At 69.2% G+C, this 57,671-nt stretch carries 53 protein-coding genes (1 of these 53 running past the window's edge); 7 read left to right on the plus strand and 46 right to left on the minus strand.

Features of this window, described 5'->3' with window-relative positions:
• From ACIBKY_RS03665 to ACIBKY_RS03705, 9 genes are all read right to left on the minus strand, one after another.
• A protein-coding gene (locus tag ACIBKY_RS03665) for a CPBP family intramembrane glutamic endopeptidase (protein ID WP_397094118.1) crosses the window boundary here: on the minus strand, positions 1-281 show its 5' portion. Its footprint begins 739 nt before the window's first position; only the first 281 of its 1,020 coding nucleotides appear in the window; its start codon is at positions 279-281; its stop codon lies beyond the left edge, outside the window.
• A 303-nt stretch (positions 282-584) separates the two neighbouring features.
• Positions 585-1,694: a hypothetical protein gene (locus tag ACIBKY_RS03670; RefSeq protein ID WP_397094119.1), complete on the minus strand. Its 1,110-nt coding sequence runs from the start codon at positions 1,692-1,694 to the stop codon at positions 585-587.
• Position 1,695: 1 nt separating this feature from the next.
• Positions 1,696-2,724, minus strand: coding sequence for a thiopeptide-type bacteriocin biosynthesis protein (locus ACIBKY_RS03675; RefSeq protein WP_397094120.1), 1,029 nt, complete (start codon positions 2,722-2,724; stop codon positions 1,696-1,698).
• A gap of 23 nt (positions 2,725-2,747) precedes the next feature.
• Complete coding sequence (locus ACIBKY_RS03680) at positions 2,748-3,998, minus strand: lanthionine synthetase C family protein (RefSeq protein ID WP_397094122.1); 1,251 nt, start codon at positions 3,996-3,998, stop codon at positions 2,748-2,750.
• Positions 3,995-6,955 (minus strand): lantibiotic dehydratase, encoded by a 2,961-nt coding sequence (locus ACIBKY_RS03685; protein ID WP_397094123.1) that lies wholly within the window; start codon positions 6,953-6,955, stop codon positions 3,995-3,997. The genes ACIBKY_RS03680 and ACIBKY_RS03685 overlap by 4 nt, the downstream gene beginning before the upstream one ends.
• Before the next feature lie 109 nt (positions 6,956-7,064).
• Positions 7,065-7,235, minus strand: coding sequence for an FxLD family lanthipeptide (locus ACIBKY_RS03690; RefSeq protein ID WP_397094125.1), 171 nt, complete (start codon positions 7,233-7,235; stop codon positions 7,065-7,067).
• An 82-nt stretch (positions 7,236-7,317) separates the two neighbouring features.
• Positions 7,318-8,538 carry a methyltransferase, FxLD system gene (gene fxlM, locus ACIBKY_RS03695; protein ID WP_397094126.1) on the minus strand — a complete coding sequence of 407 codons (1,221 nt, stop codon included), beginning with the start codon at positions 8,536-8,538 and terminating at the stop codon, positions 7,318-7,320.
• 444 nt (positions 8,539-8,982) lie between these two features.
• Positions 8,983-9,411 (minus strand): hypothetical protein, encoded by a 429-nt coding sequence (locus ACIBKY_RS03700; protein WP_397094127.1) that lies wholly within the window; start codon positions 9,409-9,411, stop codon positions 8,983-8,985.
• Between the two features lie 73 nt (positions 9,412-9,484).
• Positions 9,485-10,405, minus strand: coding sequence for an SAM-dependent methyltransferase (locus ACIBKY_RS03705; protein WP_397094128.1), 921 nt, complete (start codon positions 10,403-10,405; stop codon positions 9,485-9,487).
• A gap of 335 nt (positions 10,406-10,740) precedes the next feature.
• On the opposite strand from ACIBKY_RS03705, the gene ACIBKY_RS03710 reads away from it, so the two are divergent.
• The gene (locus ACIBKY_RS03710; protein ID WP_397094129.1) at positions 10,741-12,120 is read left to right on the plus strand and encodes a helix-turn-helix transcriptional regulator; all 1,380 of its coding nucleotides are present in this window, start codon (positions 10,741-10,743) and stop codon (positions 12,118-12,120) included.
• A gap of 12 nt (positions 12,121-12,132) precedes the next feature.
• Positions 12,133-12,750: a 2'-5' RNA ligase family protein gene (locus ACIBKY_RS03715; protein WP_397094130.1), complete on the plus strand. Its 618-nt coding sequence runs from the start codon at positions 12,133-12,135 to the stop codon at positions 12,748-12,750.
• Between the two features lie 107 nt (positions 12,751-12,857).
• Here ACIBKY_RS03715 and ACIBKY_RS03720 read toward each other — a convergent pair whose 3' ends face one another.
• Complete coding sequence (locus ACIBKY_RS03720) at positions 12,858-13,004, minus strand: hypothetical protein (RefSeq protein WP_397094131.1); 147 nt, start codon at positions 13,002-13,004, stop codon at positions 12,858-12,860.
• 162 nt (positions 13,005-13,166) lie between these two features.
• Between ACIBKY_RS03720 and ACIBKY_RS03725 the strand changes: the two genes are divergently transcribed.
• The gene (locus ACIBKY_RS03725) at positions 13,167-13,988 is read left to right on the plus strand and encodes a helix-turn-helix domain-containing protein (RefSeq protein ID WP_397094133.1); all 822 of its coding nucleotides are present in this window, start codon (positions 13,167-13,169) and stop codon (positions 13,986-13,988) included.
• On the opposite strand, the gene ACIBKY_RS03730 is transcribed toward ACIBKY_RS03725, so the two are convergent.
• The gene (locus ACIBKY_RS03730) at positions 13,945-14,682 is read right to left on the minus strand and encodes an HAD family hydrolase (RefSeq protein WP_397094135.1); all 738 of its coding nucleotides are present in this window, start codon (positions 14,680-14,682) and stop codon (positions 13,945-13,947) included. The two genes, ACIBKY_RS03725 and ACIBKY_RS03730, sit on opposite strands and share 44 nt — an antisense overlap.
• Positions 14,683-15,149: 467 nt before the next feature.
• Here ACIBKY_RS03730 and ACIBKY_RS03735 point away from each other — a divergent pair, with 467 nt between their 5' ends.
• Complete coding sequence (locus tag ACIBKY_RS03735) at positions 15,150-15,425, plus strand: hypothetical protein (protein ID WP_397094137.1); 276 nt, start codon at positions 15,150-15,152, stop codon at positions 15,423-15,425.
• A 4-nt stretch (positions 15,426-15,429) separates the two neighbouring features.
• On the opposite strand, the gene ACIBKY_RS03740 is transcribed toward ACIBKY_RS03735, so the two are convergent.
• From ACIBKY_RS03740 to ACIBKY_RS03750, 3 genes are all read right to left on the minus strand, one after another.
• Entirely contained in the window at positions 15,430-15,765 is a 336-nt protein-coding gene (locus tag ACIBKY_RS03740) for a hypothetical protein (RefSeq protein ID WP_397094138.1), read from the minus strand.
• The gene (locus ACIBKY_RS03745) at positions 15,756-16,376 is read right to left on the minus strand and encodes a hypothetical protein (RefSeq protein ID WP_397094140.1); all 621 of its coding nucleotides are present in this window, start codon (positions 16,374-16,376) and stop codon (positions 15,756-15,758) included. The genes ACIBKY_RS03740 and ACIBKY_RS03745 overlap by 10 nt, the downstream gene beginning before the upstream one ends.
• A gap of 121 nt (positions 16,377-16,497) precedes the next feature.
• Entirely contained in the window at positions 16,498-16,719 is a 222-nt protein-coding gene (locus ACIBKY_RS03750; protein ID WP_397094141.1) for a hypothetical protein, read from the minus strand.
• A 475-nt stretch (positions 16,720-17,194) separates the two neighbouring features.
• Between ACIBKY_RS03750 and ACIBKY_RS03755 the strand changes: the two genes are divergently transcribed.
• Entirely contained in the window at positions 17,195-18,664 is a 1,470-nt protein-coding gene (locus ACIBKY_RS03755; protein ID WP_397094142.1) for a 3'-5' exonuclease, read from the plus strand.
• Between the two features lie 179 nt (positions 18,665-18,843).
• Entirely contained in the window at positions 18,844-21,129 is a 2,286-nt protein-coding gene (locus ACIBKY_RS03760) for a DNA translocase FtsK (protein ID WP_397094143.1), read from the plus strand.
• A gap of 540 nt (positions 21,130-21,669) precedes the next feature.
• Here ACIBKY_RS03760 and ACIBKY_RS03765 read toward each other — a convergent pair.
• The 31 genes from ACIBKY_RS03765 to ACIBKY_RS03915 form a co-directional block, all read right to left on the minus strand.
• A complete protein-coding gene (locus tag ACIBKY_RS03765; RefSeq protein WP_397094144.1) occupies positions 21,670-22,125 on the minus strand; it encodes a hypothetical protein in 456 nt (151 codons plus the stop codon).
• Between the two features lie 50 nt (positions 22,126-22,175).
• Complete coding sequence (locus ACIBKY_RS03770) at positions 22,176-22,658, minus strand: helix-turn-helix domain-containing protein (RefSeq protein ID WP_397094146.1); 483 nt, start codon at positions 22,656-22,658, stop codon at positions 22,176-22,178.
• 207 nt (positions 22,659-22,865) lie between these two features.
• Positions 22,866-24,197: a phage major capsid protein gene (locus tag ACIBKY_RS03775; RefSeq protein WP_397094147.1), complete on the minus strand. Its 1,332-nt coding sequence runs from the start codon at positions 24,195-24,197 to the stop codon at positions 22,866-22,868.
• Between the two features lie 165 nt (positions 24,198-24,362).
• Positions 24,363-24,710: a hypothetical protein gene (locus ACIBKY_RS03780; RefSeq protein WP_397094148.1), complete on the minus strand. Its 348-nt coding sequence runs from the start codon at positions 24,708-24,710 to the stop codon at positions 24,363-24,365.
• The gene (locus ACIBKY_RS03785; protein ID WP_397094150.1) at positions 24,707-26,689 is read right to left on the minus strand and encodes a 2'-5' RNA ligase family protein; all 1,983 of its coding nucleotides are present in this window, start codon (positions 26,687-26,689) and stop codon (positions 24,707-24,709) included. Before ACIBKY_RS03785 ends, ACIBKY_RS03780 begins: the two co-directional genes overlap by 4 nt.
• Positions 26,690-26,753: 64 nt before the next feature.
• Positions 26,754-27,890: a hypothetical protein gene (locus ACIBKY_RS03790; RefSeq protein ID WP_397094152.1), complete on the minus strand. Its 1,137-nt coding sequence runs from the start codon at positions 27,888-27,890 to the stop codon at positions 26,754-26,756.
• Between the two features lie 171 nt (positions 27,891-28,061).
• Positions 28,062-28,241 (minus strand): hypothetical protein, encoded by a 180-nt coding sequence (locus ACIBKY_RS03795; RefSeq protein WP_397094153.1) that lies wholly within the window; start codon positions 28,239-28,241, stop codon positions 28,062-28,064.
• A gap of 113 nt (positions 28,242-28,354) precedes the next feature.
• Positions 28,355-30,037, minus strand: a complete 1,683-nt coding sequence (locus tag ACIBKY_RS03800) for a hypothetical protein (RefSeq protein ID WP_397094154.1) — start codon at positions 30,035-30,037, stop codon at positions 28,355-28,357.
• A gap of 28 nt (positions 30,038-30,065) precedes the next feature.
• Positions 30,066-30,527, minus strand: coding sequence for an IPT/TIG domain-containing protein (locus ACIBKY_RS03805; RefSeq protein ID WP_397095439.1), 462 nt, complete (start codon positions 30,525-30,527; stop codon positions 30,066-30,068).
• A 211-nt stretch (positions 30,528-30,738) separates the two neighbouring features.
• Positions 30,739-30,993 (minus strand): hypothetical protein, encoded by a 255-nt coding sequence (locus ACIBKY_RS03810; protein ID WP_397094156.1) that lies wholly within the window; start codon positions 30,991-30,993, stop codon positions 30,739-30,741.
• A 3-nt stretch (positions 30,994-30,996) separates the two neighbouring features.
• Positions 30,997-31,209 carry a hypothetical protein gene (locus ACIBKY_RS03815; RefSeq protein WP_397094157.1) on the minus strand — a complete coding sequence of 71 codons (213 nt, stop codon included), beginning with the start codon at positions 31,207-31,209 and terminating at the stop codon, positions 30,997-30,999.
• A complete protein-coding gene (locus ACIBKY_RS03820) occupies positions 31,206-41,747 on the minus strand; it encodes a hypothetical protein (RefSeq protein ID WP_397094158.1) in 10,542 nt (3,513 codons plus the stop codon). The genes ACIBKY_RS03815 and ACIBKY_RS03820 overlap by 4 nt, the downstream gene beginning before the upstream one ends.
• A gap of 90 nt (positions 41,748-41,837) precedes the next feature.
• Positions 41,838-42,809: a hypothetical protein gene (locus tag ACIBKY_RS03825; protein ID WP_397094160.1), complete on the minus strand. Its 972-nt coding sequence runs from the start codon at positions 42,807-42,809 to the stop codon at positions 41,838-41,840.
• A 221-nt stretch (positions 42,810-43,030) separates the two neighbouring features.
• Positions 43,031-43,345, minus strand: a complete 315-nt coding sequence (locus tag ACIBKY_RS03830; RefSeq protein WP_397094161.1) for a hypothetical protein — start codon at positions 43,343-43,345, stop codon at positions 43,031-43,033.
• A 58-nt stretch (positions 43,346-43,403) separates the two neighbouring features.
• Complete coding sequence (locus ACIBKY_RS03835; RefSeq protein ID WP_397094162.1) at positions 43,404-44,573, minus strand: hypothetical protein; 1,170 nt, start codon at positions 44,571-44,573, stop codon at positions 43,404-43,406.
• Positions 44,570-44,878, minus strand: coding sequence for a hypothetical protein (locus tag ACIBKY_RS03840; protein WP_397094164.1), 309 nt, complete (start codon positions 44,876-44,878; stop codon positions 44,570-44,572). Before ACIBKY_RS03840 ends, ACIBKY_RS03835 begins: the two co-directional genes overlap by 4 nt.
• 182 nt (positions 44,879-45,060) lie before the next feature.
• On the minus strand, positions 45,061-45,453 hold the full coding sequence (locus ACIBKY_RS03845) for a hypothetical protein (RefSeq protein WP_397094165.1): 393 nt from the start codon (positions 45,451-45,453) through the stop codon (positions 45,061-45,063).
• Positions 45,454-45,566: 113 nt separating this feature from the next.
• Complete coding sequence (locus tag ACIBKY_RS03850; RefSeq protein WP_397094167.1) at positions 45,567-46,139, minus strand: hypothetical protein; 573 nt, start codon at positions 46,137-46,139, stop codon at positions 45,567-45,569.
• Positions 46,136-46,423, minus strand: a complete 288-nt coding sequence (locus tag ACIBKY_RS03855; protein WP_397094169.1) for a hypothetical protein — start codon at positions 46,421-46,423, stop codon at positions 46,136-46,138. Before ACIBKY_RS03855 ends, ACIBKY_RS03850 begins: the two co-directional genes overlap by 4 nt.
• An 80-nt stretch (positions 46,424-46,503) precedes the next feature.
• The gene (locus tag ACIBKY_RS03860) at positions 46,504-48,507 is read right to left on the minus strand and encodes a phage portal protein (protein WP_397094171.1); all 2,004 of its coding nucleotides are present in this window, start codon (positions 48,505-48,507) and stop codon (positions 46,504-46,506) included.
• 5 nt (positions 48,508-48,512) lie between these two features.
• Entirely contained in the window at positions 48,513-48,698 is a 186-nt protein-coding gene (locus ACIBKY_RS03865; RefSeq protein ID WP_397094172.1) for a hypothetical protein, read from the minus strand.
• Positions 48,699-48,790: 92 nt separating this feature from the next.
• Positions 48,791-49,162: a hypothetical protein gene (locus ACIBKY_RS03870; protein ID WP_397094173.1), complete on the minus strand. Its 372-nt coding sequence runs from the start codon at positions 49,160-49,162 to the stop codon at positions 48,791-48,793.
• A gap of 288 nt (positions 49,163-49,450) precedes the next feature.
• Positions 49,451-51,205, minus strand: coding sequence for a hypothetical protein (locus tag ACIBKY_RS03875; RefSeq protein ID WP_397094175.1), 1,755 nt, complete (start codon positions 51,203-51,205; stop codon positions 49,451-49,453).
• A complete protein-coding gene (locus ACIBKY_RS03880) occupies positions 51,202-51,336 on the minus strand; it encodes a hypothetical protein (RefSeq protein WP_397094176.1) in 135 nt (44 codons plus the stop codon). The genes ACIBKY_RS03875 and ACIBKY_RS03880 overlap by 4 nt, the downstream gene beginning before the upstream one ends.
• A gap of 63 nt (positions 51,337-51,399) precedes the next feature.
• Positions 51,400-52,704, minus strand: a complete 1,305-nt coding sequence (locus ACIBKY_RS03885) for a hypothetical protein (protein WP_397094177.1) — start codon at positions 52,702-52,704, stop codon at positions 51,400-51,402.
• Positions 52,705-52,854: 150 nt separating this feature from the next.
• The gene (locus ACIBKY_RS03890) at positions 52,855-53,238 is read right to left on the minus strand and encodes a hypothetical protein (protein ID WP_397094179.1); all 384 of its coding nucleotides are present in this window, start codon (positions 53,236-53,238) and stop codon (positions 52,855-52,857) included.
• 98 nt (positions 53,239-53,336) lie between these two features.
• Positions 53,337-53,474, minus strand: coding sequence for a hypothetical protein (locus ACIBKY_RS03895; RefSeq protein ID WP_397094181.1), 138 nt, complete (start codon positions 53,472-53,474; stop codon positions 53,337-53,339).
• A 124-nt stretch (positions 53,475-53,598) separates the two neighbouring features.
• Positions 53,599-54,915, minus strand: a complete 1,317-nt coding sequence (locus tag ACIBKY_RS03900; RefSeq protein WP_397094183.1) for a DNA cytosine methyltransferase — start codon at positions 54,913-54,915, stop codon at positions 53,599-53,601.
• Positions 54,909-55,343 carry a hypothetical protein gene (locus tag ACIBKY_RS03905; RefSeq protein WP_397094185.1) on the minus strand — a complete coding sequence of 145 codons (435 nt, stop codon included), beginning with the start codon at positions 55,341-55,343 and terminating at the stop codon, positions 54,909-54,911. The genes ACIBKY_RS03900 and ACIBKY_RS03905 overlap by 7 nt, the downstream gene beginning before the upstream one ends.
• Entirely contained in the window at positions 55,340-55,747 is a 408-nt protein-coding gene (locus tag ACIBKY_RS03910; protein WP_397094187.1) for a hypothetical protein, read from the minus strand. The genes ACIBKY_RS03905 and ACIBKY_RS03910 overlap by 4 nt, the downstream gene beginning before the upstream one ends.
• Positions 55,740-56,048, minus strand: coding sequence for a hypothetical protein (locus ACIBKY_RS03915; protein WP_397094189.1), 309 nt, complete (start codon positions 56,046-56,048; stop codon positions 55,740-55,742). The genes ACIBKY_RS03910 and ACIBKY_RS03915 overlap by 8 nt, the downstream gene beginning before the upstream one ends.
• A 293-nt stretch (positions 56,049-56,341) precedes the next feature.
• Between ACIBKY_RS03915 and ACIBKY_RS03920 the strand changes: the two genes are divergently transcribed.
• Entirely contained in the window at positions 56,342-56,938 is a 597-nt protein-coding gene (locus tag ACIBKY_RS03920) for a hypothetical protein (RefSeq protein ID WP_397094190.1), read from the plus strand.
• Between the two features lie 39 nt (positions 56,939-56,977).
• On the opposite strand, the gene ACIBKY_RS03925 is transcribed toward ACIBKY_RS03920, so the two are convergent.
• Positions 56,978-57,220 carry a helix-turn-helix domain-containing protein gene (locus tag ACIBKY_RS03925; protein ID WP_397094192.1) on the minus strand — a complete coding sequence of 81 codons (243 nt, stop codon included), beginning with the start codon at positions 57,218-57,220 and terminating at the stop codon, positions 56,978-56,980.
• Positions 57,221-57,671: the final 451 nt, after the last annotated feature.

Raw genomic sequence — 57,671 nt, forward strand, 5'->3', positions numbered from 1 at the left:
GTGGTGATGATCGCGCTGGCCGCCACGATGCCGGCCTTGACCATGATCGGCTTTCCGGGGAGGCACCAGCCCGCGACGAAGATCCCTAGGATCATGACCTGGGCCAGGTAGTAGGCCGTCAGCACCGCGCTGATGGCGGGGACATCGAGTCCGAGCGCATCCCACCAGGTGATCAGTGGGCCGGGATAGGCGAGCGCCGCGAGGATCACCACGGCCGCGGTCAGCGGCGCCGGTGATGAAGCCGATCGGCTGACTGCTCTGTCTGGGTCGATCTGTCTCATTGCACACTCCTTCGTGTGGGTGGCGGAATCTTGGCCAGGGTGGTTTCGGCGCCGCCGTCATGCCCTGTGGCGTCGGCAAGGTCGGCCGTGCGCACCCTGTCTGGGCCGAGGAAGGCTCGTGGCGGCGCTGGGCTCGGGCATCTCGTTGTCCAGAACGAGGGCCATCAGCTCTGAGGCGCAGCGTCGTGTACATAGACGACATGGCGCGGACAGCTCTCCCGTGGCTGCCCAGCTGCTGGCCGCGACGTCCCTCCAGCTCACCCCTGCCTGACGTCTTCGAAAGTTGATGTCGAAGTGCCGCCGCTAGTCAGCGTCCTTGACGGAAAGCAGGTGCTGCTCGGCTGTCGAGGCGGCTGCCAGGAGAGTGCTCGTGTGGTGGGGCGTGATGAAGCCGGAGTCGAGGCCGGATGCGCGGAGGAGCGTCAGTATGCTGCGCCGTTCCGCGGGCGTCAGCATCGCTGAAAGCACGGAATGCGCGAGGAGTTCGCGGCAGACGTAGGCGTCGCACAACGCGATGAGCGTGATCGATGATCGCAGGCCGTCCATGGGGAGAGTGGTGTAGCCGTGGGCGAGGTCGAAGGCGGTGATGGCGGCGCGGGCGCGGAAGAGCGCCGTGGCGGGTTCGTAGTGGTCGCATAGCTGGAGGGTGTGGTCGAGCAGCTTGCACACGTCCTGGTCTGTGGGTGCGCCGATGGTGTGCCGGCAGTAGAGACGCAGGAGGGAGGCCACCGGCTGCTCCCACGGGTGGGTAAGCAGGCTGTCGTCGATCAAGGATTCGGCTTCGTGGTGGGCGCCGCGTTCGATGGCGGCGATGATCGTGACTTGGCGGCCGTCCAGGAGGTGGAGGCCGATACCGCGACCGATGCGTGCGGCGTGGTCGGCTGCTTCCTGCCAGCGTCCGGCCATGGCCAGGGCACGCGAGCCATCGGCCAGCAGCGCCGTCCACAGGAACTGGCCCACCCCTCGGCTGTCGGGTGCCGCGGTGAGCGTGCTGGGGTGGATACGGCGTTCGCCGATGGTGGCCTCGCGCTGGCGTTTGGCGGCGTTGAAGAGTTCGTCGAGAAGCTGGTATGCGGCGTCGCCTTCGCCTTGGCGGATGAGTTGCCGGGCGAGGTTCAGGAGGGGTTGAAGGGCAAGTTCCGCGGCCCATGCGGGCAGGGGTGCCTGCTGGGCCAGTGCGTCGTGGTGGAGCCAGCACAGGGAGCGGGCCAGGGCGGGCAGAGCGCAGTCGGAGGCGATGAGCGCGGCCATGTTGCACACCGCGCTGGCGCGCGCGATGCGTTCGCGGCCTGCCATTGCTGCTAGTTCTGCGGCGGATTGGGTGAGGGCGGCGATGCGGGCGTCGAGGGGCTGGCAGGTCGGGCGTGGCCGGGCGACCAGCGGGAAGCGTCGCGCGATCGTGGGCAGGTCCATGTCACCTGCCCTCAACGGGTACGGCGGGAAGGGCCGAGTGGTCAGCGGGATGGGCCGGGATCGGCGCGTCGTCGTTCATGGCGGCCGCGTGAGCGAGGTGGGCCACGATCGCTTGGTGGGCGCTGGAGACGCCCGCGCGGTTGAAGGCGAACAGTGCGTGGCGGGCGAGGACAGCGCGCAGACCGCGCTCCAGCGCGCCGGTGCGTGCGAGGGCGGACAGGTCGCGGCCGGCGATCGCGAAGGCGGCCACCCGGGCGTGCCAGGCGGTGCCGAACCGTTGGGCGGCGGCGTCGGCGTTCATCAGGTGGGCGATCTCGGCCAGGGCCGTCTTGACTTGCTCGCGTGGCGGGAGCTGCGGCGGGTTGCGGTGGGCTGCCACGCGTGCCCACACCTCGCCCTGTTCGTGCGCGTCCAGGCCTGCGGCGCGCAGGAGCGTGCTGATCAGCAGGACCGACGCTTCGCGCGTGCCCGCTACGGGCAGCGGGGAGGCCAGGTCGGGGCCGGAGAGGAGAGCGCGGGAGTCGGCGCAGAACAGCGCGTGGGCTGTGCGCATCGCTGCGGGGCCGCCGAAGGCGTACGTCTCGGGTTCGTAGATGCCAGGCGCCCAGCTGTGCAGGTGCCCGTGGGCGGCCAGCCCGTCCAGGATGATGGCGAGCCGTCGTCGCGCGAGCAGATTGCTGGGGCGTACGCGAAGGCGCAGGCCGCCATCTTTGCGGAGGAAGTGGTAGCCGCCGATCTCCGCGTCCGCTTCGGCCCGACCGAGCTCGGCGCCGAGGCGGGCGAGCATCATCGGGTCCAAGCCGTGGCAAGGGGAGTGCGTGGGGGCGGTGAGGGTGACCTGGTGCCAGACGGGCCACTCCGACAGCCGGAGCAGGGCCGCCTCACCGGCGGTGCGATACAGCGCGACGGCGCGGGCCAGCTCGTCCTCGGCGAGGCCGAAGCGGGCCGCGACCGCGGCGGGCGGATTGCTCGCGAGGACCGCTTCGACGGCTTGCCCGGCGGCGGTGGACGGCACAGGTAGGGCGCTCATCAAAGATCCTTCAGGAGGGGGTGTCAGCAGATCAGGAGGAGGGCGGCGTCCCAGCCTGAGATGGGCGCTGCCCCGGTGCCGAGCGTGTGCAGGGCGAGCGCGATGCCGGCGGTGCCGTCCAGCAGTTCCGGGTTGGATTCTGGCGGCGGGAGGCGGGCGATCAGGCGGCCGGTCAGGGCGGGCAGTTCGGTGGCGATCTGGTCGTCGAGGGCGTCACTGGACATGCGCCAGGCGGCTTGCAGGAGCCCGGCCACGCCGTGGCATAGGCCCGGGTCGGGTAGCCGGGTGTCGAGGCCGGGGTCGCGCAGCGCGGCGAGGATCGCCTGTTCGGCGCAGTGGTGGCGGTCGGGTTCGTTGAGGGCGAGGGCGGCGAGCTGCTGTGCGCGAGCCGTTCCGGCGACGCCGTAGCACCACGACGGGCGGGGGCGGTGCGTGGGTGCCGGCTGGTGCTGGGTGAGGTCGCGGGCGGTGACGTAGCCCGGCCACCACGGGCCGGACTCGTCGTCGCGCAGCAGGGCGTCGGACCAGGCGCAGATGCGGCTGATCGCCTCGGCCAGCCCGGCGACCGGCAGGCCGTGCAGGGCGGCCAGGGACAGCAAGGCCAGCGTGGAGCCGATGCCGTGGGAAAGGCCCACGTTGCCGTGCCCGCCGGGAAACGCCCCAAGGTCGCGCGAGCCGTTGGGGGCGACGGATGTCCACCACGGCGGCAGCCCATGCCGGGCGGGCAGCGGCTGGGTGAGCCGGACGAGGTAGGAGAGCACGTCGTGGGTGATTGGGTGGTCGGGGTGGCGGCGCAGGTGGTAGAGGCCGAGCCCGCACAGGCCGCGGATCAAGTCGAACTCCTTCAGTTCGGGGAGTTCGCCGCGGTCGATGCGGGCGTGCGCTGCGTCGAGGCGGGCTCGGGTGAGAGCGTCCACTGCTTCGTCCAGGGCGGCGAGTGTGCGCCGGGCTCGGCCGGGCCTGGGGAGGGTGGCGGCGTGGGTGACGAAGGCGAGCGCGGGAGCGCCGGTGTAGAGGTTGGCGTTCGCCGCGGCGGTGACCGGGTCGGCGAACGCCGCTTCCAGCCAGGCGTGCGCGCGTGCTTCGTCGCCGTGCCCGGCATGGGCGCGTTCGATGTGCAGGAGAGCGATGCCGCAGGCTCCACCGGCTAGGGACTGCGGCCAGGCGCGGCCGTCCTCCGGCGGGAGGCTGGCGTGGACCTTGCCGGGGTCGGCGAGCGCGTCCGCGAGCTTGTCGGAGGCGGACAGCGCGTCGGGCAGGGGGCGGGTCGTCATGTGCCGCTCCGGGTGCGCGCCGACCAGGACAGGGCGGCGGCACGGGCCAGGTGCAGGCAGAGCGCCTCGCGGTCGGGGTCGAGGCCGGCAGAGCGGGCGTGGTGCAGGTGCAGCAGGTCGGGCAGCAGCGCGGCCGGGTCGGGCAGGGCGTGCCGGTAGTCGGCCAACCGGTCGCGGCGCCGGGCCCACGCCGCGGCGAGGTCGCCGCCGTATGGGAGAGCGGTGCGGGCGGCTGGATCATGCGGGTGGGCCAGGGCGACGGCCTGCTCATAGAGCGCTCGGCCGGGCGCGGCAGAGCTGGGACAGGTGTTCACGATCAGCCATCGCATGGCCGCGCCGGGCTCGCCGAGCAGGCCGATGGCCAGATCGAGCATGCTCGCGGCGGTGACCGCTCGCAGGTCGGGCCCGCCGCGGGCGTTCGCTGCCTGGAGCTGGGCCAGGGCGGAGGCCGAGTCCGTGGCGAACACGTCCTCGGCCGCGTCGAGCGCGGCGGGGCCGCCGAAGCGGGCGACCTCCGGGAAGTAGGTGTCCCACACCGTGCGGGTGAGGAGCCCCGCCGTACGCAGGCTGCGCTGCCACTCGGCCAGGCGGGCGGCAACCGCGGCGAAGGCGCCGGCTGGGACGGTGACGCGTAGCCGCAGGTGATGGCCGTGGGAAGGATCGTGGTAGCGCAGGAACCACGACCGCGCTCGCAGGCCGGACTCGTCCAGGTCGGCGAGCAGGCGCGGCAGGTGGCGGGCCAGGATGGCGCTCTGCTGATCGGGATGGCCGTACAGAAGGAGGGAGAAGCGCTCCCGGCCGCCGGGCAGGTGCCCGTGCTCACGCACGCGAACAGGGGACGCGATCGGGGTGGCCAGCCACGGCGGGGCGGGTGTGGGCGGGATGGTCGCGGCCAACGGGATGACGACTTCGGCCGTGTGCCCGCCCGCCCACCCGTTGGCGTCCGGCGCCGGGCAGGCGGTCAGCAGGGCGGTGGTGGTGCGCTGGAGATGCGCGCGCAGCAGCGCCCGGTGGGCGGGCACCGCCAGGTCGAGCCGCAACACGCGGTCGCCTTCGGCCACAGCGAGCCGCGCCGGGGCACCGACCAGTTCGCGCCAGCGGGCCAGCGCGTCCTGCCACTGCGGCCAGGGCGCGTCCGGGCCGGGCAGATCGCCTGCGTCGAGCCGCCAGCGGGCCGGCGCCAGGATGGTCTTGCCGTAGCGCACCGCGGGCAGGAACGGCAGCCCGGCCGCCGCGCCCCAGTCGAAACCGGCGCACGGACTGGCCAGGGCGGCGCCGATCTCGGCCAGGAATCGCGCCAGCGGGTGCGTGTGCCGGTGCAGGTCCACGGCGTTGAACAACATCGGCGCCAGCACCCGGCGCCGCGACAGCGACACCAGGTAGAGGCGGTGAGCATCCGCGGTGACAGCCAGGTCCTCCAACGCGATCACCTCGTCACCGTCCTGGTGGAACTCGCCCACCGGCAGCAGATGGGCCAGGACGCGGGGCACGCGGGCGACGTTCTGGGTGCGGGTGTGCAGCGGCGGGGCGGAGATCTGCACCGGCAGCGCGCCCGCCACCGCGGCGGGCAGGCCGGTGTAGACGCCGCGCAGGCGCTCGCGATCCTCGGCGCCCAGGAGCGGCAGGAACCGGCCGACGCTGGTACCGGCCGCGCGGGAGACGCCCAGCACGGTGAGCTGAAAGTCGCCGTCGCTCAGCGCCTGCTCGCTGGATGCGGCGAGGTGCACGGTCAGTTCGGTGCTCGGCTGGATGGTGGGTGCGCCCTCCGCCGGTTGCGGGGCCAGGGAGTTGAGGGTGGCGTCGTCGAGCACGATCTCGCGCTGCCTGTACAGCGCCGCCTGCTGGGCGAGCGCGAGCAGCCGCCGGTCGCGATCGGTGAGCACGACGGTGGGGGCGGCGCTCGCCGAGTCGAGGTAGTCGGCCGGGTAGCCGAGCCCGGTGCCGGCATCGACGGCGTCGGCGACCGGTACCAGGGCGCGCGGACCGTACCGGTCCAGGAACGCGGAATGCCAGTGCGTCCAGCCGGGGCTCAGGTGTAGGCGGCGGGCCAGCCGCACGAGCGCCGTCGCCGCGGCGGCGGCTTCGTCGGCCACCGCGTGCGGCAGGCACACGTCGGCGTCGAGGTGCAGGTCGGTCGCGGTCTCGGGCAGCGCGGCCGCCGGGGACGTGCCCTGCGCGGGGGCGGCGCGCAGGTGGGCCAGCAGGTGGCCGAGCGGGTCGGATTCGGCCATCGGCGGGCGCAAGCTGGTGAGCAGAAACCGTTGCCGGACCATGGCGGCCACCAGCTTCCCGGCGGCCTCGGCGGTGCCGCCGGGGGCTTCGGTCGCCAGCCGGTCGGCCAGTTCCCCCCACTGGATCGGCCGGCGCGCCCACTCCAGCGCGGCCCGAATCGGCGGCGTCAGCCGTACGGTGGCGGTCACCGGCGCACCGTCCGGTGTGTGACCGGGCGTGTACGCCAGGATCGCGCGGTCGTCGTGTTCGCGGATGAGGTTGTTGGCCCGTACCAGCAGATGCCGGCGCAGGCGGGGGTCGGTCTCCAGCTCGGTGATGACCTCGGCCATCCAGCCCGCTCCGGCCCGCGGGTAGGGCTGATGCTCGGCACCGAAGCGCACCTTCGCCGCGTCACCGAGCCCGGCGGCGGTGATGCCCGCCCACCGGCCGAACGGCGTCGCCCGGCCGGTGGCGCGCAACCGGTAGCGCAGCACTGACAGCACGGCTCGCCGCTGCGCAGTCTCGGGAAGATCGGCTCCGGCGCACATGGCGCGCGCCCGCTCGGCCAGGACCGGGCTGGCATGCTCCAGGGCGGCGGCGAAACCGGGCGTGGCGAGGGTCTGCTCCAGCCACGGCCGCCAGGTCACCGCCCCAGCTAGCTCGATCAGATCCGGCCACGACGGCGCGAACGCGGCGTCGGGCAGCGCCGTCGCACGGACCACGACGGCGTCGAGAGGTCGATACACCGGCTCTCCCAGTAGGGAAGGGGGCGCCCGGCCCAGGCTGGCGGGCCAGGCCGGGCGCCCCGGGGACGGTTGGGTTGGAGGGGTCAGGGACGCACCATCGGCGCCCTGGCTATTTGCAGGTGTTGGGGCAGGCCGATGCGCACGTCTGGCCGCACCCGTCGTCGGTCATCCGGATGAGCCGGTCCGCCTCCGGGCCGGCTTCGACGATGGCGACGTCGAACTCCCAGTCCGCGATACCGGTGTCGGTGTCCGGGGCGGATAGAGCGAGTTGGGTAGACACAGGAAACCTCCTGTCCACAAAGGGGGCGATGGTGGGTGTGCCGCGGCCGTGTGCCGCGACGCTGAAGGGGAAGCAGCCGAGTTCAGTCCCACGAGGTCGCGAGCGCTCCGTGCTTCTTGATCACCACTCCCTGGCCGGGCGCCAGGACCCCGGCGCCGCCCGGCAGGTAGGTGATGGTGGCCGCGCCCCGGCGCCGGTGATGGTCCGCCCAGCGGCGCAGCAGCTCCGCGTACTGCTCGGCGGCCTCCTGCGCCGCCGGGCCGTGCGCGATGACGCCGGATTCGTAGCCGCTGGCGGTGGCCGGGTTGTCCCGCTTGATGCGGTAGGCGAGGCTGCCCGCGTGGATCAGCGCGGCCACCCCGCGCCCGGCCGCCGGGTTGAATCGGCCGCTGTCGATGTGCTCCTGGCCGACGTGCAGCATCGCCGGATGCCGCAGCCGCGTCATCAGATACAGCTCCAGCTCGTCCGGCAGGTCGTAGGCGGCGCCGGTCCACACCTCGATCGGCGGCGTCCGCAGCGCCTCGCGCAGCACGCCGACGTCGAAACGCTGGGAGTCGTCGTCGATGCGCAGCCCCACCCCGTCCTCCAGCCGGACCAGCCGCTCGGCGAAGGCGCCCTGGCCCTGCATGGGGACAAACCCGGCCAGCCGGTAACTGTCGCTGAGCAGCGCCTCATCCACTCGGTCGAACGCGATCGAGCGGGTCAGCCCGCGCAGCCGCAGCGGGACGACGAGCCGGCCGTCCTTGGCGAGCTGGTCGATCCACGCCGGCGGGATGTCCCACGCGCCGACCGTCACGATGATCCGGTCGTAGGGGGCGGCATCGGGCACGCCGTGCTCGGCGTCGGCCGTCACCACCTCGACACGGGCGTATCCGGATGCGTCTAGGCAGGCGCGGGCCCGCTCGGTGATCTCGGGATCGATATCCACCGAGACCACCTTCCCGGCCGGGCCGACGAGCTCGGCGAGCAGGGCGGCGTTGTAGCCGCCGGAGCCGATCTCCAGCACCCGCATGCCGGGCTCGACGGCTGCCTGTTCCAGCATCACCGCCTGGATGTGCGCGGCCGACAGCGAGCTGATCGCGGCGCCGTGCTCGTCCCGTTTCGTCACCAGCGCCCTGTCCGCGGCGTAGGCGGCCTCCAGCGTCTCGCCGAGCGCGAACTCATGCCGAGGCACCGCGGACAGGGCGGCCGCCACCCGATCAGTGGCGATCGCGCCGTGGTGGCGCAGCTCGGTGACCATCGCTTCGCGCAGCCCTACGGCGTCCGCGCGGGTGGTGTCTGGTGTTGCCGGGCGTTCGGTCACGCCCACCTCCTGGTCAGCTCGTGTGGGATAGGGACGGTCACGCCCACGGCGGGCGTGGGACTTCTGATGGAAAGGATGCGGCGAAGGCTGCGAGCAGGGCGGCAGGCTCAACCGGATGACCTGAACTCACGTCGGGGCCAGGCAATGCGCCGCAACTCCTGGTCGTCTGGCACCTGGTCCGCACGCGGAGGTAGGCAGTACCCCTACAGGCCTCCTCGACGCAGCAGATTTTGCCGGACATCGTGGCGTAGAAGATCTCGAAGTCGCGGGCCGAGACCTCAAGACCCTCCTGGCGAAGGTCGCTGACGAGCTGCCGGCTGGCCTCACCCAGTCCTTTGAGCGCGGACATGCGGGCGTCCTCGCCCGGTGCGACCTCGAAATCGACGCGGACCACGCGGTCGTAGGCAGGCGATGATGCCGCCCCCGCCTCAGACTGGGGGCCTGTCACGACGAACCCGCCGTCCGCTGCTGAGGCATGAGGCGGCCACGATCACGACCTACCGCGCCCGCGGTATCCCGCAGACCGCCACCGCCTGCATCGTCGCTTCGGCAGGCGGGACGGAGGCGCCGATCATCGTGATCGTGGCCGCCGGCTCTGGGCAGCGCACGCGGACCGGGGCGGCCGGCGCCGGGAACCGGCTCATCACAGAAGTGCGCCGTGCTCGGCCAGGGGTCTGCGGTGAGCCCCCACTCGATCAGGACCTCTGCCGCACGCAACGTGTCGAGGTCACCGGCCATCAACGGCTCCACGAGGTGAGGCCCCTGGTAGAAGGCGATGTGTTTCCTGCGCCACACCAGCTTCATCTCGAACCAGAGGCCCGGCGTGGGGTGAACGGGTGCGAGCGCGGGGTGCGCCATGGTCAACGTCTCCAACCAAACGATCATCAGCAGGGGGCTCCGTCGCCGGTCATCGGCACCGGGGAGCAGGCGGCGTGCGATGCGGGGATCATGCGGATCGGCCGAACTCCGCAACCGCGGCCAGGAAGTGCGCTTCCCCCACGTCGCCAGCGATCGGGGTGTCGGGCCGCCAGGTGGACGCCTCGACCAGCCCCGGCTCCCAAACGGTGAGCCCGTCCATGAAACTGCCGATCGCTGCCTCGCTGCGCAGGTAGAGCGGTGCGATCCGTGCGTAGGCGTGCACCGCCTTCGCACGGTCTCTGAACGACAGCCCATCAGCGGACGCGTGCGTGAAGATCAACAGGCCCGACCGGAACGCCTCCAGGTAGGCGTCCACGATGCTGTACGGGTCATCGTGGTCGGGCCAGAAGTGCACCAGTGCAGCCATGATCACACCGGTCGGCCGCGCGAGGTCCAGATGCTTGCCGGCCTCCTCCAGCACCTTGCGGACGTCACGGACATCGGCTTGGACAGTCCACGCGCTCCCGGGCCGATCCAGCAGGGCCCGGCCGTGGCAGGCCACCACCGGGTCGTTGTCCACATAGGCGACGCGCGCATCCGGCCGGTACCGGCGCGCGATGCTGTAGACCGTCTGCCTGTCCTGGCGGGGGAATCCACAGCCGAGGTCGAGGAACTGTGTGATCCTGGCGTCGGCGGCGGCCACCGCCACCGCGCGCAGGACAAAGTCGGCGTTGGCGCGCGCTGCCTCTCCGAGCTTCGGCACCAGGCCGACGACCTCCTGGTAGGCCTCGCGCGCATCGGACAGGGCCTGCTTGCCGCCGCCCGACGCTACGTCGTAGAAGCCGGCGATGGGCGCTTTGTACGTCTCCGGCCCGACGAGAGCCTCATCGGCAAGCGGTTCCGCTTCTGCGGTGCTCCCGTGATCAAGCGGCGGGTCCGCGTCCATCACCTGGTCGGCGACGGGCGCGGGCTGCGGGCTCCTGCCCTGAGACGTGGATTGATCAGCCATGAGCTGACGACTCCTCATGGAAGCGGGGTGACGGCGTGCGCCAACGATCTCAATCAGCGGCAACATCGTCACGGACAGTAATGGCCAAGTTTTCTGGACACCCTTGACTGGGCGTGAGCTGCGCAAACAGCGGGACGACGGGCAGGATTTGGACGCCGCCCCAGGGCGCGGGTCCGGCGACGCCCGGAGGTCGCAGTTACCGTGGGCATTGATGCCGGCAGGTGCGGGAGCAGCACATGGACAAACCCTCCAAACCGGGCTCACGGGCCCAACGCGAGGCACTGCGTCAGGAAATGCTGGCGCTGGAATGCAGCCGCGCCGACATCGCCACAGAGATGCGAGCCCGATGGGCGATGCGCCCGCGCGAAGCATGGCGCCACGCCCACGGCTGGACCCTTGAACAGGTCGCCGACCGCATCACCACGCGGGCCACGGCCCGGCCGGGCGACGCACTCGCCGCCGACGCATCGCTCGTGGCCAAATGGGAGAAATGGCCGCGCAGCGGAGGCCGACGCCCCACCATGCGCGTCCTCGACGTCCTGGCCGACATCTTCGGCTGCACTCCGGCGGATCTGCTCGACTGGGAGGACCGCCAGGCGCTGCCCGCCGCCGACGTACGGCGGCTCACCAGCCCGGCTTCCTCCGCCCCGCCGAGCGTGGCCGACTCGACGTCGCCGGCGGAGCCTGACATCGCACCCTCCACCGTGGTGCTCGTCCATCAGGTCGCCGAGGAGTCGGCTACCTGGGCCGCCTGGGCGGAGACCTCCAACGTCGGCGACATCGCACTCGAACAACTCCTGGCCGACATCCGCGCGCTGTCGCGCGACTACCTGACCGGCGACCCGCTGACAGTCTTTGTGAGCGTGCGAAGCCTGCGCGATCGGGTCTTCAAGCTGACAGAAGGCCGCCAGTACCCGCGCCAGAGCGCCGACCTGTACGCCGCCGCCGGCTACCTGTGCACCCTGCTGGCCTGGATCAGCTCCGACCTGGGCCAACTGCGCGACGCCGAGACCCAAGGCCGCGCCGCATGGCTGTGCGCCGAACTGGCCGGCCACGACGACCTGCGCGCCTGGGTGCTGTCCACCCGCAGCAAGATCGCCTTCTGGAGCGGCAACAAGCGCGACGCGATCGGCTACGCCCGCCGCGGCGCCGAATACGGCGCCCAAGGCAGCGTGCCCATCCTGCTGGCGTTGCAAGAAGCCGACGCATGGTCCACGCTCGGCGCCACCCGGGAAGCCCGGGATGCGCTCAACCGCGCCGCCGAAGCCCGCAACCGCATGACGGGCATCGACGACATCGGCGGCCTGTTCACCTGCCTCGACTTCCGCCGCTCCAACTACAACGCCGCCGTCCTGCCACGCATCGGCGACTCCGCCGCCGCGCTGCGCGAATCCGAGACCGCCCTCGCCGACCCCCACCCGCAGCCCTACGGCACCCTCGCCCAGGTCCGCATCTCGCAGGGCTTCGCGCACCTGGACCTCGACCAGCCGGACGGCGCCGTCGAAGCGCTGCGTCCCGTCCTGGCGCTGCCGCCCGAACGCCGTCTCGACACCGTCACCCGCCGCCTGCGCGAACTGGCCCTCATCCTGGCCCGCTCCCCGCTGGGCGGCAGCAGTCCCGGCCGAAGCCTCCAGACAGAGATCGAGGCATGGCACCTCAACGCCCTGCCCCGTACGTTGGCTCTTGCCCCCGGCAACGACGCCGATCCGGTCTGACGAAAGGTGAGTATGAGCCAACAGCGGATGGCAGATCACTGGTGGTGGCGGCCCGGATGGAGCGTCGGACGCCGCTTCTACACCTGGCACCTGACCTTTCAGCATGCCGGCGACGTCCATCAGCTCGCCGAAACGTACCGACGAGCACTGGCCGGCCTGCCGGGGCTGGACCTGATCCCCGACCGCTGGCTGCACCTGACCATGCAGGGAATTGGCTTCACCGACGAGATCCCCGAAGACGAGGTGCGCGCCATCGTCCACGCCGCCCGTGAACGCCTCGCTGAGGTTCCGGCGTTCGACCTCACCCTCGACCGGCCCGGCATCACCTCGGAGGCCATCCGCTGGGAGGCCCAGCCCCAGGAACCGGCAGCCGCCGTGCGCGCCGCGATCCGCCGAGCCATCGCCGACGTGTGGCCGACCGTCCCCGAACCCGAGGACGGGTTCGCCGCCCACGTGTCGATCGCCTACAGCAACGCCGAGGGCCCTGCCCAGCCGATCGCCGACGCCCTGGCCAGGGTCGAAGCTGCTCCCGTGACCACACGCGTCGAGACCGCAGAGTTGATCGTCCTGGGCCGTGACAACCGGATGTACGAGTGGGAGCCGTTCGGCTCCGTCTCTCTCAAGTCCTGATGCGGCCCTACGGACCACGACAGGACACGAAAGGCACGCAGGTCCCGAAACCTCCCGACATCGGGGCGGCCAAGAAGGCAAAGGCCCCACCCCACCACGCCGCCCCATCAGCTCGCCGCTTCCAGGCGCACACGCTCCCGCAACTCGGTGAGAGAGGTCGCCTCCACGCTTCGATCACCCTGCTGGGCCCGCCACACTTCGCCCGAGACCGAGACCTCCCAATCCGGGAACTCGACCAGACCGTGATCATCCATTGGAGCTTCCTCTGCGCTGTAGGACTGGCGCGGGCGAGGCGCCGCGCCACTCAAGTTCAGATGAAACTCCGGTGCTGTGGACGTAACCACCTTGTTCGCGGGGCGTTCGGAGAACTAGCGTGGGATCACCAACGTCCCCGAACGCCCCCCGGGATACTGCCTATGGCCAATGAACGCTTGCGTGCCACGCTACGGGCCAGTTCCTTCACGGAGGAATCGCTCGCGTTGCATCTCGGCTTGGACCCCAAGAGTGTCCAACGGTGGATCACGAGGGGTGTCGTTCCGCGCCGATCGACGGCGCACCAGGCGGCCCAGGCCCTCGGCACGCCTCTTGCGTACCTGTGGCCGGACCTGGCGGTGGATCCTGCCACCGCGGCCGAAACGGAGATCGTGCGGCTCTACCCGCACCGCTCCGCGACCCCACGTGAGCTCTGGCTGGACCTGCTCACCCAGGCGACAGGCCGCATCTGGCTGTTCGCCAACGCCAGTCTGTTCCTGCCCGAGGACAACCCAGAGTCCGTCGCTATGTTGATGAACAAGGCCGCCGCTGGCGCTTCTGTGCGGATCATGATGGGTGATCCCGATACACCCGAGATGGCGTTGCGCGGCGTAGAAGAGCAGCTCTACGACGCCATCCCTGGCCGGATCCGGATGGCATTGGCCTACTACAGCCCTCTGGTCGATATCCCCGGCATCGAGTTCCGGCTGCACCGCACATCGTTGTACAACTCGATCTTCCGGTATGACGACGAGATGCTGATCAACCAGCACATCTACGGCGCGTACGGCTACATCGCGCCTATCCTGCACCTGCGGCGGGTCGAGGGTGGAGACTTCTTCGACACCTACATTCGCAGCTTCGAACGGGTGTGGGAGACCGCCTACCCCATCCAGGAATCCAACTTCCATCGGCAGAGGCAGGCACTGCTCGCGGACAGTTCTACAGCCGCTCTGCAGCAGTCGCCCGCGCTTGAACAGCGGTGACCGCGCGTACCAGAGCGTCCGCGTCAGTCAGATCGTGGAGCGCTGTCTCGGCTCCTTCTGCCAGCAGTTCCTCCACGGTGTTGGGCCCGGTCGCGACCCCAATGGCAACGGCGCCGCCGTTGAGAGCCGCCTGGATATCGCGGACCGTGTCACCGATCAGGATCGTCGTGGAGGAAAGCAGTTCAACCTGATACTTGGCGCGGGCTCGCTTCCGTGCGACTTCCACGAGGTTGGCGCGCACGATGTCGTCTGAGCCGTACCCGCCAATCTCGAAGTCGAGTCCGTGATGCAGGTCGAAGGCCTCAACCTTGACGAACGCATTCGGCTGGATGTTGCCGGTCAGTACGGACTGGATCACGCCCGGGACGCGGCCCAGAGAGGTGATCGCCTCGCTCGCGCCTGGCAGAGCGTGGCCTCTCTCGCGCAAGCGCTGACGGCGCGAGGTAAGTGAAGCCTCCAACGCCTCGGGCAGCCTCGCCAGATGAGATGGAGCCGCCTCGATCCCATGCCGGGAGAGGAGGTTCGTCATGATCTCCAGATCCGTTCGGCCATCCGTTTCCGCGCGGTGCTCGGCTGGATACCCGGCGAGAATCTCAAACGCCCCGGCATAAGTCTCCTTGCTCACCCCAGCGTTCTCGATAAGGGTGTGATCGACATCCCACAACACCAGGACAGCAGGAACGGCCGCATCCACGGGGCATCTCCGATCAGTCAGAGGAGCTCACATCGTAGCCAGCACGACCATCTGTGCGCCCTCTATCGGATCGGTCCGCGGCCTGCGTCTCATCGTTGGGATCAAAGGCCCCTACCCTGCTGCGGCGGACGTCCGGTGGAGACGCAACCGGGCTGGAAGACCCACCATTGGGGCTCATGGCACGGACAAAGGCACGCATCGCACCAGATCTGACGAGGCGCCTCGCCGCTGGAGCGATCCGGGACAAGGTCGAGCGGATTACCGAAGCAGTGGCGGACGAGGCCAAGAACCGGGCTCCCGACGCGAAACGGTGGGTGGCAACCAACGGAGCTGAAGCTCGGCCGTCACACCGGCACGCTGATGGTCAGACGATCCCTGCGAACGTCCCCTACCAGCTTCCGAAGACGGAGTACACCCGCGGAGCGGGCGATGATCGCCGCCGATCGGGCGCGGTTGGAGGCAGGTGGGTGACGCTTACGGCCGTGGATCTGGCCGACCGTCCTCGCGATCCCAGCCTGCCTCTCCACCAGAGGATCAACTGCGAGTGCCAGAGCGTCATCATGCCCGGCGTGATCGCGGCCGCGACCCGCGCCCTGCCCACTCACGTCCGCGGGTCCAAGGTGAAGGCTGTCGTGGAGGTCGTCTTCCCCCGCATCGCCGAAGCAGAATTCGGCGCCAACGACACCCCCGGCTTGCACTTCCTCAGCTTGGCGGGGTCGCTCGTCATGGCCCGCCGCCGGTAGCCGGTCACGTCGGGCGGAGCGAGGCTTCCACACGGAGCCAGTCCACGGACGGTGCGACCGCGTGGGAACGCCGCCCGGCTGTGATCACCAGCCATTCCCTGCCCGTGGACGGCTCGACCACGAGGTCACGGGCGCGCAGCGGCCACTCCGCCGGATCCACGCCGAGCACCCACACGCCCGGACCGTCGCGCTCGCCATCCTCGGACGGCTCCACCACGATCCGTCCCAGCCGCGCCTTATCGGCCGGTGCCCAGCCGGACGCCGAGCGGATGCCGTGCGCGTCCGTGGTCATGGTCGCGCGCCGTACCGAGAACTGGGTCGTCGCGAGCATCACGGCCATGGCCACCGCCAGGTGATCTCCAGCGGGTGCGGGGCGATCCCGGGCTGCTGGTTGACGCCGCGGCGCCGCCATCGCGTCAGACTGTCCAGGCTGGGTGGCGCTCCAGCAGCGCCCGAGCCGGCCGCGCCGCCGCTCACGTCCTCCCAGGTGACGCCCTGGCCCTCGACATTGGCCTGTTTGATCAGGCGTGCGTCCGGGGCGTCGGACTGCACGACGCGCCGCACCATCGGGTGCGCGGCCGCACACGCGGAAATGTATCGCCCGAGCGCCTTGCCGTACACCGGATTCTCCGCCGGGTTGAGGCCTGCCCGGTAGGTGATCGTGTAGAGGCCGGTGAGCTCGCCGTTCACGCCCGTCTCCGCTGCGGTGGAAAGCACCTCGATCACCGGGTCGTGAGCGAGCTGCCAGCCGCCGCGGCCGTTACCGTGGGCGCCGCGTTGGACCAGGGTGACCGGCAGAGGCGGCCGTCCGAGGTAGGCGGCGACATCGCCGAAGGCGTCCCCGATCGCCTCAGCGACCGTCTCGCGCTGCTCCTCGGTCAAGGGGAGCTTCAGCCCTGCGCGCACGGCGACCGTCTCCGGAGAGACGGCCAGCAGTTCGTCAGCGCTCACCTTCGGCTCCTCACGGTAGAAACGGCTCGGCGGCGTCCTGGAGGAGTGTGGGCACCGGGTCCCCCACCGTCTGGACGCCCACACCCCACCAGTACGCCGCCGAGTCCCCCCGATCACGCGATCAGGAGGATGACAGTTCACGGCGGATACGGTCCGCCTCCGATCGCGGCACCTTCGCGCCCACTGGGTAGAGCAGGCGGTTGGTCGGCGTGGAAGCGCCGGCGTAGTGGTGCCGTTCGAGAACCCGCCGCTTCACGACCATGTGGGTGTAGCGGGGGCCCGGATCGTCAAACAGCTCGTCCGCGTCCGTCACCCGATCACCGTTGCTCCAGCGCAGGTCCAACGTGCCCTCCTGGCCCACAGCAGGGGGCGGTGGAGGAGGGGTCATCGGATCCTGCTTGACCTCCGGTTCGGCCTTCCGCTGTGCGGGCGGCGCCAGTGGGGCCGCGTCGGTGGTCGGTTCGTCGTCCGCCGTGTCCGCCTCACTGGGCACATCCGGCTCATCGGGAGGGGTGAGCGGTGCCGGGTCGGCGGGCTCGGGCGCCGGAACCTTGGGGGTCTCATCGGCCGGGGGATCGGCTACTGGCTGCTTTCGGGTTCGGGGTGGCATTCCCGCCTCCAGAGTCAACGCGTTGTCTCCAGACCGGCGGCCTGGATCAGGGGCGGACAGTAGGTCGCGGCGGCTCCTACCGTCCGCGCCCGCTCCATCGATGCAAATGGCGCCTATAGACGTCGTTAAAGATAATTGCTAATGTCTGGATGTGACACTGCGATGCGAGCGGCGCGGAACGGTGTCCGCCATCGGAAGGAACACCCACGTGCAGCACCTGACCGACGAGCAGCACGCCATCGTCGAAGCTGGCGGCCACGGCAAGGACCTCGTCGTCGAAGCGGGCGCAGGCTGCGGTAAGAGCAGCACCGCCCGTGCCCTCGCCAAGGCCCTCACGGGCAAGCGCATCCTCTACACCGCGTTCAACAAGTCGGTGATCGAGGATGCCAAGGGCACGATGCCCGGCAACGTCACCTGCGCCACTGTCCACTCCGCGGCCTACCGTGCCGTTCCTCAGACCCACCGCACCCGCCTCAGCGGCCCTCGTCAGCCCGGGTGGCGCATCGCTCAAATTCTCGGTATCACCCAGCCGCTCATCGTCGGCGACCGCAAGTTCTCGCCCGCACAGATCGGCACGATCGCCAAGGAGGCGATCATCCGCTATTGCAAGAGCGACACCCTCGGGGTGCAGGACGAGCACATCCCCGTCCCGCACGGCCTGCACGACGGCCTGCTCCCGCTCTACCGCAGAAGAATGCGCGACTACATCGACGCCTACCGCGCCGATATCCGCTCACCCCATGGCAACATCACCTGGACCGGCGACGTGTATCTCAAGACGTTCCAGCTCGCCCGCCTGCGCATGGCCAACCCAAGCCTCGGTTACGACGTAGTCATCCTCGACGAAGCCCAGGACGTATCCCCAGTCATGCGGTCCGTCTATGTGGACCTCCAGCAGGCGTCGGGCGTTCAGATCATTGCCCTCGGAGACTCGGCCCAGCAGATCAACGAGTGGAACGGCGCGATCAACGCCCTCGGTCAGATCGACGCCGACGTGCGCCTCACGCTCTCCCAGTCGTGGCGGTTCGGCCAGGCCATCGCAGACCTGGCCAACCTCTGGCTCGCCATGGTCGGCACCCCCCTCCGGTTGCGCGGCAACCCCGGCATCACCTCCACCCTCGGCCCGGTCAAGGCGGCGGACGCCGACGCCGTGCTCACCCGGACCAACGCCGAAGCGATGGTCCACGTGATGAACATCCACAAGGCCGGGCAAGTCCCGATGTTGCTCAAGGGCTTCAAGCCCATCAGGGACATGGCCAGGGCCGCACAAGCGCTTCAGCAGGGACGTCCCGTCGAACTCGCCGAACTGATCGGCTTCCAATCCTGGAGCCAGGTGCAGTCGTACGCCGAAGAGGAAGCGGACGGCGGCGACCTCGCCACGTTCGTCAAGCTGATCAACGAGCACGGCGCGGATGAACTCCTGGCAGTGGCCGACAAGTATCAGGACGTCACCAACCCTGACGTGACGATCTCCACCATTCACTGCGCCAAGGGCGGCGAGTGGGACACCGTCCAGGTCGGCTCGGACGCTCGCGTTCCCGAAGAGGACAAGCAGTTCGAGGCCGAGGAGAAGCGCCTCAACTACGTGGCCGTCACTCGCGCTAAGCGCCATCTAGACCCCGGCCCGCTCGGCGCTGTCGTCCATACGCCCGCACGGCATCTGCGCTCCGCCGCCTAGCCCCACGTGTCCGTCCGCGCCCCGATCTGAGGGCGCGGGCCCACCTGCACCCCACGGAGGACCTCGTGGTCACCAAGAAACGTTCCCGGACTGGCGCCCGCTCCCGAACCACCGCCAGGGCCAAACGAGCCGCACACACACGCCGCCCCTCGGCGTCCAAGGACCCAATCGGATGGGCCTTGAACAAGCTGCTCGTCACCGTGCCCACCAAAGCATGGAAGCTCATCGCGAAGGCCTTCGGCGCGGCCGCGCGCGGAGCTAAGGGGCTGGATGAAGCACAGCAACGTGACGGGGCCGCCTTGGCTATCCTCGCCGTCTCGATCGTCCTGGCCGCCATAGTCTGGCGACTTGCGGACGGACGCATCGCCGCCGTCACGGACGTCGTCATCCGCTCTGTGATCGGAGTAGGCGCCTGGCCGCTACCGGTCCTCGGCGGAGTTGTCGCCTGGCGGCTGCTCCGCTCCAAGACCTCACCCGGCCGGACCGTCACCGGCTGGTGCCTTATCGCGGCTTCGCTGCTCTCCACCTTCCACATCGTTCAGGGCAGGCCCGCCCCGATCGGAGATGGTGGAAGCTGGGACGCTGTCGCGGCCGCTGGCGGCGTTGTCGGCTGGCTGCTGTCTGCGCTGCCGGCCCTGGTGCTGCCCGTTCCCGTGGCCGTCGTGATCCTGCTGATCTTGGCCGCGTTCGGGCTGCTGCTCATCACCGGCGTCCCGCTCCACACCGTCCCACGGCTCGTCAGGGACGGCCTCCGCCGCGTTCGCGTACGCGAACGCGCTCACGCGCGCTGCCCTATCCCCGCCGCCGAGGACAACGAGCAATCCACCCCCGCCCGCCCAGCCGGGGCAAGGACAGCGACCAGCACGGTCATGCCACCTTTCCGTGCCGACGTCGAGCCAACCGCTACTGCGCCGAATCTCGCCGCTGTACCAGCGCCCGACGACAGCACCCTCGAAGTCGCTCCTGTTCACGAGCTGGTTCCCGTCTCCATTCGCGAGCCAAGCTCCTACGTACTGCCGCGCCTCGACACACTTCAGGCCGGACCCTCGCCCAGACCGCAGACCAAGGCCAACGCGGTCGTCGTCAACGCGCTGACCAGCGTCCTGACCCAATTCTCGATCGACGCGCAGGTGATCGGCTTCACCCGCGGGCCGACCGTCACCCGATATGAGATCGAGCTCGGCCCGGCAGTGAAGGTTGAGAAGGTCACCGCGCTCACCAAGAACATCGCCTACGCGGTCAAATCCGAGGACGTACGGATCCTGTCCCCGATCCCCGGCAAGAGCGCGATCGGCGTCGAGATTCCCAACGCGGACAAGGACCTCGTCGCGCTCGGCGACGTGCTGCGGGCACAGGTGGCGCAGGCCGACCACCACCCGATGATCGTCGGGCTCGGCAAGGACGTCGAGGGGCGCACGATCGTCGCCAACCTCGCCAAGATGCCGCACCTGCTCATCGCGGGCGCCACCGGCGCCGGCAAGTCCATCTGCGTGAACGGGCTGATCACCAGCATCCTCATGCGCGCCACCCCGGACGAGGTCCGCATGGTGCTCGTGGACCCCAAGCGGGTGGAACTCAGCGTCTACGAGGGCATCCCCCACCTGATCACCCCGATCATCACCAACCCGAAGAAGGCCGCGGAGGCCCTCGACTGGGTCGTGGGCGAGATGGACCGCCGCTACGACGACCTGGCGGCCAGCGGTTTCCGGCACGTGGACGAGTTCAACAAGGCCGTGCGGGCGGGCCAGCTCAAGCCGCCGCCGGGCAGCGAGCGCGTCTACCAGCCCTACCCGTACCTGCTGGTGATCGTGGACGAGCTGGCCGACCTGATGATGGTCGCTCCGCGCGACGTCGAGGACTCCATCGTCCGCATCACCCAGCTCGCCCGCGCGGCCGGCATCCACCTGGTGATCGCCACCCAGCGGCCCTCCGTGGACGTCGTGACCGGCCTGATCAAGGCCAACGTGCCCTCCAGGCTCGCCTTCGCCGTCTCCAGCCTCACCGACTCGCGGGTCATCCTCGACCAGCCCGGCGCCGACAAGCTCGTCGGCCAGGGCGACGCGCTGTTCCTGCCGATGGGCGCGAGCAAGCCCATCCGCATCCAGAACGCGTTCGTCTCCGAGAAGGAGATCGCGGCGATCGTCGAGCACTGCAAGGGGCAGATGCAGGCTGAATATCGCGAAGACATCGTCGCGCCGGTCCGCCAGCATCGGAACGATGACATCGGCGATGACCTTGATCTGCTCATCCAGGCAGCCGATCTCGTGGTCACCAGCCAGGTCGGATCCACTTCGATGCTCCAGCGCAAACTCCGCATCGGCTTCGCCAAAGCTGGACGGCTCATGGACCTGCTCGAATCCCGCCGCGTTGTGGGCCCGAGCGTGAGTTCCAAGGGGCGAACGGTGCTGGTCTCCGCGAATGGACTTGATGACCTTGTGGCCGAACTGCGGCGGATCAATGCTTGAGCAGAATCGCCACAAAGCTGTCTTGAGACAGCAGTGATCTATATCACAACGATGCTGCGGTGAGCTGCTGTGCACGATGGCGCGGGGATTTCATCACACCTTGTGGCGTCGCTTCTCCTGACTGGTGCTCGACAGATAACGGAACGGTCTCGCCCGTTTCCTGTCAACTCTTTCGTGGAGATCGCTCGAAATCGCCAAGATCGCCCCAGTAGCTTCCTGGCTGCCATAACCGGAAGCGCATCTGCGCATGACTGAAGGCATTTCCGCAGCAGGAAAGGACGTCGAAGTGTCGGCACAACCTCAAGCAGCATCCGCATCAACCGCACGCGACAGGCGAAACTCCAACGACCCGCGGCTCCCTCTAAGATGGGCAGTGATCTTCTTCGCCAGCAAGGCCGTGGGTGTAGGCGTCGGCGCACTGGCCATCTGGGCGGGAGCCCCTGCCCCAGCGGCGGTCATTGCTGGAGGGGCCGCGTTCGGTTCAACCGCTAGGTGGCTCAACTCGTTGATCGAGCCGTGAGCAGCACAGGAGCGTAGCCACTACTGATCGCTCGCACCTCTCGTGGTGCGGGCGGTCGAGTCAGCAGGGTTGAGCTTGCGCCACACCGTCATGGCGGCCACTCCGACCTGACTCGCGATGCGGGTGTAGGGGACATTGTCGGCCCGCAACCGACGAGCCCGATCCACGTCCCATGACAGCCGTTTCCCCTTGAAGAGGTTAAGCCCCTCCCGCTCGGCCAGCCGTGCGACGGTGGAAGGGGTGACGCCTACCAGACGACCGATCTCGGACTGGTTCATCCCGCGGGCCACCGCATCCCGGATCGCCGCCTGTTTGACGGGCGTCAGGCGCAGCGCGCGTGGATGCGAACTGGTGCGCATCTCGACGTCTGTGCGCTCGCGCAGGAGCGTGGAGAGCCGCTGGAAGGAGCACCGCTGTTGGACCGCGATCCTCCGGAGCGTCCATCCCTGCTTGTAGAGGGCGGCGGCCTCGTCCACGTTGATGCCTGTCCGTTTGGTCTGAGAGGGCGATGACATGCAGGGCAGTGTCATTCACCTGCGGTGTTAGCGTCTGCTCCCGAGTTCTGATCGTCCTCGGCGGGAAGTCCGGCCAGGATCAACCGGATGTAGGAGGGGCTGGACTGAACGAGCTCCGCAATCGCATCAGGTGGCCACCCAAGGTCGGCCAGATCCGCGATCTGCACGTGGTCTAGGCGTGTGCGGCCGCCCGGCTTCCGGCGAGGGATCCCTGCGGCGTCCGCGATCCGGCGCACGGTTTCGTCGCACACTCCGAACTGGTCCACGATGTCGGCCATCGGCAAGTCGTTCGCGTACGCCGCAGCCACCGCTTCCTGTACCTCTAGGGGGCTCTGGAACCCGACCGGTCCGCCCACCTTGCGCATGACCACTCGGCCCTTGAGCCTGCGGTGGATGGTCGTGTGGGACACACCGTGCTGTTGGGCGAGATCCCGGACAGAGGCGCCGGCCTGGTAGGCGTCGGCCAGGGCTTGCGGCTGAAGGCGCCTACGCATCGGCACCTCCGCGGCAGGGCTCGGTAACGGCCTCCTGCGGCAGGCGTTCGGCACCCCGGCAGACGTCGAACACGGCGCCGGTCCGGTACTGACGTCGTTCAGTGGAGCGGGGCCGGCGGACGTCCAGATCGCTTCGCGTCGAGATCATGCCGGGGAGCATGTCGGGAGAGGCCCCCTAGTGTCCTCTCCCGATGCGCCCTCGCCCGGTTACGGGGCGGGCGCGAACGTGCCCAGCACCAGCGACTCGGGACGGTCCACCGCCAGGCCGATCCGCTCGGAACCCCTCAGGACCACGTACCCGCGCTCGAACGCCTCGCCCGTCTCCGTGCTCGCCTGCACGGAGACAGCCTCCCTGTCGAAGAGCTTGGCGCCGTACCCGAAGGAGCATGTAAGGAACGTGCCCTGCGTGATGGCGGCGGTGTCCACGACCCGCATCCGCCACACGCGCTTCTCGCCACCCACGGCGATGCTGACGGCGATCAGGTACTGGCCGTGCTCGTCCCGCTCCGTCTCGATCTCTTCCCAGTCGAACGGGTGCAGGACGACACCGTTGGGCTCGAAGAACGCCAGGATGGCCATCGTGGCGGAGCGGCGGAGCTGGAGGCTCTTGTACTTCGCGTCCGCGACGAGACCCGTGTACTCCTGGGCGCCGGGGATGTTGAACAGGCCCGTGATCTCGTCGCCGTTGCCCGCGCCGTAGAGGATCTCCTCGTCCTCCTTCAGCTTGAGCCCGTCCACGAGGTCGCGGTCGATGATGCCGCGGATGCGCGACTCGTCGGCCAGCGTGTTCTTGTGGATGTGGACGGTGTGGGCGAGTTCGACGATCGGCGCCGTGTACGGGATGAACGACAGCTTGGACTTCGGGGCCTTACCGAACACGTCCGTGTCGTTGCCGAGCGCCGGGCCGCCGTTCGGCTGCTCGCGCTCGGGCACCCGGCGGGCGTTGTTGGTGAACCCGATCTGCCTGATGCCGTACAGGATGTTGGACTGGGTCTGCTCGGACGGGAAAAGGTCGCGGACTCGGCCGGGCCTGCGCTGACGCTCGGCGAGGCCGACGTTCTCCGCGGTGCCGAAGGCGGGTGTGGTGTGCGTGCCGGCGCTCAAGGAGAAGATGTCCTTGCGCTCGAACGAGTACAGGCCCTGCTCGAACTCGGCCACCTGGCCGAGCTGCCGGAAGCTCCCGGACTTCATCTCGGCGTAGGCGTCGCTGCCGAGGAATGCCTCGCTGAGGGACTTGTACTGCTTGCCGTGCGCGACGGCCGCGGCGTCGTGCGCCGCGTAGCTGGGCTCGTTCGGCTCGTCGAGGAACCGCTCGATGTCCCGGTGCTCCTTCTGCTCCAGGAGCAGCGCCTTGATCTCGCGCGCCTCGCCCAGAGTCTTCTGATAGTCGGCGTGCGCTTCCGGCGAGATGACCATGTGGCCCTTGCCGGTCTCGTCAGTGATCGTGTTGGAGATGGCGTTGAGCCGCTGGGACTTCTGCTCCAGCGCGGTGGTCAGTTCCTTGATGCGCGTGTTGATGTCGCTCGTAGCCGTGGTCACGGCTCCCCCTTGATGCTGACACGGATTGACTTTGCGGTCGCGCCGCCCGGTCAGCACCGGGACGTCAGACGATCAAGAGGGAGGAAAGCGGGGAGGCAGGGTTTGCGTCAGCGTCCAATGCAGTGACCGTGCGCGGCCCCCCTCGGCGTGCTGCGCCCGAGGCGGTCAGGGGGCGACGGCGCCACGCTCGGCGGCTGCAAGCCGGGCATCCAGGCAGGCGATCGTCTCCCTGGCCCTCGCGAGCTCCGACCGGTCGCCGAGCGCGAGCCGAGCGCGGAGGGACGCGTTCTCCAGCAGGAGGTCATCACGCTCGCCACGTAGCTGATCTGCGTCGATCGCGGTCAGGCGTCGGGTCAGCCTGTCCACGTGCTGCCAAGCGTGGTGCTTCTCCGCGCACGCCTGGTGCGCTGTGAGCTCAGCTTCCGCTTGAGCCTGCTGCGCGTCGGCCACGGCCCGTTCCAGGCTCTCGCAGCGGGTGCAGCCATGCTGCGGGCTGCGCTGTCGCCGCCTCACGCCTCCACCGCCAGCAGCACCGCCACCGCGGCGATCTCGGCGGCCTCCGCCAGCATCTCCGCCGTCAGGGCTTTCATCTCGGTCGGCAACGCGCTGGGGGCGGTGGAGTCCGGTCGGACGGTCGGCTCGTCCGGCAACACCTCCTCCTCGTCGAACTGCCGCTCGTTCTGCTCGACCGGGTCGGAGATGTCGATCCCCGCCCGCCGAAATACCGCCAGCAGCGAAGCGACCGCCCGGCGGAGGTCCTTCGCCGTCGCAGACGACAGCACCCGGCCCGCCTTCGTCTCCAGACCGGCGCCAATGTGCTTGACCGCGGCCATCGTCTCCTCCAACACGGCGACGAGGGCGTCCTCGGTGGGCGCACCGGTCATCGTCACCTCGGCCGGTACGGGTGCACCGATCGTCACCTGGCCGTCCGGGGCGACGTCGTACGGCACCTGGAAGACGTGCTCTATGTCGGCGCCGTCGTGCACGCACACGAACGCGACGTCAGCGAACGTCGCCACCAGATTTGCCCACCCGGTGAACCCAGCTTCGCGCGCCCAGCCAGCGGCCGCCTGGCGGAGCCGTTCGCGCACCTCCTCCAGGCTCACGGGAACGGGGAACCCCATCGCACGGGCCGCGTCCAGATGGGCGTCCTTCGTCTCCTCACCCTGCTCGACGTCGGGAGCGTCAGCGTCGAGGAGGTCGTCCCAACCGTCTCCGCCGTCGTGCCATCCCGGCTCCTCTCCCGCGGGCTCAGCGCTGCCGAGCGGGAACGGTGTCGCTTCGCTGCCCCGCGCCACGGACACTTCGCTGAACGCGACCTGCTGAGCGGGCACCGGTTCCGGCAACGCCACCGCCTCACCCTCCGGAACATAGGTGAGGGTGACATGCGGGGTGTAGCCGTGATTCGACGCCACCGAGATCCCGGCCTCGGCCAGCCGGTCCACCAGATGCTGACGCAGCACCTCAAGTCCGGGCACGTCCACCGGCACGATCACTGGAACGCCGTCATTATTGGCGGGGAACGCGCCGATCCCGCCCACGACGCCGGCCAGCGGCGGCGAATCTGTCGCGACCGCGCTGACGACGTCGGCCACGGTGGCGAGGTCGTCCTCGCTGAGCTCCTTGCCCAGGTAGGCCAACGTGATGTGCAGTTCGTCTGCGGGCACTCCATCCGGTACGGCGAGCTGCTCGGCCACCTCGGCGGGCAGCATGAACGCCACCATGACGCCGGCTCCTGCTTCTGCGCGGTCCGCCTTCACCTCCACGCCGGCAGCTGCTGCCAGGTCCTCCAGCGCGGCCGCGGCGTCCATCCCTTCACGCCAGTCCAGGGGCAGCATGCCGAGCCGGCCAGCGTCGCGCGCTTGCCGGACCAGGTCCCGCTTGACCTCCCGCGGGGCGCCCTCGCGCAAGCAGTTCGCGATCCGGCCGGGCAGGTCGTCGTCAGCCAGGGCCGACTTCACCGACAGGGTGACGGTTTGTGAGCTGGCACCGAACGCCACCGGGGAGTACTCGAACAGGTCGAGCCGCCGGATCCGCCTGATGCCCTTGGCGTCGCGAGTCGCGCCGCCTCTCGGCACCCGGTAGCCGATGCTCCACTCTTGTTCCCTGCCGTAGAACTTGACGTTGGAGAACGCCTTCGCCCCATCGTCGGTCTCCAGGTTGAAACGGGCCTTGACGTAGAGTGCGCCTGCCTCGGCCGGCCACGCGATCTTCGCCTCGGCGGCCATCGTCAGGAGCCGCGGGTCTCCCGGAAGCAGTTCCTCCACGACCTCGGTGCGGGCCACCCACACCTTGTCGTCGTGGTTGTAGAAGCCCTTGGGAGTCCGCGTCGCTAGCGTGTCCGCGTACGCCCCGGGCAGGATCAAATCGCCGACATTGTCCACGACGTTCGTGACCGACACGAGCGCCTCGACGACACCTTCGTCCTGGGCATTGACGACGCCGGCGGACAGCCCACCAGCCGACTTGCGTTCGAGCTCCTGCGTTGGCACCGCGACCTCCCTGATCGGCTGCGGTGCAGGGTGTCTGTGCAGGCTCGTTAGCGTCCGGTCACGATCACGTCAGCCACTTCACGCCCTGCCAATAGCTGCCAGCCATGATTCGGAGGCCGAGCCACGGGTCGCTCTTGCGGTCGCGTCCGGGCTTCCACCCGATTTGCGCCACGTCACGGGGCTGTGGGTACGCCTGGTGCTCGAACGGAAGCCGGAACCGCTCAAGGAGCGTGCGTGCCTCGTCCAACTCGGCCAGTTCTCGCGCCAGGGCTTCGTCGCTAAGCCGGTACTCGTTAGGGATCTCGCCGTTCCGGTTGGCGGCTAGCAGCGCCTCCAGGCGTTGGATCTCCGCCATGAGTCGTGGGATGGTCTTCAGCCGATACTCGTTGTGGGGCGTGGCCATGACGAAGGGGCCAGCCTGAGAGGCGTCTCGCCACATGTAGCCGTCCATGGCCCACACGTAGCCGCCCGCCTCCAGGCCGGGCGAAATCTCGATACGTTCCAGCCCGGATTCCCGGTACCAGCGTTCGAGGTGGCCGTTCCAGGCGCCGGCGAAGCCCCGGCCCTGGTGTTTGCTGTCCAATTCGAGGTAGTCGTGCGACACCCACAGGCTGCCATCTCGGTCCCGGTGGAAGATCCGAGTAGTCTGGCCAGCCTTCTCGCCGTTCTTGAAGATCACACCATCCACGGTGACGACGCCGCCGTACTGTGACGAATAGGTGGGTTCCGCCATGTCGAGGACGACGCCGAACCCGGCATACTCGCGGCCTTCGAGTTCTTCCCGGAACGCGTCCTGGATCTCCTCGGCTCGATCGAGCACGTCGTCTTCGGACTCAGGGATCAGGTCGTCCAGAGACTGCCGGGCAGGACGCCCCTTCTCGCCGGGCGGGGGAGCTTCTCGTAACCCCAGTGCGTCCACGTCTCGGCGCCAAGCAGGGTCGTTGAAGACTTCCCGATAGCGGCTGATCGTGGAAGGGTCCTGCCGGTTGTAGCGGATCCAGCCATCGAGATCGCCGTTCTCGTCGAAGCGCACCCACGCGTCGCCAGGATGCCCCGGGCGGGCGAAGTAGGCGGCTGCCCCGGCAGGAGTGGCGGACGGGTCGGCTTCGGGGACGCTGCGTGGCGGCGTGTACGAGGAGTCCTCGACCACCTTGAGCCGGTAGGAGGCGACGTTCGTGGTGTTTCCGTCGTCCCATCGCACGGTGACGCCTCGCCGCGGGTCAGCACCGCGCACGGTCCCCGTCCGGCCGAACCCGACTAGCCGTACACGGTCGCCGATCTCGATCCAGCGCCCGTGCCATCCTCGCGGCTGCCAGTCGCCGCCTGGTTTCCGACCCACCCGCCGGATGATCTTCGGCGGGCGGGCTTAGCGTCAGCTCTCGCTGCGGCCGTCGATGATGTTCATCTGGCGGACGAAGTCGGGATCGTCGAGCATGGCATCGTCGTCAGCGCCCGGGTGTGCAGTCAGCCAGTCGAGACGGAGCCGGCCATACGCCTGCTCACGGGCCAGACGGTCGGGATGCGGTCGCTGCGGCGGGGTCCTGTCTTCCACGAGAGTCATGGTAGGTGTGGACATGGCTATGGTCTCCCTTCGCGACGACACGAGCGCCCACTCTGGGCGCTCAATCCAACCAAATATACCGAAGTATCTTTAGTGTCGTCTATCTAGGTTTCGGCGTCGGCATCGCCCACCACGCGCCTGCACTCCTCCAGCAACTCAGCAGGGACATCCACCTCATGCTGCCGGGCCAGAAGGTCCCGGGCAGTCTCCTCACGACTCATGCCGGACGCGCGGACGCACGTCTCCAGATCGGTGGCGAGCCGACCGCCGTTCCACACATCCCACACGCGCTTGCGTCGCGGTCGCGCCCCCACAGGTGTGCCTCCGATAGGAAGGGCCTTGCGCCCGGTGATCCAGGAGTCCGGGATGAGCTCCATCATGTCCATGCTACGAGCCAACTCGATGGCGACGACCTGCTCGTACCGGCTGTCCGCCGTGTCAATCAGGTGCTGAAGGTAGTAGCGGTACTTGCCCACGCGCGCGGTGACGCGCCAGCGGTCGGCGCCGCCCAGAATCACCGCCTCCCACTCATCGAGACAGCCGATGCCCGTGCGCGGAAGCGCGAAGATGCGCTCTGCGGGGACTGTGCCATCCAAAACCACACCGTGCTGCAGGCCCCAATCGGGATCGCCTTCCTGCCCCACGAACTCCTGTGCGGTGAACGGCGACAACGTGAAGGAGGAGAGCGGCCGCAGTGGCACCTCGGCCTCGAACTCGCTCGACCCTCGCCCGGACCGCGCCCAATCCGGCGGGCCCTGCTCGACATCCAGGATGTTCCAGACCATGCCGCGCTGGACGTGCACGTGTATGGCGCCGGCGTCGCGCAGCCATTCCTGCGTGGCGTCGTACTGGGCACGCACGAACGCTTCCACGAATGGGCGCACGCGCTCCAGGATCTCCTCCGCCATCACCAGCCTGTCGTTGTCAACGCCGTCCAGCGTCGTGCTGTCGAGGCCGAACATGTCCCGGGCCACAAGCTGAAGGGCCAACGATCTGGGTGCGACGGCATTGAACGCCCACGCGTTGACCAGGCCGGCCACCGCTTGTTCCCTGTGTATGGCGCGGTAGCGGTCGGCGTCGATGACCTCGAACTCGCTCATGTCCATCGATTGCTGGGCGTCTTCGAATTCCTCGGGAAGGATCTCCTGGTAGTGCCAGTCGGCCAGTTCGTTGGGTAGGTCCGGTGAGTTGGGCTGCTGGTGAAGCGCCACGTAAGGGGTCGGAGAGCGCACCATGACGGCCTCTCCCGATCGGAGCCGGCCGAGCGCTGCCCGGACGGGCTCGTCGAGCACGTAGCGGTCGTCAACGTGCTCGATCCGGCGGGTTAGGTCCTGGCTGATCTGCCGCTTGGCGAGCGCCCGGTTTCGCATGAACAGGTCGTGATCTCGGGCGTCCAGCTCGGTCAACTTGCGACGTCCGGCGGGATCGAGGCCGTCCCACAGCCGCTCATCCAGCGCCGCCAGGTCCGCGGCGTTCGCGGCTCGGCCTGGCTGAACCCTCGTGGGCGGGAGGCGCTCGTCGTTGCGGGGGCGGGGCGGCGAGCTCACCACCTCAGCGATCTGCCTGCTGTGGACGCGAGACACATGCCCGCTGTTGTGACGGACCCGATACCAGTCGCCGACGCTGTCCACGACGGTCGCCCGGCCTCCACCGTGGAGCCGCACGACGCTGCCGATCCGGATCCACCTGCCGTGCCAGCCTCGCGGCTGATCGGGGTCGAACGTCTTCACATCCAGGACGGCGGCCTTGTACTGCACACCGAACCGGCTCCAGTGCCACACGGCCACGAGGGCAGGCTCCCGTCTTGTCGGCTGGTCAGGCGTACGTGAAGCCGCCGGTTGCGGTCGCGGCCGCCGAGTCGTTTGTGACGACCACGTCCGCTGCCCCGGCCGCCTTGGCGGGCGTCCGGCAGGTGATGGTGGTCTCGTTGATGACGGTGATGCTGGTCGCGGCAGTACCGCCGAAGGTGACGGTGGCGCCGGGAGTCGCGTTGGCGCACTTGATGGTGACCAAGGTGCCGCCCGCCGCCGGCCCGGCAGCCGGGGACACGTTGGTGATCGCTGGCGCCGGGAAGCACGCGTTCAACTCCGACTGGCGGATCACCTGGCCGGCCGCGAACTTGAGCCGCCGCCGCACATTCGGGAAGTTCGCCCCCTCGGCCCGCACACCCTCGTAGATGCGCTCGCTGACCTTCACGAGCGGATCGGTCACCGGCACGTTGGTGACCAGGGTCGCGGCGGTGGTCTTGTTGATCTGCGTGCCATTGGCGCGGTACATCGTCACGGCATCCCCCTGATGCTGGTGGCCAGAAGCGGAGGGCCGTCGTTGAAGTACATGTCTGCGGGTGGCGGTTCAGGCGCGCTGATCAGCAACAGGGCCAACCCCACAATCAGCCCTATCGCGATCCCTATGGCGAGCCCGAACCGCCACCCCAACCCCCGCACGCCCGGCACAATGCCGGGCTGTCGGGCCTAGCGTCTTGCTCCGATCACTGCGTCCCAGCAGGCCGGACGGAGATGACATGGGTCAGTTCCTGGAGCGCAGCAATGACCGCCTCGGGGTCGTTCACATCGAGCCTGTTGCCGGAGTCCGGCAACGCCATCCCGTTCCGGAACTCCAGGAGTCGGCACGCCTGCACCGACCCCGATGTAACGCCTACCGACGCGGCCGCGCCCGGCCGGACCTCGCCAACCGTGACGGCGTAGTAGACGCCGTCGAGGTATCCCTCCACGATGCGATCCATGGGCTATGCCTCTTCCTGGCCGGCGGGGGCCCTGTCGTCGGGGAGCGCATCGGCGTATGTTCCCACCCACACTGCGGCCAGCGCCTGCTCATCGGCGTTGCGCGGATCGTAGGGGCACACCCCGGGCGGCGCGCCGAGCCCCGCCGCTCGCCTGGCTGAGCGCCGCGCGTCGGCCAGTTCCTCCATGGTGGGGGTGCGCCCCTGGCCAGTGCTCATCCGAAGTCCCTCCCGTTGCCCGCGGTCTGGCGCCGCTCTTGTGCTTGCCTGCGGTCGCGGGAATCGCCGAGCCATTGGGCGCGCCACTCGTTGAACGTCATCCTGCCGGTTGGCTGATCTGCCCACCATCGCTTGAGTTCCTCCGACGCGTACGCGTGTGCGTGATCGGCATTGCCTCCCCACAGTCGCGCCGGGTCAACGCCGGCCTTCCGGCCGAGAGGTGACAGCATGTAGCCGTTCGTCGCCTTCTCTGCCGCAAGGGCCTGTTCGTACACCCACTGCCGGTACATGCGGCGCACGACCTGCTCGCGCCGTTCCCCGGCGCCGCGCTCGGCGTCGATGATCGCGTTCCGCTCCTGCCTGTCCATCTCTTCCTCCGACAGGCCGTACGCCTCGGCGTACGCTTCGCGCGGATCCCAACCGTGGGCGATCAGTTCGTCCACCCGGACCTCTTCCGGGGTTCGCTCGTCCTCGGTCGAGCGCTGCCGGTCGCGGTCGTCGAGCTCGGCGAAGATCCGCCGTACGAGCACTCCAGACCACGGATCGGAGTGGTAGAGCGGCTGGTGCCGTCCCAGCAGTTCGACGAGCTGCTCATCGCTCATCACCCCGAGGTCGAGGTCCGCGTGCGGGTTGGCGCCGGTGTCGCGTCGCCGGTCTCGCTCCTCCAACTCGGCGCTGATCTGGTCGAGCAGCGCTGTGAGCGCCGGGTCCATGCCGTACCGGCCCAGGTTCCGGCCGTACAGGGCAGCGAGGTCATCGGTGTCCATGGACAGCAGGTCGGACGCGGCCAGGTCACCGAGGTCGTCGCCGCGGCGGCGCCGCTCTGCCTCGCGCGCCTCCGTTTCGGCGATGACACGATCCTGCAAGGCCGTCTTCGCAGGATCCTCGCCGTACCCGTCCCATCCAGCCAGCAGCATCGATTCCAGCTCCGCATCCGACAGTTCGGCCAGGTCGGTCTCGTCGCTGCCGGTGCGCTGCTGTTCGCGCCGGTTGAGTTCGGCGCGCAGCCTCTCCACTGCCTGCGGGTCGTCGATCCGGGCGAGGAGCGACCGCAACTGGTCATCCGACAAGGCGAGCAGGTTGATGCCGTCGAGCGGGCCCCGCTGCGCGGCGACCTCGCGGCGGCTACCTCCTTGCGGGCCGGTCGCGTCGGTGGCCAGCAGTGCGAGCACGCCGAGCCCCCAATGCCGCAGGTCGTCATCGGCGTAGTCTCCGTGCCCCGCCAGCGACTCCAGCACGTTGGCGAAGATCTCCTGGGTTCCGTCGCCGTTGACGCGGCCAGTGCGGGCGTCCGGGAAGTCTCCTGGATAGATCTCGAACGGGCGGCCGCGGTCCTCGCCGAACATGGGCTCCGGTCGCGTACGGTCGCCCACGTCGCCGTGGCTGGTGCGATCCCACAGCAGCGCCTGCCCTGCCGCTCGCAGACCGGGCACGGTCGCCTCCAGATGGTGGCCGAGCTCGTGCGCTGCCACCGTCGCCTTCGCTACTCCGCCAGGCTGCGCGGATGGCACCGGAACGCGGCCCGGCAGCCCCTCCCGGATCGCCGGGGCGATCTCGGTGTTGTCGTCGGCGGGCAGGCTGATCCGCGTGCTGCCGTCCGCCCGGACGTGCACGTGCTGGCCAGGACCCGTCACCACCTCGACAGGCCCGGCCTCGCTCGCCGACTGGAGCCAGTCGGACGGGAGGACCTCCTCCACGTAGCGGAGTGCTGCGGCGTTCGAACCTGCCCGCCCGGTCAGGAGGCGGCCCTGCCGGTCGGTGTAGGCGAGCCCGTCGCCGCCCACCCGGCGCACCTCGGCAAGGGTGGTGGCGAGCGCCTCTCGGCGCGCCTCGGCGAGCATGCGCCGCAGTTCCTGCTCGCGCACGGCGGCCGCCTGCCAGCGCGCGGCGGCGTCGTCGCGCTGCCCCAGTAGACCTCCGTCAGGGGTGCCGACGCTGTAGCGGATGCGGGAGATCTCCGCATCGACGTCGTCGGCTGCCTTCCACGCCTGCCCACGCTCCCGCGTGACGGCGTCGAGTTCCGCGCTGAGCGCCACTTCCCGCCCGGCAAGGTGCTGCCGGAACCGGACGTCCAGGTCGGCGCCTGCCGTACGTAGCACGGCGAGCTGCCTCATTGCCTCCAGGCCGGGGCCGTCATCGTCCGCGATGTCGGGCGCCCACAGCATCGCCTGGCGCACGGCGGGAACCCGCCCGGCCTCAAGGTCCTCCAGAGTCGTCGGCTCGAAAACCGTCCGCATGACGGGCTGCTTGCCGAGATCGGCCAGGTTGTCCGGGAGCTGAGCCCGGTACGTGGCCAGGCGGCCGGGAAGGTTGGTGTCCTGCGGCACGTCGGGCATGCGCGGTGCCGGCTGGGCGGGCGTCCCGTTGATGCGGTCGCGCAGCTTGGCGAGGGACACACCGGCGGGCAGCACGCCCGGCGCGGGCGGATGGTCGCGGTACGCGGCCACGACGCGCGACAGAGCGCGCGGCCAGGTCTCGCTGCCGAGCAGGTCCGCGCCCTCCAGCGCGGCCCGGATCCGGCTGGTGGCGCGGGCCTGCGCCGCCCGGGTGACGGCGCTGGTGGCCGGTGCCATGGCAGCGATCTGGGCGTCGTCACGGGCGCCGAGCCGGAACGCGAGCGTCGCTGCGGACGGGTCGCGCGTAGCCTCGATGCGGTCGAGCTGCTCGAACGCCGCGGCAAGCGCCACCTCTCGCTCCGTGCTGGCCGGGAGTTCGCGCAGCGCCTCGGCGACGTCCGTTGCCGCCCACCGGGAGCGCACGGTCTCCAGGTTGGCGAGGAACGCGGTGAATTCCCGCTCGCGCGAGATGCGTTCCCGCTCACGCCGTACGGAGGAGATGCGCGCGGCCGCGTTGTCATCCGCGGGAATGAGCCGCATCACGCTGGGGTCGATGTAGTCGTCCGGAGCATCGGGGTCGTCGAACACCGACACGGACCGCTGTTCGCCGCTGTCGGCCATGATTTGGACGGTGATGCCTTCGGGCACGTCGTTACTCGCCGGGTGGCGGATGACCCCGGTGACGGTGCCGGTCGCCATTGACACCGTGGCTCGGTCACCCACGCGCAGGTCGCGCCAGCCCACATACTCGGCCGTCTCCGGCTGCATGAGCGAGTCGTACGGCTGGCCGCTGGCGGCGGGCCCGCGCTCCAGTCGCTCCACCGAGGGCCAACCCCGGTCGGTGACGGTGATCGTCTGCTGCTCGTCGTCCCCGTCCAGGATCGTCATCTCGTACAGGCGGGTCTCGGCGAACTCGCCGCCGCGCCGCTCCACCGCCAGGACGTGGCCCAAAACGGGGTCGGTGAAGTCGTTGCCGTCCCAGCGGATGGTGTCGCCGACGCCGATCCGGTCGGCGGTGACGTGCTCGCGCGTGAACTCAGCGGGCGGCGCGGGCACGTCGTCGGGCAGGTCGGGCGCCAGCCACAGGTCCACGCTGTCCGGCAGGACCCGCTGCTCCACGCTGCCGTCCTCATGCCGGACATGCACCTGGTGCAGCCCGAACCCCTTCACGGGGCGAGTCGCCGTGACGGTACCGAACCGGATGGTGCCGTCCTCGCTGGGCAAGCCGATCACGTCGCCCATGACCAGGTTGCGCGCATAGACGCGTTCGGGGGCGGGCCGGCCGGGGTCGTGTGGCGGTGGCGGGAACCCCTTCAGGCGGGCGTTCGCGGCGTCGATCCAACCCGCCGTACGGCCCAGCGCGCGCCGCCGCGCCGCTGGCGTGTTCTCGTCGCGGGCCAGCGTGCGCACGTGGGCGGCCAATGCCTGGATCTGCTCGGCGGACAGTTCCCGGCGTGCGCGCAGTCTCGCCAGGGCCTGCGCCGCCGCCGGGGATGCGCCCGAACTGGTGGCGTCCAGGTTGAGATCCAGGAGACGACGCCGCTGGTCGGTGCGGAGCCGCACTCTGCCGGTGGGTGTCCCATCCGGCAGGTCCGCCGCGGTGATGCGCTCGGGCTCCGCCGGCGGCGCGGCTGCGGCTTCGGGTTCGCGGGTCGGCGCGCCGGTGACCCGATTGAGCAGGAGCCGCTCGTCCAGTTCCACCTCCGACAGGCGGCCGTTCTGGTCGCGCACGTCGAACCGAGCCCGCCCGCGGTCCACCTCCGGCACGGACGCGACCTGCATGGGGTGGTCGTCGATGACCACCCAGTCGCCCACGGCCAGGCCGGACGCCTCGGTCTCATCTACCGAGTCCGTGTCCTGTGTGGGCGCGAGCTGGACGGGCCGCTCGGCGGCGATCAGGTGCCGTTCGCGCCGGTCGTCGTCGTCGCGCACGAGCGCAGACACGAGCCTGTCGTCGAGCCGATCCACCCGCTCCACAGCCACGTCGCCGGTCGGGCCCGTGATCCGGTCGCCGTCGCGCAAGCTGGCGCCGCGCACCTGCTCAGGCGCCGGGGCGGGCTCGCTGTCGTCGAGCCGCAGCACGCGACGCGGCACGGAGAATCGCGTCCCGGACGGTGCTGGCATGGTGGTGCCGTCCGCCCGGGTGATGGTGATGTCGTCAAGCACTGCAGACGGCATGCCAGGTTGGCGGCGCGAGATCTTGCCTGCCACGGTGACCTTGTCGAACCGGCCGATGCCGAGCGCTTCCCGGTCCAGGGCGGCGGGCAGGTTCGGCCCGGCGGCGCCGAACTGGATCCGGTCGCCAACCTGGGCGTTCGCCTGCGGGATGTCCTCGCCGCCCTCGACGTCGGCCGGTGTGCCGCGGGTGAGGAGCGTGTCGGGGAGGCGGCTGATCCGGGTGCCGTCGTCGAACGTGAACGTGAGGCGGCCGCCCGTCTCCTGGATGTCTGTGACGCGGCGGCTGTCCTGGATGGGCTCGCTGAGCCGGGCCGGGCCCGCCGCGTTCGCGTACGCGGCCTGGCCTTCGCGTAGTAGGCCCGCATCGGGGCCGGCCATTCGCCACTGCGCCTCCGCGAGTGTGTCGCCCACGCGGACCTGGTCGGCGTACGCCTGCCCCTCAGGGGCTGGCTCTCGGGACGGCTCGGCGTCTGGCTCAGGGCCGCGCGAGGCGGCCGCGCGCAGAGCGTCCCAGTCTCTGGCCGGCTGGCCGTCCGGGAACGCCAGCTGCCAACTCTCCGCCAGATCCATGGACCGCAGCGCACGCTCGACGTCGCCCCCGGCCTGGGCCGCTTTCGCGTCGGCAAGGAACCCCTCGATCTTCTCGGTCATGCCCTGGATGGAGTCGCGCGCGATCTGCTCGCGGGAGGCGCGGCTCCACGCCCTGCCCAGCACATCCGCCACCTGGAGGAGGCGCTCCCGTTCGGCAGCCGCTCTGTCGGTGTCGGGCGCGTCGGCCGCCGCGCGGTCCAGCGCAGCCCTCAAGTCTGCGCGGGCGGAGTAGAGGTTGCTCAGTGGCAGGATGTCCAGCTCTGCGAACATGCCCTGGACAGCCGCGTTCACGGCGGCCTGCCCGTCAGGGGCGAACGCGTCCGCCGCCGGGACGAGGTCATCGCGGGTGGTCTCGCGCGCTGGCGGCGCTGCCTCTTGACGGATCACGCCGTATGCCGCGACCAACTCGTTGACGGTTTCGCGTTCGGAGCGGATGTGATGGCCGTTGACGTCGGTCTCGTACGACAGGCTGAATCCGCCGCCCCTGCGTGGCTCCACCTGCCCGACCACCATCGGGCTGCTCCACTCCAGCACGAAGCCGCCGAGGATCCGCCTCGGCACGCGTACGACGTCCTCCGGCTGGATCTGACTCCACCCGGCAGGCTGGTACCCGTCTGGCATCGCCCGGCGGGCGTGCGCGGATGGCGAGTCGTCGGTGTCGTCCAGGTGCTGCTGCCACACCGCGTCCGCCTGCGCGCTGTCGCGCTCCTTGCGCATCACCTGCGCCCGCTCACCGGACACGACCGTGATGTCGGTACTGCCGTCCATGCGGACGAACCGGATGACGGAGCCGGTCTCACCGAACGGCTGCACCTGGCTCACCAGCACGGGCTCCGCCCAGTACTCCAGGTTGGTGGACCCGGCGAGGTGGCGCACCATGTCGCCGGGCTGCAACTCCGAGCTCAGGGTGCCGGTGTACCCCTCGGCCTCGATCTCCAGCACCCGGGCCTCGCGCGCCGCGTTCCTGCGCTCGTCGGACGCCGCAAGTTCGAGCCGTGTCTGGACCGCGAACGCGATCCTCTCTGCGGCCGCCTTGCGCGTGGCCTCCGACACGGGCGTGTAGTTCTCGTCGCCGACGACCCGCCAGTACCAGGAGGTGCGGCCGCGCTTCACGACATCGCCGAGTACCTCGCCGTCACGGACCACGTCCACGCCGCCTCTGGCGTTGGGCCGGTAGGTGAGGGGAGAGGGAGGGGTGCCGTCCGCCGTAGGGGGCTGCGCGGACTCGCTGATCGTGTTGCGGATCATGCCGAGTCGCGGATCGCCCGGGGCGAGTTGCTCGGCCTCGTCCAGCAGTCGAGAAGCCTGCTCAACGTCGCCGGCGTTATACGCTCCGCGTGCCCGCTTGGCCAGCGCGGTCACCTGCTGGCGGCCGGCGGCGCGCTCCCGCACGGCCTGGTCGTCCTCGGCCTGCTGTTGCGCTGCCTGCTCGCGGGCTGCGGCACGCTGCTCGGCTTCCTCGCGCCGCTGCCGCTGCTGAGCGCCCAGTTCGCTCTCGCCGTCTCGGTTAGGGTTGCTCTCGGGGGCTGTGAACAGCACGTGCTCGGCGTTGCGGGCGAAGATGACCCGTTCCTTCGCGCGCCGCTCGTTGTCGCCGCGCACCTTTAGCAATTGGTGGCCGTCCTCGTTCACCTCCTCGGCCGACACGACGGTGTACGGCTGGGAGAACCCGCTCACCTCTAGCCCCTGGTGAGTGAAGGCGGGCAGCCGCACGCGGTCGCCCTTCTTCGGCGCCTGCCCGGGTCGGCGCTCCCACCCCGCCGGCGGGGTCAGATCCGGGGGAGGGGTGGCGGCCTTCCCGGTGACGACCTGGTAGAGCGCTTCGGCGGCTTCCTTGCGGCTGCCGTAGTCGCCGCTGGACAGGATGGGCTTGCCATGCGCGGACATGTACCGGCCGGTGGCGGCCTCACCGCCCTCCCTCGACCACATCCAGCGACGGCCCTTGCCGTTGGCGTTGTAGCGGGTGTCGGGCACGCGTCGGACGGAGCCGATCGGCTTGTCCTGGTCACTGGCGTGGACGTCGAAGACGCCCCCACCGGTCTGTTCGAAGGTGAGGGTGGGTGCCCCGACCGGCTGCGCTTCCGGGGCGGCCGGCGCAGGCGACGGTGTCTCCCCCTCTTCGGCGCCGCCTGGGTCGCTTCCCGGCTCCGCGGTACGGTTCTCGACGGGCTCCGCGGTACGGTCTGGGGTCGGGTCGGGCTGCGCGGGCGCTGCCTCGGCCTGGGCTTCGCGGATGATGCGGCGGATGTTGTCCCACCGCTCCTGGGTGGGTTCGAGCTCCTCGGCCTGGTCGATCAGTTCCAGCGCTCGGTCAAAGTCTCCGTCGTCGAACGCACGCTTGGCCTGGTTGGACCGGGCGGTCGCTTCCTTCTTCCGGTCCACCCGCTCCCGCTCCTGCTGGCGGGTGCGCCGGACGATCTCCTTACTCGTAAACGTCAGGACCTCGGGGTGAGCGGCGATGTAGGTGTCAACCCATTCCTTCTCTCCAGGCCGCGGTGAACCGCTCTTGCCGGCGCCCTCGGCGATGTACCGGCCGGGGTCGCCCGTCCACCGGTAGCCAGCGGCCATGCGCTCGATCGCCGCGACCAGCACCGCCCGGCGGGTATCGCTCATCCCTTCGGGGGACGGCGGGGTGCCGTCGTCGGTGGAGGGGAGCGGGGTCGGGTCTACCCACTTGTCGCGCACCTCAGCGCGCGCGGCATCCCATCCTTCGACGTCCGGGTACTCAGCGGCGATCTCGTCGATGATGGCCAGCCCGCCGTCAAGGTCGCCCTCGTCGGCCCGCTTTCCGGCCTGGTCGCGCGCCTTCAGGATCCGGTCCACGCGGCGCCGGTTCTCTCGGATGACCTCGGCGTGCGCCTTGTCCCAAGCGTCCCGCAGTTCCGTGCCGGCCCGAGTGAGCCGCTCCCCTTCCTCGTACTGGGGGCTGTTCACACCGCCGCTGCGACCGTGCTCGTCCACCAGGTCGCGGAACTCCGACCAGGCGCGCAGCATGGCCACCTCGTCGTCCCCAACCAGCGCCTGCCGGTACGCGGCCGCCGCCGCGGTGATCCGCTCGGCGGTCGAGTCGTCGAGGACGCCTGGCCGGGGGGCGAGCTCGTCGGCCTCCGGCTCCTCTGGGGCGTCGGTGGACTCGGTGCCGCGCTGGTAGGGCTCCTCGCCGAGCATCTCGAACGCGGACATGAGGTCACGGCGTGCGTCCTCGTCCTTGTCGCCGCTACGAGAGGCAGCCCGAACTGCCCGATGCACACGCGATGCGGCGGCCCTACCTTCCGGTGACTCTTCAGCCCCGGGGCGGGCGACGACCCGCAGCACGTTCTCGGCCCAGTCCGGGATGCGGCCGCCGTCCGCGCGGAGCGCACGCCGGTACCACTTGCTGGAAGACGGGCTCCGCGTGAGCACCGCGTGCAGAAGTTCCCGGGCGGTGTCGGTGAGCCCGACCTCGCTGGCAAGATCGGAGACGAGGCGCTTGGTGCTCTCCTGCTGTTCCTGCTGCGCGAGCGCCCGCAACGCCTCGATGTTGCCCGGCTCGGCCGACGTTGCCGGCGTGCGGCTTTGCCCGGTCGCGGCGCGCCGCTCCCGCTCCTCCAGGCCCATCCTCAGCGCCTCGTAGTAGGCGTGGCTGTTGAGGTCCTCCCGGATCGTGGCGAGGCTGGCCATGTCGGTGAAGCCGCGTAGCTGCTCATCGTTCAGCGCCGCGAGCTGCTCGGCGAGGTTGTCCGGCACTTCCCACGAAAACGTGCCGCGGTCCATGGCTTCGCTCGCGTCGGGGTACTGCTCGTCGAGCTGCTGGAAGACGCGGGTGCCTGCGACGTAGTCCAGACTCGGCCCGGGGTAGCCGCGCCGGCGCATCTCCTGCTGTACGGCCACGGACTTGCCGATGACGCCGGAGATCCCCCACACGCTGCCCGGGTAGATCGCCGAGCTGTAGATGCCAGCGATGGCGCGGGAGGCGGCGTGGTCGAACGCGACCTGGTCCTCGACTGGAATCTCGGCGAGCTTCTCGCGTGTGCTGTCGCGGCTCTCTCGGTAGGCGCCGTCGCCTCCAGGGCCGCCGTAGTTGATCACAGAGGCGACTGCGGCCCGCCCATCGGTGCCGATGTCGCGCCCGAAGTAGGCGAGCTGGGTCTCGTCCACTGCTTCGAGCCGGGCATCAACGTCTTCGAGTTCGGTCGGCTCCGGGGCGGGGGCGGGCTGGTCGTCCTCGTCATCCAGCGCCATGAACAAGTCGCGGTTGCCGTCCTTGTCGGTGCCCATGTCGGCGAACAGGCCCTCCTGCGGGCGTGTCGTCGGCTGGACGGGGGCACCGTCCGCGCGGTGGTTCGGCGGCTCGTCTGCGGGCTGCCAGTCGCCGAGCTCCTCCTCCGCCAAGGTGCGCCGGTCACCGCGGATGGTGACGACCTCGACCTCGGCGCCGGTGAGGGTGTCCTGGATCTGCTCGACCCGCACGGGGTCGTTGAACGTGGGCGTGGTGATCCACTGACGGGCGGCCAGTTCGGGTCGCTCCCCGTCGCTCTCGGCCGAGGCGGGCGGGGTGTCGATGACCTCGACGTCGGAGGCGTGCGCGTTGACCTGGCTGCCGGAGTCAAGCCGCACGAGGAGTGCGCCATCCTCGCGCGTCTTGGCCACAGCGCCCTCGGCGCCGTTCGACAGCCGGACCCGAGAGCCCACCACAGGGACCTCGACGGCTGGGGCGGCTTCCGGCTGCGTGGATGCTTCCGCCTCGTCGATCGCGTTGACCTGGTCGCGAATCTCGCGCGCGATCCGGTCGGCCTGCTCCTGGTCGTTCTCCCGCTCGGCCTCGACCAGGTGGGCGAAGTCCTCGTCCGGCACGACGCGCGCCATCGCGTCGTCGGTCGTATACATCGTCCAGTGCCGGTTCGTGTTGTCCACAAAGGACACCGCCCAGCCGCTGCCGGGCTTGGTGTCGGCGTCCTCGGGCGGGCCCGCCGGCGAGACGCCGGAGATGCGGCCCAAGTTGCTGGTGTTGTCGCCGAAGGAGTCCCAGCCGTGCACGTACGCGAGCTGGCCAGGCCGGAGCTCAGAGACGGGGACTCGGGTGTCCTGCCCGGACGGCGTGAACTCCTCGACGCCCTTGGACGGCTTGCCGGCACGCTGCGGCCGGGGCCGGTCCGCCGGGTTACCAGACGGCTTCTTCCCGCCGGGGGCGGCGGTGACGGTCAGGTAGTTGCGGTGGACGGAGATCTTGCGCCCGTCCGCGGTGTGCACCTCCAGGCGGCCGCCGCCCAGGTTCCGGGCTACGGTGCCGGTGCCGCCGCCCCAGATGGAGACGGACGCACCGGTCTCAATCCAGCGCCCTCTTCTGTCACGCGGCTGGTCGGGGTCGAAGGCGTTGCGCAGCCGGCGGGCTTTCTCCTCCAGGCTGGCGGTGTAGGTGACTCCGCCTATGGTCCACGTCCGCTGGTTGGTCACCCGTGCCCCCTGTTTTGCCCCGTGCTGGTGGAGGGCAGGGAACAGGGCGGGACGGCATAGTGTCCCGGTCCGCCGATCACGTCAGCGCGGTCACGCGGCCGCGAACAGGTCGAGCTGGTCGTCTCGGCCGGGGTGGGCGGCCACAGTCTGTTTATCGGGCCTGGGGGTGCGCTGCTGGGCGGCGCGGGCAGGGGTGGGGAACAGGTCGAGCTGGTCGGGCTGGCCGATTTCGCGCTTGGCCTCAGCGGCGACCGCCTCGACACGGGCACGCCAGTTGAGGGCGAACACCTGGCAGTTCGCCTCGCTCTTGTGCCGGGTGGATCCGCACTGGGTGGGGGTGCGGCGCCCGGCGTACGACCAGGCCATGCTGTCGGCCGTCACCAGGTATCGGCCGTACCGGCGCAGCCCGGCGAGCTTGACTCCGAACCCGTGCAACGGCAGGTCGAGCTGGGCGAGGGTGCGGAAGATGTCGCCGATCTCTGCGCTGGCCTGGCGGCGGCAGACGGAGCCGACGCCGACGATCTCGTAGTCCTCAGCCAGACGGACGCCGTGCTCCTCGTACAAAGCGGCGCAGGCGAGGTAGTCGTCCACGCTCCAGCCCTGGATCACAGGCATCACGGGGCAATCGGCGTCGCTGAACTCGGGCCACAGCTCGGTCAGGCGCACGAAGCTCTCGACGGTTCGACGCAGGTGCTCGCGGATGGTGAGCCCGGTCTTGGCGAGCATCCACGGCTCGCACATCCAGTCCTGCGGCGCGGCCCAGTCCAGCATGGTGAGCTCGTCGTCGTAGCGGGCGAGTGCGGCGAGGTATTCCTCCGGTGTGGTCACGAACTGGTGGTAGAGGGAGAGTTCGGTGAAGGCGCCGGAGTCGATGGCGACGTGTCGGAGGGGGATGCCCGATCGCCAGAACGGCCAGCGGGGCGGGGCGGGCAGCCGCTTGTACTTGCGCAGCACGCGGTGGCTGATGAACAGGGACACGTCGATCGGCGCCGTGGTGAGCCAGGAGGCGCGGTGGGTGCCGAGATAGAAGTGCAGGTCCCGTGTGTCGTCGCAGATGAGCATGGGTGGCTTTCGGGCGTGCGTGAGGGCCGGGGCGGCGCCGGCGGGGTGCCGCCCCGGTGGGTTGGTGGAGCGTCAGGGGCAGCTCAGCGGCGGGCGGTGCGGTGGGGGTGGCCGCACCAGTGCGAGCGGGACAGGTCCTGGCTGCCGCCGCAGCGGCCGGACGTGCACGGCCGGTGGGGGGCGGCCGCTGCCCGCCGCTCGGGCGTCGGCCACCGTGAGGGTTAGGCAGCGTGCTGGACGTCGAACCGCTTCACTTCGACGGTGAGCAGCTCGTCCGGGGTGAGCTGGTCCTTGAAGAGGTCCACCCACTGCTCGGCCTGCTCGTCCGTGGCGGTGGCCTGGTCGTAGGGCTGCTCTTCGAGGAAGTCGAGGTAGCGGTGGGGGATGTACGGCGTGTCGCCGTCCGTGATGAGGTCGTGCAACGTCTCGGCGGCCCGCTTGTAGGCCCGGCCAGGCGTGGCGGTGACGTGTTGGAAGCGCCGCCCGTCGCTCCAGACCACGGTGGCGAGGTAGACGTGCTTGGGAATGTCGGTCATGGGGTTTCCTTCCGGTGGGGTGCTCCCGCCCGCCGCTCGGGCGGGAGCCTGATGGGGGTCAGACGAAGGTGAGTTGGGAGGGTCCCTTCAGCGCCGCCTCCCACGCCTCGGCGAAGCTGTCGTTGACCTTGTCGATGGCCAGCGCCGGACCGGTCACGAACGCCTGCTCAGGGCACGGGTAGTAGATGTTGCGCTCGTGGATCCACACCCGCTGGTGGCGGCCGTTCTCGTAGCGGGCGCCGGACGGCAGGTAGTGGGTGGCCATGTAGTCGAGCAGCCGCACCATGTCGGCGCGTTCGCCGGTGGCGATCCGGGTCATGGAGCGGACGGCGTTGGCGTGCTTCATCATGTCGTCGGTCTTGGCGCGGAACGCGCGCCGCACGTCGTAGACGGCCCACGGCATGCAGTTCAGGTGCTCCTGGAAGTCGGCCAGCAGGCTGGGCCCACCCTCGAAGTCGAGTAACGCGTCAAAGAGTTGCGCTCCGCCGATCAATCCCTGGCGCGGGTTGGCGGCGACAGCGAGATACTCCATCGTGAGTGTCTTGAACGCCTCGTACGGGGAGGCGATGTACCGGGGAAGGGTGCGGGCGAGCCCGGCCCGGCTTGCGAGGGCGTATGGGCACTCCACGCACGCACTCTTGATCCACTGGACCTTGAACTTCTTCCACAGCACGTCCTCGCAGAAGGCACGGTCCCAGCCCCACTCCGTCAGCGGGTAGAAGGGGATGCGGCCGGGCAGTCCGAGCGGCATGTCGCGCATCATGCGGGTGAGCTCATCGACCTCGAACCCGATGATGTGCACGAACGATTCGCCGCCGGTCAGGTCGGCGATAAGCGTGTCGAGAGCCCAGCCCTTCGCTTTCAGCGAGCATTTGCGGATGCCGCCGGTCTGGGGGACCGTCGCGACCTCGACCATCTCGTCCGACAGGCGGTAGGCGCCCTGGATATAGCAGGTGGTGGGCCGGGTGGTGTCGTCCAGGATGACGATCCCGTCCCGCTGGCTGTTGCTGGCGCGCGCGACCTGGATGGTGCGGATGCTGTGCTGGCGGAGCAACGGGAAGATGTAGGCCTCGACCAGGTGCGCGGTCTCCAGCCACTCATCGCCGGTCTGGGCGATGACCACGATCAGGTCCTTCAGCGCGAAGGTGCGGGAGGCCGGGTTGTCGAGCCACTCGACGAGAATCGCGGCGCTGTCCACGCCCATCCCGAAACCGAAGATGACTTTCACGATCTGACCTCGACTTGCTCCAGCGTGATGATCGGATACCAGACCTCTACGCCGAATCGGTCCACCCAGGCTTTGGTCTGCTCGGGGGTGGCGGCGTCGGGGTCGTACGGATGGGCCGTGACGAAGTCGTCGTACGCCTCCTGGTCGCCGCCGGGCTCCAGGGAATCCCGGGCATGCTGACGGAGGTAGCGAGCCGTGTGCGCGTATGCGGTGGGTTCGTCAGGGGCGGCCATGATCACGGACTCGAATGCGCTGAGCGATCCCCAGTCGAGGTGGATGACGTGCACACACATGTTGCTGGTCATGCGGAGGTGTTCCTTCCGGCAGTCCCATGTGGCGCCCGCCGCTCGGACGGCACACGGAACCTGAAGAGATGAGCTAACGTCCCGCCCCGATGCGGGCAGGACCGAAGAGGTGGACGCCGCCAGGGCTGGGGATGGAGGGGGCTGAGGCTGGCCCGGTGCGGCGCTTGTGCGCTTGGCGCTGACTAGTCCCGCGCCCAACTCTCTAGCGGGCCAACCCAGCCATCGGCCGCGAGGTCAGGTCGCCGGGCCTGCCAGGAGTCGATCGCTCGCCGGTAGGCGGGCCCATCGTAGAAGCGTGAGAGACCGTGATGGCGGGCGTGATACCGCCAGGAGGCGCGCACGCTCTCGTACGCCTCCGCCGAGTAGTCGTGCCCGCTTGCCGGGTCAATGTCCTGCTCGGCGATGCCCAGCGCCAGGCACAGCGCGGTGCGTGCGTCGTTCATCGACGTGCGCCGGTCGGCCTCCATCACCGGGTCGAGGTCGCGGTACGCGTAGCGGCTCATCACCCGTCTAGCCTGCAAACGGATTGCCCGCTTCTCATCGACTACACCGCGCAGCGTGATGTTGCTTCCCATGGTGTTCCTTCCGGTGGGTTCCGTGTGCCGCCCGCCGCTCGGGCGGCACACGGAACCTGAAAAGGTGAGCTAAGGTCTCTCCCGATGCCGGGGCGAGACCGAAAAGAGAGGCGTCAGTCCCGGTTCTCATCGAGAGCGTGGATCATGTTGAACGCCTCGTCCTCCGTGAACCGGAACGCGTCACCGGGAAAACCCGGGCTGCCGGGGAGGGAGTCGGGCAGGGTCCACTCCTGCGAGTGGTTGGCATGCCTCCCGCCGGGTCGGGTGATAATCCACGTGTCGCTGCCGATGAGCCGCATGATGATGGCCTCGGGGCTGTAGCAGTGGCCATCGTCCCGGGGATCGCAGGGCCCATCACAGTCGTGCGTGTAGAGCTTGTTGGCGAAGGTGTACTCCGTGGCATTCTCTGCGTACTGGTGCCGGTAACTGCCGTTGGCCAGGACCGCGGCGGGGATCGTGAACTCCCTCAGCAGGGTGTCGGCGCGCTCCTTCGCCTGGTCCGAGGTCTCGAAGTACGGCTCCCGGTCGGCCCGGTAGCCCGGGTTCGGGAGTGGGTTGTCCAGCCGGTAGGCCACGCCGCCCACGATGGGGACGATGCGGAACTGCCAGGCGACCGAGGCCGACCAGAAGAAGCCGGTCCAGCCGTCCCTGTCGTTCCCGCTCCAGGAGAGGCGTTTCTCGCTCATCGCATGCCCTCCGGCGCGTCGATGTCCATGTGGCTCTTGGCTCCGACCGCTGCCAGTCCAGTCGCCACCTGGAGCGCGAAGGCGGTCTCGGCGTCGTAGTCGAGGTAGAAAACGGCGTCCACCAGGTGGCCGCCGACCATGACCTTGCCCTGCACCCTGAACTTGACCTTGTCGCGGACGTGGATGACCTGGGCTGTGCTGCCGTCCTCGGCCGTGTAGATGCCGAAGTCCTGACGCGAGGCGCCGGTGATGGGGATGACGTCGGCGATCTTGCCGTTGTGCATGGGTTTCCTTCCGGATACACCGGCGGCACCGCTCGGCGCCGGTTAACACTTATAATATTAGCAAGCTTCTTTAGTGGTGTCTATATGGGAAGTTCTATGGTGGCAGCAGTCGCCCAATCCGACAGGTCCACCTCGCGCACCGCCTGCACGATCTCCTCCATCGGCGCGCCTGCCTGGTCCAACTCCTCCACGGCGCCGCGAACGGCCTCGACCACCCGGCCGAACTCTTCCCCGACCGCCGCAGCAGCTGTCATTGCGGTGTCATGCGCCTCCATGCCGCCTCCAGCCATGGCCGCAGCCGCCACCGCGAGCACCGGGAGAACCACCTGCTCGGCCTCGGCCTGCCACGCCTGCACGGGCATGATCCGCGCAACGTCCAGCGCATTCGTACCGACGCGGGTGTCTACCTTGTACTGGGCGACGAAGTGGCGGGTGCCCTTGCGGTGCTTCGGTGACTCCAACCGGGCCACCGTCCGGCCGACGAACCTCCCTCCGAGTTGGAGGAGCGCCTCCACCAGTTCGGAGGGAGTGGCGCCCAGGGAACCCTTTGTCTGCCGCCGCCCCCGCGGGCGCTTCGCTTCCACCTGGACGCCCTCGTCCTCGGACTGGTCCCCGGCGGCCGTGGGGCCGGCGTCCGCCGCCTCCGCGCTGTTCTCTTCTTCACTGGTGTCGCTGAATAGGTTCCGCAGGCGCGACAGCGCGTTCTCCTCGGCGCCGTCGTCGTCGCCCGCTGCGGCCGCACTGCGTCCAGTCGGCGGCCGCTCGCCGAGCTCTCCCTCCGGAATTCCGCCCGCCGCCGGCTCCTCCGGCGGGGCGATGCCGAGTGCAACCGCGTCCTCGTCGCGCGTCGGGATCGGGGTCTTGCCCTGCGCCACGTACAGCGCCCTGGTGTGAGGCAGATCCACGGGGTCGTATCCGGCGATGGCCCGGTACTCGTCCAGTGAGATGAGCCCGGCATCGACCTCCTCCCGCGCCTCCTCACGACGCTGTTTCTTCGCGCGCTGGAGCACCTCGATCGAGTCGGTGTTGAATTCGTAGACCGCGTTGTCTTCGTGGTCGGTATCCCAGCCGGTCGCCAGCAGCGACAGGTGCGGCAGCATGGTGTGCGTCCAGAACTGGTGCTCTTCCTGGGCCGCGTTGTCGAATGTCCGGCCGGAAGCGTTGCCCAGGATGCTCTCTGGCACGCCGAACGCTGCGAGGATCTCCTCCTTGGAGATGCGTGCCAGGTCGGCGTAGGCCATGTCGCGTGGTTTCGCGGCCAAGTCGATGAACGACAGGTCGCCCTGGAGCACGGTCAGCTTGCCGGCCTCATGCGCGCCCTTGCCGAAGATGCCCTGGATGCGCTCCATCTCGTCGTCTTCGACTTCGCCATCAATACCGATCACGCCGCCTGGCCTGCCGTCGTTCCTCAGGAACGTGGCGTTGTAGAGGCGAGCGAGGAAGTCCAAGTCCACGCTGAGTCCGGCGGCCTCCATGGGGGTGATGCCGCGGAACGGGTCCAAGGGATGGGGGTCGCGAAACCAGATGACCTTCTCGGGGTCGATCGTGCGGCGCCGACCGTCCGGGGTGATTGTTTCGAAGTGCGACAAGAGGTTGCCGCCGAACCCCGGCACTGGGCGGGTACGGCCCGGGGGCAGCAGATCCAGCCCGATTGGGTGCCCGCGTCGGCTGGTGCTCACCTCGACGAACGTCCCGGCCGGGGACAGCAGCACCTGGCCAGACAGCCGCTTTCGTAGCTGTGGGCCCTTCTCCAGCTTGTTGGCCACGCCCACGTTGAGCAGCCTGGCCAGAGGGTCGTCCGCGATGACTTCGCGCTCACCGTCCGACTGGATGAGGACCCTCTCGATCGGCAGCCGTGACGCGTGCCCAGCGATGGCGTTCACGCTCTTGAACACCCATACGACGCGCTCCATCCCCTCCAGGACGGCCCGTTCTACGGGCCATGCGCGGCGCGGGTCGCGCAGCCGGGCGAGCATGCCCGACCACGAGGTGTGGCCGGCGTCGAGCTCAAGCGACTTCGTCTCCAGCGGAGCCGACTTCGCCGTAAGTCCGAGGGCGCCCCGCAGGGCGGGGAGGAAGGCCACCGCGCCTACTTCCCGCGGCCCAGCAGCACGCCCCCGATAAAGGCTGAGGCGGATAGGCCAAGCCAGAACAGCAGCGGACTGACCTGGTAGGCGACGGTGAGCGTGCCAGCGATCCCGGCAGCTATCAGGAGGAGGGCGATGAGGTCGCGGCGCAGGCGCGCCTCACGCGCGTACGGGTCTTGAGGGTTCAACCTGCTTCTCCTGCCTGCCCGGGACGACGACGGTCGCCGGGCAGGCTAGGAAGAGGCGCTGGTTTGTGTACGGCTCCAGCTACTCGGCCGGTTCAGCCGTACAGGTCGCCGAGGCTGGAGCGCTGACGCAGGGCGACCTCTTCGGCGCTGGTGCCGGGGGCTGGCCTCTTGCGCTTGCGTCGTACGGTGGGGCCGTTGCCGCCTTGGAGGAGTTCGGTGTGTGGTCCCGAGCACGGCACGGTGATGGCGTCGGCCCAGCGCAACTTGCATTGGTCGCAGTAGGTGTCCTGGCCTACTACCCAAGTTTTTTCGTGCAGCATGAAGTTGCGGCGGCTTGTCTCTATGCGGCGAGCCTGCTCCGAGGTGACTGGCACAGTGACTGCCGAAACGAACTCGTGGATGCCGGTGTCGGTATCGGTTGTTTCTGTTTCGTCTTGGGTGGTCTCGGAGACTTCTGTCGTCATACGATCTATCAACCCCTTTGGCGACGTGGGGGTGCCCTAGCAGCCAACCGGCGGGTACAGTTCCGGCAGGTCGATCCCCCGTAACTGATGTGACTTCAGTGGCACACGTGGCCTTAGCCAGCGGAGAGACCATAACTATCGAGACCGGCTCACGTAAATGGCCGGAGGGCCTTTTGGGGCAGGTTGTTTTCCGTCGTTCCGGACAGAATCTTTGTAACGATCCGTGGGTCCTGTAAACCGATCCAAACCCCTGAGCGTCGATCGGTGCATTTCGGTGGTCACGCTGCGTTAACCCGAGATGAGGCGGCCACGCTTCTTCGCCGGCTTCGCCGCCGGTTCGTATGGAGCCAGGAGCAACGCCTCGGCCTGGTCGGGACTGTTGACCCCGCGCTTACGCATGTCCTTCTTCGACTCCACGTACGTGAATCCCTGGCTGTTGTCGAACTTCTTCGGCGCGCTGAGCTGCCCCCTCGTGCGACTGCTGACGCGCAACCGCAGCCGCGTCACCCCTTCAGCGTTGGGCCGGAGCAGGGTCCGCCCAGCGATCCACAGTTCGTCCCGCTTCCGGTACGGCCGCAGCACCTCCGAATCGGCCGGCCGGTCCGTGGCCTCGGCCACGTTCACCGGCACGATCTCCGCCTGGTGCTTCTTCTCCTTGCCCCATCGCTGAAGAAGACCAACGACGCCCCATCCGACCCCGATCGTGTCTATCTTGACGCGTACTCTGGCCTTGGTGCCGAGACGACGTCGTAACAGCTCGGCGCGCCGGATCTCTTCGAGAATGCGATTCGCCACTGCGACTGCGTCGCTGTTCTCGGCGCCCGAACTGGTGTGCTCGATTGTCGCCAGGTCCTCCACCACCCTGCTGATCACAAATTCATCGCCGCCGTCCGCTGCGATGTCCACGCCGAGCCGCACCCAGCCGCCGAGCCGCACCATCCACTCGTCGGTCTCGTCGTCCAGGTCCAGGTCGCACAGCCGTATCCAGCCTGGCCCGTCCGGCTCCTCCTGCTCCGCGGCCGCGTCCACCCAATCGGAGGGGATGATCTGGTCCTTGGTGCCCTTCGGGAACCTCGCGTGCACCTTGGCGATGACGTATGGCGATTTCTCGCCGTGGTCGCGGATCGCTTCCTCGATCCACTCCTTGTTGACCAGGTGGGAGGACACCATGTGGCCAGGGTCACCAGCCGGGCAGGCACACGCCTTGTCCGCGGTGCGCTCGCCGGTCACGGCCGGCGAGTCGGTCGCGGCGAGCTTGATGGTGGTCGTCTGCGGATAGTGGTCGCTGTAGCCGTCATTGCAGAGCTTCTCGAACCACGACCGCTCCGTGTCGGTGGGCGGGTTGCCGATGGCGATCATCCGCGCGTTGGAGCCGGTCAGCAGGTTGCGGGTAGAGCGGCCGATCACGGGGCCGATGCCCCCGGCCTCGTCCACGATCAACAGGAGGTTGCTCGCGTGGATACCCTGCATGCCGGATTCGTCATGCTCGGTCGCTGTGAATCCGTAGGCGACCACCACGGAGACGCCTGCGGAGTCGGTCATCTTCCACTGCACCTGGTCGCACTCGCCGGGCAGGGCGCCGTGCGCGACCGCGTGCCGGATATGTGGCCACATCTGCCGGTGCACCTGCCGCATACGTGTCGCCGTGGTGATCGACAAGGCGGTCCCGACCGGATAGACGCACGCCCAGTACGCCACAGCGCGCGCAGAAAGGTGGGTCTTGCCGAGCCCGAACCCGGCGGGGACGGCCACGTTCTTGTGCGTTGTGATCGCGCTCAAGATCTGTCGCTGCTTCGACCAGAGCGATTCACCGAGGACTTGTTCGACGAAGCCCACCGGGTCGCCCAGCCAGACGCCGTAGGGGGTGCCGAGTTCGCGTCCTGCGATCGCCAGAATCTGGACCAGGTCAGGTGGGGCGAGCATGCCGAGGGTGCGGCGCCGTAGGGCTGGCGCGAGCGCCATCAAGTCCGACAGCATCCCGGACGCGATCCGGGAGTCGCCGCGGGGTAGGTCGTGAGGACGGGGGACGGCCAGCGCCGTCATCCGTCACACCCGTACAGCAGGTGCAGCCGCATCGCTTCGGCCGACTCATCGCTGTCGCGCGCGCTCAGCAGGATGACGCGCGTGCAGATCGGGCACGTCTCCGACCGCTCGAACATCGCCGCGTTTTCCACGCGGACATGATGCTGAAGCGAGACGACGAGCGTCTCGCCCCAGCCCAGGTAGCGCCTTGAGGCCTAGCTGTTGAGCCCAATGGACTTCAACCAGGCCAGGGCCGCCTCCTTGTTGAACCGGCCGCTGTCGAGCCGGACGCCCTCGGGAAGGGTGCCTGCTTCCTCAGCCTTACGCACCTGGTAGCGAACCTGGTCCACTTTGAGCCCGGCTGTCTCGGCGAGGTCCTTCATGGTGGTACCGGCGCTCGCCACCGCCTCGGGCGAGGTCTTCCTCCGCCACCATGCGAGTAGAACATCCTCGTCGTAGCGGCGGTCGCTGACCTTGGCCTCCTTCGGGAGTTCGCCCGCCTCCTCTGCTTCGTGGACCGCGGTGCGGAACGTCTTCTCGTTCACGCCGACCTTCTCGGCGGCGTCAACGAGTGTGGTGCCGGCCGTCAGCCGTTCCTTCCGCTCCCTCCACCACGTGACGAAGCGGTCCTCGTTGACCGCGCCGTTTGCATAGACGATGTCGGGCGGAAGGGTTCCAGCCTCGGCCGCCGCCGTGATCGCACTCTTGACAGTCGGGTACGGCTCGCCCACCAGCGCCGCGGCTCGATGGAGACTCAACCCGGTGGGCGCTGCCGCCATCGCGGGAAGCCTCTCGAACCACGGCTTCACCTTGCCCGGCCAGTACTTGCCCTCCCCAGCGACTGCCTCGGAAGGAAACGCGTTCGGCTTCTCGGCTCGGGCTGGGTCGCTCCAGTATCGGACGCAGGCCTGAAGGTAGAGGCGGGACGTGCCAAGCATCCTGGCGATGGGGCCCAGCCCCGTGGGCTGATCGCTGGCCTCGCTGGCCACCTTGCGTCGCTGCGATGGCCGCAGGGTGACCCCCACTGCCTTGATGTCGCCCGCCACCATGGTCAGGTCGAGTTCGAACTCGGCTCCGATCTCGGAGATCTCCCACTGCCTGCCGTCGAGGTGCCCCTGATACAGGGCGGCGATGTCCGTCCGGCGGATCTCCCGAGCGCCGTCTGCGAAGGCGCGGTGCTTCGCGAGGTCGGCTGCGGCCGCGTCCCGCGCGGTCAGAGCCGCTCCGACCTCCCAAACGGGAAGCAGTTCAAGGATCTGGTCCTCGCTGGGCGCGACTGGTGAGCCGGTCGGGAACAGGGACGTGGCACCGACGCCGGTGCCCTTGGACGCCTTCTGCTTGCTCCAACCCTTGTCCCGATGCCGATAGTGGAGCGTCCAGGCCGCCGTCGCGAGCGCCTCGCGGGTCGTCTTCGCGTTGTCGTTGGCGGCCGCGGCTGCGGCCGCGGCCGCGCGGATGCGGTCTGGTCCAGCCGGCATGGCGCGCAATTCGTCCAGGGTCGGTACGGGAGTGGAGCTCATCGCCCTATCCTTGCGGTTGTTGGGGGTGCCCTCCTTCATGTGTCGGCTGGTGGGCACACGGGTCGGTCTACCCGGTGTTCAAAAGATTACCTTGAGTTCTGTGATGTAGCACAGGCGCCCGAGGGGCAAAACGGTGTGATGTTGGTCTGATCATGCCGTACGGCCGGCGCCTCGGAGGAGTTCGTCGCGGATCAGACCAGAGAACCAATCCTCGTTCGTCCACACCTTGGCATCGAGTCCGGCCACGCCGAACGCGTCGAGCCACGCCTGCTGGGCTTCGGTCGGCTGGTACTGCTTGGCGCTGCTGCGCCGCCTCTTTAGTTCGCGGATGATGACGGCGCCGGTGACGGGGTGGAGCAGGAACACGTCGGGGTAGCCCGCCGGACTGTGCTTGCTGTTGTGGGTCCAGTAGACGAGGTACCCGAGGATCTTGGCCAGCGGCACGATGTGGCTGTCGCGGAGCTCCGCCTCCTTCATCGTTGTGATGAGCTTCTGCTTGGTGGCCTCGTCTAGGCGGTCTAGGCGGTCGATCATGGAGTGGAGCAGGTTCACGGGTTCCTCCGGGCGTTGGAACGCCCAGGGCGGCGGGCCTCGCGCACCGCGCCGCCTTGGGCGGGATCGGGGGGCTGCTGCTATCGAGGGGCAGCGGCGTCGCAGGTGGGGCACCAGTCGCCGGACTCGTCGCACCGCCACCGCTCGCGGCGCAGGCTGACCCGGGCCACGTCGAACCGGTCCTGCCCCGTCGCCGAGTCACGCAGGTAGACGGTCATGGACGGTCAGTCATGGCTGGCCAGCCTCGTTGTCGTAGGCGGGTCTCGTACACGGGTTCTCCTCGGTGGGGCGAAAGGGGGCGTGGCCGTCTCCTGGCGGAGGGCCACGTGACGGGGTTCAGCGTCAGGACAGGACGGCGCGGGCGCGGGCGGCGACCCAGTGAGCGACGTTGACAGGGACGGCGTTGCCGATCTGGACGCGTTGCTCGGCGATGTTGCCGAAGATGCGGTAGTCGCGACGGAACCGCTGGACCTGCTTGGTCTCGTCCGGGCCGAGCATCCGCAGTTCGGAGTTGTCCACGGACAGCGCGGGTGCGATGAGCGCGTGGTGCGGGTGGGTGGCCACAGTGGTGAGCGGCTGGTCGGTAGTGCGGGCGGCGCTGTCGCGGCCGATGTGGGCGATCAGCGCGAAGTGGTTGCCGCCGGCGGTGACGGTGGGCAGCGGGGCATCGAGCCCCTGCACGGTGAGGTTCTTGCGCAGGAGCGCCATGAACGGCTCGTTGCCGAACTGCTCCAGCCCGATGCCCACCTTGTGGCGCGTGCTCTCGGCGTACGGCCTGAACTTCTTGCCCTTCTTGCCATCACCGATCCGCCGCATGGGCAGGTCCCAGTCGATGACCGGGGCGACCGGCCACACGACGGGCTCGACGATGAGGTGGCCGCACCGCCGGTTCGGGCAGACGTAGTCGTACTGCTCACCATGCTTGCCGACCCGTAGAACGCGCGGCCGGGGGTCGCGCCAGCGCTGCACGCCCTGGACAGGCCCACACTCAGGGCACATGGCGTCGGGGCGCGGCCGCAGGTCGGGCTGCCTAATGTCCTTCCTCGTAAAGACGAAGACGAGCCGGTGGCGGTGCTGCGGCGCGGGCTGGTTGCCGGGGCCGGAGATGTGGGCGGCATCAACAGACACGAGTTGCACCTGGTAGCCGAGGACCCGCCAGCAGCGCAGCCATTCCGGGAACAGCATCCAGCGGGTGGCGAACTCGGGCACGTTCTCGCCGATCACCATGTCGTAGCGGTGTGCTTCGGCGGCGCGGAGCAAACACCAGGCGGTGACGCGGGTCCGCTCCCATGTGGACTTGGCGACGTGCCCTTCGTCCTCGAACAGTGCTGTCTGCGCTTTCGGGGCGGTGCTGCCGCCCGCTTGGGCTATCTCGGTGCAGATGGGAGAGCCCACGAGCACCTGGCTGGGCTTCAGGGACGACATGTTGTAGTGGTCGAGGTCCACGCAACGCGGATCTACGTGCTTGTAGTGGTAGGAGACGGTCTCGATCGACTTCTCGTCGTGGTTGGCCATTTCCACGGGCTGAAACCCGGCCTCGTAGAAGCCGCGCACGTCGCCACCTGCGCCGCAGAACAGGTGCGTGGTGGTGGGCCCGTCCCCGGGCACGATGCTGGGCTGAAGGGCCGTCCGCATGTCGGCCTGGTCGATGGTTAGCATGCGAAGTCCGCCTCATCTGCGCACGAGCCGTACAGGGCGTCGCGGTCGAACCCTTCGAGTAACCGCTCGGTTTCCTCGTCGGTCTGGATGCGGTCGAGTTCGGCAGCGACTACGCCGGGCTGCTCGGGGAGATGGCGCATCGGGGCGTCGCCCTCTTTCGGGTGGGTTGGCGCGGAAGGGTCGCCGAGTCGGCGCACGGCGGTGTGGACCTCGCGCAGCGCGGTAGTGCGGTCGGCCGAATCGCCGTGGTCGGCCAGGTTGACGATGAGGGCAGCGATCTCGCGAAGGATGGTGTGCTCGGCGTGCTGCTTGCCGAGCTGGTAGGCACACGCGGTGTGATGGCGCTCGCAGTCACGCCAGTGCGGCCCGCCCTGAGGAAGGGCGGGGTCGGCGGGCGGCAGAAAGCTTGTGAGGCTGCCGGGAATCATGCGGCTCTCTGCTTGCGCTTGCGGTTGCGCTGGTAGATCCGCTCGCCGAGCTTGCACGCGTCGTCGAGTTCCTCACCTCGTGCCTTGTGTCGGTTGAACGCGGTGTGTGTGCCGCACGCTGCGAGCCCGCGGCGGCGCCGATTGGCGCGCTTGCGGGTGTCGGCAACGAGCCGGACCTGACCGTGCGGAGATAGCGAGACACCGGTGTGCCAGGCGAGCAGGTCCCCCACGGACAGGTCCACGGGGATCATGGCGGCCATGATGATGGGCAGCGTGTCGCGGTCCTCGGTGCTCAAGGTGGCGAGGAGCCTGGCGGCCGCGTCGGGCCCGTCGTCGCGTACAGCGCAGGCGAGTTCGCAGGCGATCTCGACGAGCGTGTCGGCGTAGGTGTCGTTGTTACGCATCGCTTGCCTGGCGGTTGAGCAGGGAGCGTGCGCGCCTGGTGTAGGCATCGTGCTGGGCCTGGGTGACGGCGACGCGCTGCGACGCGACCTTGATCACCTCGTCGGCCACGCGGAGCCGGTCGTCGTCCTCTCGGGTGGCGCGCAGTGCGGCGAGCACGAGGTGTTCGCTCCATGGGCAGCCGATCAGCTCTGCGGTGATCTGTTCGATGCGCCAGTCCGGGCGCATTTCAGCGATGAGCGCGATCAGCCCGACGAAGGCGGGCTGGCGCTGTTCGCGCTGCTCCTTCGGGGTGTCGTTCATGGTGTCCTTCCGGTTAGCCATCCGCCCAATGCCGCTCATTGGCCAGTGGCTCATTAGAGAATACTGCAAATTCTTTAACAGTGTCTAGTGGGCCGGATCGTGGTCGCATCGAGTGAGTGATCACGCGAAGGGGGACGGTAGAGATTGGCCATCGCTTGTGTCCTGCTTCGGCGGAGTGCGGCCCTGCGCCCGCCCCGGTGATGCAGTTCTCGGTCACCCCTCCTCAAGCCCTGACCGCGTCGCTAAAGTGATCAAGCTCGGGGGAGGTGGAACGATCGAAACCGGGAGAATGCATGCATCGCGTCGCCGTACTGCCCGCCGCGCTACTCGCCCTGGCCTGTCTCGCCGCGCCCGCGGGAGCAACCGCCAACCATCGGCCCACGGCGCTGGAGCCGGCCGCCTCCGCGGCCGCGCCGAAACTGCTCAGGTTCGGCCAGGCCGTCCGGGTCAAAGGAGACAAGGGAGGCATGCTGAGGATCGCCCCGGTCGGCATCTACTACCACCGGCCGACATGGGGGCCTGCGACGAAGCCGCGCAACAAGTTCTTCGTGGCCCTCGCCATCCGGGTGACCGCGGTCTCCAAGTCGGACCAGATGCCCCTTCCCTACGGGAGCCAGTGGCGCATCAAGCAAGGGGCAAGGATCTTCACGACCTCATCCGGCAAGGCCGGCGATGCGCCTTGGGTGGGGCGGGCGCAGGGCGCATACGTCACGGTCCATCGCGGGTCACCCGAGGTGGTCTACGAGGCGTTCGACGTGCCCGCCACGGGAGGCGTCCTTGAATGGTCAGACCCGAGCGGCCTCTACCGCTGGCGGATCCCGACGAGCAACGCAGGCAAGTCCACCCACGAAGCTGTCCTCGACGCCATCGCGGACTACGAAGGCAGATGATCGGCGGCCGGCCTGTTCCAGCCATGGCGTCAGGTGTGGTTACGGCGGGGGGTTGCCGAGGCCGAGCATCTCCCGCAGTACGGCGGTGGGCACGAGCTTGCGCCGGCCGAACGTGAGGGTAGGTATCTCTCCTCGGGCGGCCGCCTCGTATGCGGTGCATCGTGCGAGCCCAAGGAACGTTCCCGCCTCGGGAATCGTCATCGTGGGCTGCTCGTCGGGATTGGGCAGCGGCTTCCGGAGGCGTCGTGGTGGCTTTTGTGCGGTTCTCTGCGCTCTGGTCATGACGCGGATGCTGCTGTCTGGTCCTGCTTAGCGTCATCGTCCGATTGGTGGCGAGCCTTCCCGCTCTCCGTCAAGATCGTGTGTGCCCCCAGTGGGGGCACCGGGTGGTCTGTTGCGTGATCTTGCGTACGGTTGCGTCTGGTCTAGTACGGGCTTAACTGCCACTATGGGTAAAGCCGCAGGTGAGAGCATGTGGAAGGGCGGGTTCGATTCCCGCCACCTCCACAAGCATGGTCTTGCCCTCTGCGCCCTTCGGGCGTGGGGGGCAAGGCTGTTTTCTGGGGTTGCAAGCATGGTGCTTCGCTTCGCTCCGCGCGTTCTTCCAGTCGGGGCGCGGCCCCGACCCCTGGTCGTGCTTCGCGCGCTCTTTTTGGGCCCGCCCGTTGCCCGGTTGGGTGGTTGGGCGGTTGGAGCCCGCCCTGGTCTTTGGTCCTCGCTTCGCTCGGACGTC

The sequence above is a fragment of the Nonomuraea sp. NPDC050394 genome, assembly GCF_044459065.1.
Lineage (GTDB): Bacteria > Actinomycetota > Actinomycetes > Streptosporangiales > Streptosporangiaceae > Nonomuraea.

Excerpts from the sequence above, each read along its gene's own strand:
- ACIBKY_RS03855 (WP_397094169.1), bottom strand. The coding sequence starts at position 46,423 with ATGCACAACGGCAAGATCGCCGACGTCATCCCCATCACCGGCGCCTCG.
- ACIBKY_RS03680 (WP_397094122.1), bottom strand. The coding sequence starts at position 3,998 with ATGACGACCCGCCCCCTGCCCGACGCGCTGTCCGCCTCCGACAAGCTC.
- ACIBKY_RS03740 (WP_397094138.1), bottom strand. The coding sequence starts at position 15,765 with ATGGCCGTGATGCTCGCGACGACCCAGTTCTCGGTACGGCGCGCGACC.
- ACIBKY_RS03915 (WP_397094189.1), bottom strand. The coding sequence starts at position 56,048 with ATGAACGACACCCCGAAGGAGCAGCGCGAACAGCGCCAGCCCGCCTTC.
- ACIBKY_RS03810 (WP_397094156.1), bottom strand. The coding sequence starts at position 30,993 with ATGGATCGCATCGTGGAGGGATACCTCGACGGCGTCTACTACGCCGTC.
- ACIBKY_RS03920 (WP_397094190.1), top strand. The coding sequence starts at position 56,342 with ATGCATCGCGTCGCCGTACTGCCCGCCGCGCTACTCGCCCTGGCCTGT.
- ACIBKY_RS03770 (WP_397094146.1), bottom strand. The coding sequence starts at position 22,658 with ATGCGTAGGCGCCTTCAGCCGCAAGCCCTGGCCGACGCCTACCAGGCC.
- ACIBKY_RS03705 (WP_397094128.1), bottom strand. The coding sequence starts at position 10,405 with ATGGCTGATCAATCCACGTCTCAGGGCAGGAGCCCGCAGCCCGCGCCC.
- ACIBKY_RS03895 (WP_397094181.1), bottom strand. The coding sequence starts at position 53,474 with ATGACCGTCTACCTGCGTGACTCGGCGACGGGGCAGGACCGGTTCGAC.
- ACIBKY_RS03715 (WP_397094130.1), top strand. The coding sequence starts at position 12,133 with ATGAGCCAACAGCGGATGGCAGATCACTGGTGGTGGCGGCCCGGATGG.
- ACIBKY_RS03910 (WP_397094187.1), bottom strand. The coding sequence starts at position 55,747 with ATGCGTAACAACGACACCTACGCCGACACGCTCGTCGAGATCGCCTGC.
- ACIBKY_RS03805 (WP_397095439.1), bottom strand. The coding sequence starts at position 30,527 with ATGTACCGCGCCAATGGCACGCAGATCAACAAGACCACCGCCGCGACC.
- ACIBKY_RS03925 (WP_397094192.1), bottom strand. The coding sequence starts at position 57,220 with ATGACCAGAGCGCAGAGAACCGCACAAAAGCCACCACGACGCCTCCGG.
- ACIBKY_RS03720 (WP_397094131.1), bottom strand. The coding sequence starts at position 13,004 with ATGGATGATCACGGTCTGGTCGAGTTCCCGGATTGGGAGGTCTCGGTC.
- ACIBKY_RS03725 (WP_397094133.1), top strand. The coding sequence starts at position 13,167 with ATGGCCAATGAACGCTTGCGTGCCACGCTACGGGCCAGTTCCTTCACG.
- ACIBKY_RS03850 (WP_397094167.1), bottom strand. The coding sequence starts at position 46,139 with ATGAGCGAGAAACGCCTCTCCTGGAGCGGGAACGACAGGGACGGCTGG.
- ACIBKY_RS03870 (WP_397094173.1), bottom strand. The coding sequence starts at position 49,162 with ATGACGACAGAAGTCTCCGAGACCACCCAAGACGAAACAGAAACAACC.
- ACIBKY_RS03710 (WP_397094129.1), top strand. The coding sequence starts at position 10,741 with ATGCGAGCCCGATGGGCGATGCGCCCGCGCGAAGCATGGCGCCACGCC.
- ACIBKY_RS03670 (WP_397094119.1), bottom strand. The coding sequence starts at position 1,694 with ATGGACCTGCCCACGATCGCGCGACGCTTCCCGCTGGTCGCCCGGCCA.
- ACIBKY_RS03830 (WP_397094161.1), bottom strand. The coding sequence starts at position 43,345 with ATGACCGACATTCCCAAGCACGTCTACCTCGCCACCGTGGTCTGGAGC.
- ACIBKY_RS03840 (WP_397094164.1), bottom strand. The coding sequence starts at position 44,878 with ATGACCAGCAACATGTGTGTGCACGTCATCCACCTCGACTGGGGATCG.
- ACIBKY_RS03905 (WP_397094185.1), bottom strand. The coding sequence starts at position 55,343 with ATGATTCCCGGCAGCCTCACAAGCTTTCTGCCGCCCGCCGACCCCGCC.
- ACIBKY_RS03900 (WP_397094183.1), bottom strand. The coding sequence starts at position 54,915 with ATGCTAACCATCGACCAGGCCGACATGCGGACGGCCCTTCAGCCCAGC.
- ACIBKY_RS03885 (WP_397094177.1), bottom strand. The coding sequence starts at position 52,704 with ATGAGCTCCACTCCCGTACCGACCCTGGACGAATTGCGCGCCATGCCG.
- ACIBKY_RS03875 (WP_397094175.1), bottom strand. The coding sequence starts at position 51,205 with ATGACGGCGCTGGCCGTCCCCCGTCCTCACGACCTACCCCGCGGCGAC.
- ACIBKY_RS03845 (WP_397094165.1), bottom strand. The coding sequence starts at position 45,453 with ATGGGAAGCAACATCACGCTGCGCGGTGTAGTCGATGAGAAGCGGGCA.
- ACIBKY_RS03825 (WP_397094160.1), bottom strand. The coding sequence starts at position 42,809 with ATGCTCATCTGCGACGACACACGGGACCTGCACTTCTATCTCGGCACC.
- ACIBKY_RS03890 (WP_397094179.1), bottom strand. The coding sequence starts at position 53,238 with ATGATCGACCGCCTAGACCGCCTAGACGAGGCCACCAAGCAGAAGCTC.
- ACIBKY_RS03675 (WP_397094120.1), bottom strand. The coding sequence starts at position 2,724 with ATGAGCGCCCTACCTGTGCCGTCCACCGCCGCCGGGCAAGCCGTCGAA.
- ACIBKY_RS03815 (WP_397094157.1), bottom strand. The coding sequence starts at position 31,209 with ATGAGCACTGGCCAGGGGCGCACCCCCACCATGGAGGAACTGGCCGAC.